We start from the raw sequence: 44,645 nt of genomic DNA on the forward strand, positions 1-44,645 counted from the left end.
CTCGCTGTCGCCGCCCGCGACTTCGGGCTCAGGGGGCCTCGCGGCTGGGCCTTCCGCGGCGTCTCCTTCACCGCGGAGCCCAGCTCGCTGATCGCGGTCGCGGGACCGTCGGGCTCGGGCCGTACGAGCCTGCTGCTCGCGCTGACCGGACGGATGAAGGCCACCGAGGGGACGGCGGCCGTCGGCGAGGCCCAGCTGCCGAAGCAGTCGGCGGCCCTGCGCCGGGTCAGCGGGCTCGCGCACGTTCCCGGCGTGACCGACCTCGACCCCGCCCTGACCGTGGCAGAGCACCTGCACGAACGGGCCTTGCTGCAGAGCCGCTTCGGAGACTCGTTGCGGGGGCTGCTGCGGCCACGCGCCGACCGCGCGAACGAGGCGAAACTGCGGATCGACACCGCCCTGGCCGCCGCGGGCCTCGACCGGGAGGCCCTGCCCAAGGGCTCCCGGACCGCCGTACGCGACCTGGAGCGCCTGGAGGCGCTGCGCCTGTCCGTCGCCCTGGCCCTCATCGGACGCCCGCGGCTACTGGGCGTGGACGACACCGACCTGAAGCTCTCCCCCGCCGAACAGGGCGAGGTCTGGGCCCTCCTGAGGTCGATCACCGAGGCCGGGACGACGGTGCTGGCTGTGTGCAGCGAGGCACCGGAGGACGCGGTCGTGGTGTCCACGCAGGCCCGCGACAACGACGTACGGGTGCCCGAGAACCAGCCGGAGGACCAGCCAGAAGGCCGGCCGGAAGACCAGCCCCTGGACGACGAGGTGAAGGAGTCGGCGGATGCGCTCGCCGAAACTGGCCGCTCTTGAGCTGCGCCGCTTCGGGCGCGGCAAGCTGCCCCGCGCCGCCCTGGTGGCGCTCCTGCTGCTGCCCCTGCTGTACGGCGCGCTCTACCTGTGGTCCTTCTGGGACCCGTACGGCCGCCTCGACCGGCTCCCCGTGGCGCTGGTCAACGACGACAAGGGGGCGACCGCGGACGGGAAGAAGGTCAACGCGGGCGACGACATCGTGGCGGGGCTGCGCGACAGCGAGGTCTTCGACTGGCACGAGGTGAGCGCCGCCGAGGCCCGCGCGGGCGTCGAGGACGGCACGTACTACCTGTCGCTGACCATGCCGGCCGACTTCAGTGCGCGTATTGCCTCCAGTGCGGGCGACTCCCCCGAGACGGGCGCCCTTCAGGTCCGTACGAACGACGCGAACAACTACGTCGTCGGGCAGATCTCCCGGACGGTGTTCAGCGAGGTGCGCACGGCGGCGTCCACGAAGGCGTCGCGGTCGTTCCTGGACCGGATCTTCATCTCGTTCTCCGACATCCACGGCGAGACGGTGAAGGCCGCGAGCGGCGCCGACAAACTCAGGAGTGGCATCGGTACGGCGGAGAAGGGCTCGAAGGATCTCGCCGACGGTCTGAAGGACGCCGAGGACGGCAGCGGGAAGCTGGCCAAAGGCCTGAAGAAGCTCAACAAGGGCGCCGACGACCTGGAGGACGGTTCGAAGCGGGTCGCGGAGGGGACGCAGGCGCTTGCGGACAAGGTGAACGGGGTCGCGGACAAGGTGGGGCCCTTCCTCGAGGACAACGAGAAGACCATCGGGGATACGGCCCAGCTCGTCGCCGACTCGTCCGGGGCGATCCGCGACAACCTCGAGACCCTGGTGAAGCGGGCCCCGACGGCCGCCAAGGATGCCCGGGCGGCCTCCGACACGCTGAACGACGTCCACAAGAGGCGCTGCGAGACTCCCGTACTGCCCGATGCGGCCTGCTCCGACCTGGAGAAGGCCAAGGACGCGGCGGCCGACGCGGCGACGATCGCCGACGACGTCAACACACTGATCACCGATCACGACAGCGACCTGAAGAAGCTGGACGGCCATCTCGCCACCCTGGAGGAGCAGTCCCAGGCCCTCGCCGACCGCGCCCCGCACCTCTCCGAGGACCTCGACGACGCCGTCACCAGGATCAACAAGCTGAACGAAGGGGCCGGAAAGGTCGCCACAGGTGCGAAGTCGCTACACACCGGGCTCGGCACCGCCAAGACCGGCGCCGTGGACCTCGACAAGGGCGTCGGCGACCTCAGGGCGGGCGCGGACGACCTCAGCGGCGGCATGTTCAAGCTCGTCGACGGTTCCGGGAAGCTCGCGAACGGGCTGCACGACGGCGCCGAGCAGATTCCCGACTACGACAAGCAGCAGCGCGACGCGCGGACGGAGGTCATGGCGGACCCGGTCCAGCTCGCCTCCAAGACGCTGCACAAGGCACCCAACTACGGCACCGGTTTCGCCCCGTACTTCATCCCGCTGTCCCTGTGGGTGGGTGCGATGGTGGCGTACATGCTGATCCCGCCGCTCAACCGGCGGGCGCTGGCCACCGGCGCCTCGGCCTGGCGGATCGCCCTGGCGGGCTGGCTGCCGGTGCTGGCGATCGGCGTACTCCAGACGGTGGCCCTGATGTCGGTGCTGCACTGGGCGGTCGGACTGGAGATGGCGCGGGCGGCCGGGACGGTGGGCTTCCTGTTCCTGGTGACGGCGTGCTTCGCGGCACTGATCCAGTGGCTGAACGCCCGCTTCGGAGCCGCCGGCCGCATCCTGGTCCTCGCCCTGCTGATGCTGCAACTGACGTCCGCGGGCGGCACCTATCCCGTGCAGACCAGCCCGGGCTTCTTCAACGCGCTGCACCCCTTCCTGCCGATGAGTCACATCGTCGAGGCCCTCAGGAGGCTCATCTCGGGTGGTGGCCTGGAACCCGTGTGGCACGCGTGCGTGGTGCTGGCCGCCTTCACCGCGGGCGCCCTCGCGCTGACCGCGCTGTCGGCCCGGCGCCGGCAGGTGTGGACCCTGGACCGGCTGCACCCGGAGCTGAGCCTTTGAACGCGCCTCCCGCCGCTGCGAGCGAGCGGCTTCCTGTGACAATCGGGGCCATGGAAAGCAGCAGCACCGCCTCGGGGGCCAGTACGCGCCGAGAGGCCACCCGGCAGAAGCTCTACGAAGCGGCCGTCACGCTCATTGCGGAGCAGGGCTTCTCCGCCACCACGGTGGACGAGATCGCCGAGCGGGCCGGGGTCGCGAAGGGCACGGTCTACTACAACTTCGCCAGCAAATCCGTCCTCTTCGAGGAGCTGCTGCGGCACGGCGTGGGCCTCCTCACCGCCTCCCTCCGGGAGGCGGCCGAGCAGACAGCGAAGGACGGTGGCACCAAGGTGGCCGCACTGGACGCGATGATCCGGGCCGGGCTCGTCTTCATCGACCGCTATCCGGCCTTCACCCAGCTGTACGTGGCCGAGCTGTGGCGTACCAACCGGGCCTGGCAGTCCACCCTGCTGGTGGTCCGGCAGAAGGCGGTGGCGGTCGTCGAGGACGTGCTGCGCGAGGGCATCGAGAACGGCGAGTTCAGCGAGGAGATCGACGTGCCGCTGACGGCGGCGGCGCTCGTCGGCATGGTGCTGGTGGCCGCACTGGACTGGCAGGCGTTCCAGCCGGAGCGTTCCCTGGACGACGTCCACGCAGCCCTCTCACGGCTGCTCCAGGGACGGGTCAGCGGGCGCCCCTAGGCGGCACGTACAGGCAACACGAACAGGCGGCACGAACAGGCGGCACGAACAGGCGGCACGAAAGCGCCGGTCCGAGATGGCCGCGTCCCCCGCGGGCCACACTCGGACCGGCGCTTCTCTGTGCGCCCCCGTTCTCCCCCGTCGGGCCCCGTTTTCCCCCGTCGGGCCCCTTCGGTCCTCCCCCGGACTCCCCCCGTGCCTCGCTCCCGCCGACCGGGGCCGGCGGAAGGAGCGGATCGTGGGCCGGGCCGTTCCGGCGCCCCGTGTCGCCGGTGCCGGGCCCGCGCCCCTCTCCGTGCCTCCACTCTCTCGTTCGCGCAGGTCGGCCCCCATCCGCGCGCGTACTCATCTCGTCGCCTGAGTACGGATACTCAGCCGTACGCACTCACCCCCAGGACGCGTCGGCCACGGCTGGTTACGATCGCCTCCGTGTCCGTACTCCCCCTGGTGTTCACCAGCGGCTGGGCCAGCGGCGTCAACGCGTACGCGGTGGTGCTGGTGCTCGGCTTCTTCGGTGCGACGGGACTGAGCGACGAGGTCCCCGAGTCGCTGCAGCGCCCCGAGGTGCTGATCCCGGCGGGGGTGCTGTTCCTGGGCGAGGCGGTCGCCGACAAGATCCCGTACGTCGACTCGGCGTGGGACTCGGTGCACACGCTGATCCGGCCGGCCGCCGGGGCCTGGATCGGGGCGCTGCTCGCGGGCCAGAGCGGTTCGCTGTCCGATCTGACGGCGGGCGCCATCGGCGGTTCGACGGCGCTGGCCAGCCATGCGGTCAAGGCCGGCACGCGGATGGCGGTCAACAGCTCGCCGGAACCCTTCAGCAACGTGATCATCAGTGTGGCCGAGGATCTCGGGGTCGGCGGGATCGTCACGTTCGCGATGTTCCATCCGGAGGCGGCGGCCGTCATCGCCGGCGTGCTGCTGGTCACCGGGCTGGTCATGCTGTACTTCCTCGTCTCTCGTATCCGCCGTTTCCGGCGCCGCAGGGCGCAGCGCCGGGAGGAACGGCGACTGGCGGCGCGGGCCGGACCACCGCCCGGCTGACCTCCGGGCCGTGGGAGCGTGCAGGTCACAGGCCCGCGGGCGGATTGTCAGTGGCGGCCGATAAAGTCGCAGGCATGGCACGGATTGCGGTGATCGGCGCCGGGATGGGCGCGATGGCGGCTGCTGCCCGGCTGGCCGTGGCGGGCCACCGGGTGACGGTGTACGAGCGTACGGAGACGTACGGCGGCGCGGTGCGCCGACTGGAGCGGGACGGGTTCTCCTTCGACACCGGCCCTGGGCTGCTGCCGCTGCCCGCGGTCCACCGCGACCTGTTCCTCAAGACCGGCAAGGAGCCGCTGGAGGCGTGCGTCGAGCTGGTCCAGGTCGACCCGTCGGCCCGGCATGTCTTCGCGGACGGCACCGAGGTGTCGCTGCCGAACGCCTCGCGCGCGGGAGCGGTCGCCGCCCTGGACGAGGCTCTGGGGTCGGGGGCCGGGGGCCGCTGGGGCGACTTCCTGGCGCGGGCCCGCGAGGCCTGGGACCGGACCCGCAGGCCTCTCCTGGAGGAGCCCCTGTGGCCGAACTGGCCGGTGCTGGCCGAGCGTGAGCCCTACCCCGCCGTCCCGCACAAGCGGCTGCTGCGCACCCGCCGGGCCGGCACACTCGCCGAGGTCGGCGCCTGGGAGCTGCGCGATCCCCGGCTGGTCACCCTGCTGGAGAGCCAGGCCCTCGCGTACGGCCTGGACCCGCGCGTCGCTCCGGCCGCCGCCGCCGTGCTGCCGTACATGGATCACGCCTTCGGCACCTGGTACGTGCGCGGTGGCATCCGGGAGCTCGCACGCGCGGTGTACGAGCGCTGTCTGGCCCGGCGGGTCGAGTTCGTCTTCGGCGCCGAGGTGACGACGGTGCTGGAGAAGGACGGCCGGGCCGCGGGGGTGGAGCTCACCGACGGGACGGTGGCTCAGGCGGACTTCGTGGTCGCCGGTGTCGCACCGGAGGTACTGAGCCGTGTCGTGCCGGGTACGGCGATACGGGGGGCAGGCGAGGTCCCGGGGCAGCGCGGGCTGCCGAGCCGTCTGACGGTGCTGCTGGCGCTGCGCGGCGGGCGTCCGGAGGGGACGGTTCATCGGACGGTGGTGCACGCGGAGGACCGCGAGCTCGAGCTGGGGTCCGTGTTCGGCACGCCCGCGGGGATGGCCGCCCGTCCCACGGTCACGGTGCTGCGGCCCGACGATCCCCAGCTGGTCCCGGATCCCGCCCACGAGGCGGTCACGCTGACGGCCACGGTCGCCTCCATGCCGGGTGAGCGGAGCCGGGCCGACGCGAAGGTCCTCGACCAGCACGCAGAGACCATGATCACCGTCGCCGAACGCGTCATACCCGACCTGCGGGGCCGTCTCCTCTGGCGCGAGGTGCGCACTCCGGCCGACATCACGGAGGTGACCGGCGCGGAGGGCGGGGCGGTGCCGGCACCGGCGCTGGCGGCGGCGGGGGGCCGGCTGTTGCACCCGTCGAACACGACCGGGCTGCCTGGCCTGTTCACCGTCGGCGGCTGGTCTCACCCGGGCGGCGGTCTCCCCCATGCCGGCATGTCGGGCGCCCTGGTGGCAGGGCTGATCGTGGAGGGTCCTGACTTCCGGGGATCTCAGTGAGAGGCGGCGTTCAGAATCAGAAGCGGTACCGCTCGTCGTACTCGTTCCCCTGCGCCTGACCGTCGCCCTGGTACGGGTAGGGCTGCTCGGGCGGGAGTTCCCCGCCGTAGGTGTCGTCGGTGCTGCGCTGCTGCGGTACCCACACGCCGCCGGGCGGGGTCTGGCCGCCGTAGCTGCCGGTGGCGTACTGGTCCTGGCCGTAGGCCTGCTGACCGTACTGCTGCTGGTCGTAGCCGGTGTCGTACGCGGCGCCGCCGTAGGTCTGGGTGCCGACGTACGGGTCGGAGTACGCGGCGTACTGCTGCTGGCCGGTGGTGTCGTAGCCGTACTGCTGCTGGCCGTAGGAGTAACCGTCGTAGGCGTAGTTCTGATCGGCACTCTGGGCGGCTGTCGCGTACTGGTCCTGGGTCTGCCCCGCGGCGGCGTACGCGGTGTCGCCGTATATGCCGTACGAGCCGGTGTCGTCGGGCATCGGCTGCGGTTCGTACACGGCGGTGGCCTCGGCGGCCGTGGGCTCCGAACGGGCGGGGGTGAACACGTCGTCACGGTCGTAGTCGTCCTGGCCCTGGGAGGCGTTGCGGTGACCGTACTGGGCGCTGTCGTCGCCGTAGTCGCCCGCTTCCAGATCGGAGACCTCGAGGGTCGGGTCCTGGTGCTCCGGCTCGCCGCGGCGGCGCTTGCTGCCGCCCAGGCCCGAACGCCCGGCGACCGCCCAGCCGGCGGCGAAACCGCGGCGGAACGACAGCGTGACGTACGTCTGCCCGACCGCGAAGGCGGCGGCGCCCAGTCCGATCACGACGACGGACGGGATCAGTACACCGACGACGACACCGAGGAAGCCGGCGAACGCCAGCAGCCGCCAGCGAAGCCGTGCCTTGTACTGCAGCAGGACCTCGCCGAGCAGCCACAGCGCGACGATGCCGAACGCGATGTAGAGGACCGTCCAGCCCATGTACGCCCCTCTCCCAGTGGCCGCTACGCAGTGTGTCGTATGAGCGTGCGACCGGTCTAGGCCCGCGGTGGGTGGTGCAGGCCCAGATTCTCGTAGATTTCCAGCGTCGCCGTGGAGTTGTTGAGCGTGATGAAGTGCAGTCCGGGCACTCCCTCGGCCAGCAGCCGCGCGCAGAACTCCGTGGCGAACTCGATCCCCATGGAGCGTACAGCGGCCGGATTGTCTTTTGCTGTGAGGATTCGCTCTTTCAAGGTGGACGGAAGGTGAGCATTACTGAGCTGCGGCAGTCGTTCCAGCATCCGGACGCTGGTCACGGGCATGACCTCCGGGATGACGGGGGTCTCACAGCCGGCCGCCGCGACCCGGTCGCGCAGCCGGAGATAGGACTCCGGCTGGAAGAACATCTGGGTGATCGCGTAGTCGGCGCCGGCGCGGCACTTGTCGACGAAGTGCGTGACGTCCGTGTCCCAGTCGCTGGAGCGCGGGTGCATCTCCGGGAAGGCCGCGACACCGACGCAGAAGTCGCCCGACTCCTTGATGAGCCGGACGAGTTCGGCGGCGTAGGTGAGGCCCGTGGGATGCGGCACCCACTCGCCCATCGGGTCGCCGGGCGGGTCGCCGCGCAGGGCAAGCATGTTGCGGATGCCGGCGTCGGCGAACTGGCCGATGACGTTGCGCAGTTCGGTGATGGAGTGGTCGACGGCGGTGAGGTGGGCGACCGGGGTGAGGGTGGTGTCGGCGACGATCTGCTCGGTCTCCTTGACCGTGCTCGCGCGCGTCGAGCCGCCGGCGCCGTACGTCACGGAGACGAAGTCGGGGGCCACCGCCTCGACCCTGCGGAGGGCGTTCCACAGGCTGCGCTCGCCCTTGGCGGTCTTCGGCGCGTAGAACTCGAACGAGTACGTCGTCTTGCCGGTGGCGAGCATGTCGCGCACGGTACGTGCGCGATCAGTCCTGGTGGATGCGGTTCCGAGGGCCATACCGGCAGGTTAGCCAGGGGGCGGCGGTCCCCCAACCGGATGCCGGAAATTTGCCCGATTTGTCGGCTTGTTGTCCATCCCTTGGACACCTTGGACAAACGTGCGTGTCACGCCTGTCGCAGCCGCTTGGCGAACTCCGCCGCGGCCGCACCAGGGTCGTCCGCCTCCGTGATGGCCCGGACGACCACGACCCGGCGGGCGCCCGCCTCGAGCACCTGGTCGAGGTTGCCGAGGTCGATGCCGCCGATGGCGAACCAGGGGCGGTCGGTGCCGAGCCCTGCCGTGTACCGCACCAGGTCGAGGCCGGGGGCGTGGCGGCCGGGCTTGGTGGGGGTCGGCCAGCAGGGGCCGGTGCAGAAGTAGTCCACACCGTCCTGGACGGCGGCCGCGGCGGCCTCGGACTCCGCGTGCGTGGAACGGCCTATGAGGATGTCGTCGCCGAGGATCGCCCGGGCGGCGGGGACGGGGAGATCGCCCTGGCCGAGGTGGAGTACGTCCGAGCCGGCGGCGTGCGCGACATCCGCGCGGTCGTTGACCGCGAGGAGCCTGCCGTGCCGGGCGCAGGCCTCGGCGAACATCTTCAGATACTCCAGCTCCTCGGCCGCCTCCATGCCCTTGTCGCGCAGCTGCACGATGTCGACCCCGCCCGCCAGGACCGCGTCCAGGAACTCCGGCAGATCACCTTGGCGCTTGCGCGCGTCCGTGCACAGGTACACCCGGGCGTCGGCGAGCCTGGCGCGGGCGGTGGCGGCGGTGTCGGTCATGTGTCCCCCGTTGTGGGTGGCGTACGGGCTGCGGGTGAGCGTGCTGGACAGCGGCCGTGGCCTGCGCGCGCCGCGGCCCGTACGCCGGACGGTTTTCGGATCAGACGGCGAGCGCCTGGGCGCGGCGCTTCACCTCCGTGCCGCGATTCTCGCTCAGCGCCTGTGCGGGGGTGCCGGGCAGGGTCGGGTCGGGGGTGAACAGCCACTCCAGCATCTCTTCGACCGTGAAGCCGTCGTCCCGCAGGAGCGTCAGGGTCCCGGACAGGCCCTTGACGACCTTGTCCTCGTCGATGAAGGCGGCGGGGACGTGCAGTGCGCGGTTCTCGCCGCGGCGTACGGCGATGAGCTGGCCGTCCTTGACCAGCTGCCGCACGCGCGTCACCTCGACACCGAGCTTTTCGGCGATGTCGGGAAGGGTGAGCCAGGCGGGGACGAGAGCGTCGATCTTTGTGTCAATCTCGGTCACGGAAACCAGCCTGCCATCCCCCACTGACAGTCGGAAGCCGGACCGGTCCGACCTGGGGCGACGGACCACTGGGACGGACCGGGAGCAAGGGGCCGTCCGGGCGGTGCCTACGACGGCTGCGCCACCGCCGATTTCAGCGGCCGCGCCGGGTCCGCCAGCAGTTCCGGGTTCATCGGTGCGCCGGCCTCGATCAGTCGTCGCCCCTGGGCCAGATCCCTCGGGCGGCCCACCGCCAGCAGGGCGACGAGGCGGTTCTCGCGCAGCCAGCAGACGGTCCAGGCGGGGCCGGACGGGTCGCCGCGCCATACGGTGCGGTCGGCGGACGTGTGGTGGCCGGCGTACTGGACGAAGCGGCCGAACTGCTCGGACCAGAAGTACGGCACCGGGTCGTAGACCACCGGGGCCTCGCCGGTCGCCTCGCCGAGGATGTTCGCGGCCACCGTACGAGGGCCCTGCAGGGCGTTGTCCCAGTGGTGGACCAGAAGGCGCTCGTCATACCTTCCCGAAGGGAAGGAGGCGCAGTCGCCCACCGCGTAGACGTCCGGCGCGGAGGTGCGCAGGTGCTGGTCGGCCACGACCTCGCCGTATGCGCCGAGCTCGATGCCGGCGCCGGTGAGCCAGGCGGTGGCGGGCCGGGCGCCGATACCGACCACGACCGCACCGGCGGGCAGCCGCGAACCGTCGTCGAGCACGACCGCGCCGGGCTCGACCCGCGCCACGCGCGCGTGCGTGCGCAGTACGGCACCGCTGTCCGCGTACCAGTCCGCCATCGGCGCGGCGACCTCGGCGGGCAGCGCCCCGGCGAGCGGGCGGTCCGCGGCCTCCACGACCGTCACGGCGCAGCCCGCCTCGCGCGCGGCCGTGGCGAACTCCGCGCCGATCCAGCCCGCGCCGACGACGACGATGTCGTGCCGGCGGGCGAGCACGGGCCGCAGCCGCTCGGCGTCGTCCAGAGTGCGCAGCAGATGCACGCCGGGGACGCCCTCCGCGCCCGGCAGCGTGATCGGTTCGGCACCGGTCGCGAGGACCAGGACGTCGTACGGCACCGGCCCGGCGGCCGTGTCGAGCTCGTGCTCGTCGGGGCGGACGCCGAGGACCTCGCGCCCGAGGTGCAGCTCGATGTCGAGCGCCTCGAAGTCGACGTCGAAGGCGGAGCCCTCCGCCGTGCCGAGCAGGACGGCCTTGGACAGCGGCGGACGGTCGTACGGCTGGTGGGGCTCGGCGCCGATCAGCGTCACCGTGCCGGTGAAGCCCTGTTCCCGCAGGGCGACCGCGGTCTGCACACCGGCCATGCCCGCACCGACCACGACCACGCGCCGCGGCTGCGACAGCCCCGTCTCCTGCGTCTGCTCGCTCACCTGATCACCATAGTCAACTGACTTTCTGTCAGTCAGGGGGTGGGCTCGGTGACCTGCTCCACAACGCTCGTCCCGTTGCCCTGCTGCGACTCCCACTCCCAGGTCTCCTCCAGCCGCACCCGCCCGTCGGGCAGCTCGACGACCTTGGACTCGCAGTGCCCCGAGGACGTCGTCCCGTCCTGCTTGAGCTGCACGTACCGGAAGTCGAGCCGGTCGCCCTCCCGGGTCCCCACCAGGTACCCGCGCACGACGTCGCCGCCCGCGTACTCGGCCCAGATCTCGCCGTCCTGCTCGTGGTACGTGAACCGGGTGCGGGTACCCACCTGACCCGGTGCCTGGTCGGCTACCGGGGCGAGGACGAGGCCGTCGAGCGAGCGGGGCATGACAACAGGCTCCCTTACAGAGGCGTGGATGCAGAGGCTAGGGTGGCCAACGTAGAGCACTCGCGGGAGCCCGGACGCACCGGGCTGAGAGGGAGGCTGGCGGCCTCCGACCGTACGAACCTGATCCGGGTCATGCCGGCGAAGGGAGGGGCGCAGCGCCCGTGTCGTCATCCACAGGTACGTCGGACGTCCTCGTCATCGGGGGCGGAATCATCGGTCTGGTCACGGCCTGGCGGGCCGCGCAACGCGGCTTCGCGACCGCCGTCGTGGACCCCGAACCCGGCGGCGGGGCCGCCCAGGTGGCGGCGGGCATGCTGGCCGCCGTCACGGAACTGCACTACGGCGAGCAGACCCTGCTCGGCCTGAACCTGGCCTCGGCCCGCCGCTATCCGGACTTCGCGGCCGAGCTCACCGAGCTCACCGGCCACGACCTCGGCTACCGCCAGTGCGGCACGCTCGCCGTCGCCCTGGACGCCGACGACCGCGTCCATCTGCGGGAACTGCACGCCCTGCAACGGCAGTCGGGCCTGGACTCCGAGTGGCTGTCCGGGCGGGACTGCCGGCGCCTGGAGCCGATGCTCGCCCCGGGTGTGCGCGGCGGGCTGCGGGTCGACGGCGACCACCAGATCGACCCGCGGCGGCTCACGGGGGCGCTGGTGGCCGCGTGCGAGCGGGCGGGCGTGGTCTTCCACCGGGAGTGGGCGGAAAGGCTCGTGGTCGTACGGGACCGGGCCGCGGGAGTCGTCACGCGCGCGGGCACCGAGCTGGCCGCCGGGCAGGTGGTCCTGGCCGCGGGGAGCCTCAGCGGGCGGCTCGCGGGTGTCCCGGACGCCGTCCTGCCTCCGGTACGGCCCGTGAAGGGGCAGGTGCTGCGGCTGACCGTGCCGCAGCGGTACGCGCCGTTCCTGAGCCGGACCGTGCGCGCGGTCGTCCGCGGCAGCCATGTCTATCTGGTGCCGCGCGAGAGCGGCGAGCTGGTCGTCGGGGCGACCAGTGAGGAGCTCGGCTGGGACACGACGGTCACGGCCGGGGGCGTGTACCAGCTGCTGCGGGACGCGCACGAGCTGGTGCCCGGCATCACCGAGCTGCCGCTGACCGAGACGCGGGCCGGACTGCGCCCCGGCTCGCCCGACAACGCGCCCCTTCTCGGACCGACCGGTCTTGACGGGCTGCTGCTGGCCACCGGGCACTACCGCAACGGTGTCCTGCTGACTCCCGTCACCGGCGACGTCATGGCACATGTGCTCACGACCGGTGAACTCCCGGACGTGGCCCGCCCCTTCACCCCGAAACGCTTCGGCACAGTACTCACGGAGCAGCCCGCATGAACATCCACGGAGCAGCCGGCATGACCATCTCCGTCAACGGCGAGCCGCGCGAGGTCGAGCCCGGCACGGCTCTCGACGTCCTGGTGAAGACCCTCACGGCAGCCCCCTCCGGAGTGGCCGCCGCCCTCAACGAAACCGTCGTCCCGCGCGCGCAGTGGCCGGCCACACCCCTCTCCGAGGGGGACCGTGTCGAAGTCCTCACCGCCGTCCAAGGAGGCTGACCCATGGCCGACGATCCCTTTGTCCTGGGTGGTACGACCTTCACGTCCCGGCTGATCATGGGCACCGGGGGTGCGCCCAGCCTCGACGTGCTGGAGCGGGCGCTGGTGGCTTCCGGAACGGAGCTGACCACGGTGGCCATGCGGCGGGTGAATCCCGATGTGCACGGGTCCGTGCTGTCGGTGCTGGACCGGCTGGGGATTCGGGTGCTGCCGAACACCGCGGGGTGTTTCACCGCGGGTGAGGCCGTGCTCACGGCCCGGCTGGCGCGGGAGGCGCTCGGGACGGAGCTGGTCAAGCTGGAGGTCATCGCCGACGAGCGGACGCTGCTGCCGGATCCGATCGAGCTGCTGGAGGCGGCTCAGACGCTGGTGGACGACGGGTTCACGGTGCTGCCGTACACGAACGACGATCCCGTGCTGGCGCGGAAGCTTCAGGACGTGGGCTGTGCCGCGATCATGCCGCTGGGATCGCCGATCGGGTCGGGGCTCGGGATTCGCAATCCGCACAACTTCCAGTTGATCGTGGAGCACGCGCGTGTGCCGGTGATTCTGGATGCGGGGGCCGGTACGGCGTCGGACGCGGCGTTCGCGATGGAGCTGGGGTGCGCGGGTGTGATGCTCGCCTCGGCCGTGACGCGGGCGCAGGAGCCGGTGCTGATGGCGGACGCCATGCGGCATGCCGTGGAGGCGGGACGGCTGGCGTTCCGGGCGGGGCGGATTCCGCGGCGGCACTTCGCGGAGGCGTCTTCTCCTGTGGAGGGGATCGCCGCGTTGGATCCTGAACGGCCCGCGTTCTAGGTTCGTGGGTTGCGTCACAGGTGCGCTTCAAGTGGGCCCTCAACAAGGCTGAACGGGGCGGTGTGTCGGTGGCGGCTCGTACACTCGCCTGCGTGGACACGACCCTTCAGGACCCTCTCGTCGGGCAGTTGCTCGACGGCCGTTATCGCGTCGACGCGAGGATCGCGGTCGGCGGGATGGCCACGGTCTACCGGGCCGTGGACACCCGTCTGGACCGGGTCCTCGCGCTCAAGGTGATGCATCCGACGCTCGCGACGGACGGCACGTTCGTCGAGCGGTTCATCCGCGAGGCCAAGTCGGTCGCCCGGCTCGCCCACCCCAACGTCGTCCAGGTGTTCGACCAGGGCGCCGACGGGTCGTACGTCTACCTGGCCATGGAGTACGTCTCCGGCTGCACCCTGCGTGATGTGCTGCGCGAGCGCGGGGCACTGCAGCCGCGGGCCGCGCTGGACATCCTGGAGCCGGTCCTCGCCGCGCTCGGCGCCGCGCACCGCGCCGGGTTCGTGCACCGCGACATGAAGCCGGAGAACGTCCTGATAGGGGACGACGGCCGGGTCAAGGTCGCCGACTTCGGGCTGGTCCGGGCGGTGGACACGGTCACCAGCACCACCGGCTCCGTCCTCGGCACGGTGTCCTACCTCGCACCGGAGCAGATCGAGCAGGGCAGCGCCGACCCCCGTGTCGACGTGTACGCGTGCGGTGTCGTGCTGTACGAGATGCTGACCGGCGCCAAGCCGCACTCCGGGGACTCCCCCGCCCAGGTGCTCTACAAGCACATCCACGACGACGTCCCGCCGCCCTCGGCCGCCGTGCCGGGCCTGGCGTACGAGCTGGACGAGCTGGTCGCCTCGGCGACATCGCGCACCCCGGACGTCCGCCCGCACGACGCGGTGGCGCTGCTCGCCCGGGTCCGCGAGGCGCGTGGCGCGCTCGGCGCGGACCAGCTCGACGCGATGCCGCCGCAGGCGCTCACCGCGGAACACGACAACGCCGACGACCGTACGAGTGTGATCCCGCGCGCACTGACCGCGCTGCGGCAGCTGCCCGTCAACGAGGACGACCAGCCCCCACTCAACCGGACCAGCCGGTTCCAGGCCCCGCCGGCTCCGCCGCGTTCGGCCCCGCCCCGGCGCACGCTGTTCACGATCATCGCCGCCGTCCTGCTGGTGCTCGGCGTCGGCACGGGCGTCTGGTACATCAATTCCGGCCAGTTCACCAAGGTCCCGCCGCTGCTGGCGAAGACCGAGGCCGAGGCCAAGGACCGGCTCGCGAACGCCGGGCTCGAGGTCGGGCAGATCGAGCACGCCTACAGCGACACCGTGAAGCGCGGCACGGTCATCAGCACCGACCCGGCGCCGGGCGCCCGGATCCGGCACAACGACTCCGTCGCACTCACCATCTCCGACGGCCCGCAGACGGTGAAGGTGCCCGATCTGGCGGGCTACCGGCTGGACAAGGCGCGCGACCTGCTGAAGGACAGCGGGCTGGAGCCGGGCATGGTGACCCGGGAGTTCAGCGACGACGTCACCAAGGGGTTCGTGATCGGCTCGGACCCGCAGACGGGCACTCAGACCCGCGCGGGCACGGCGATCGCGCTCACCGTCAGCAAGGGCAGCCCGGTGGACGTCCCGGACGTCACCGGCCGCGACCTGGACGACGCCCGAAGCGAGCTCCAGGAGGCCGGCCTCAAGGTGCGCATCGCGTCCCAGCGGGTCAACTCGGAGTACGACGCGGGCCAGGTCGCCCGGCAGTCGCCGCAGGCCGACAGCCAGGCCGCCGAGGGCGACACGGTGACGCTGACGCTGTCCAAGGGCCCGGAGATGGTCGAGGTTCCGGACGTGGTCGGTGACAGCGTCGACGAGGCCAGGCAGCAGCTGGAGGACGCCGGCTTCCAGGTCGACGAGGACCGCGGTCTGCTCGGGCTGTTCGGCGACGAGGTGAAGGGCCAGTCGGTGGAGGGCGGCGACACGGCTCCCAAGGGGTCGACGATCACCATCGAGATCGGCTGACGGGGCACGCGCGGGGACATGACACCCTGAACGCGTGAAGAGCCAACACCCCTCCCGCAATCCCGTCGGCGGTCACGTCCCCGTCGCCGGCGGTCTGCACTCCGTAGGCCTGACGTACGCCCACGACCTCAAGGCCGAGACCGTGCAGGTCTTCGTCGCCAACCCGCGCGGCTGGGCCACACCCGTCGGGAATCCGGCGCAGGACGAGGCGTTCCGGGAGGTATGCACGGCGGAGTCGATACCGGCCTATGTGCATGCGCCGTACCTGATCAACTTCGGCTCGCACACCGAGGCCACCGTGGAGAGGTCGGTGGAGTCGCTGCGGCACTCGCTGCGGCGCGGGCGGGAGATCGGCGCACGGGGCGTGGTCGTGCACACCGGGAGCGCGACCGGTGGCCGGGACCGCTCGGTGGCCCTGAAGCAGGTACGGGAGTACCTGCTGCCGCTGCTGGACGAGCTCACCCATGACGACGATCCGTATCTGCTGCTGGAGTCCACGGCGGGACAGGGCGCCTCCCTGTGTTCGCGCACCTGGGACTTCGGGCCGTACTTCGAGGCCCTGGACGCCCATCCGAAGCTGGGGGTCTGTCTCGACACCTGCCATGTCTTCGCCGCCGGACACGATCTGACCGGCCCGAACGGCATGCACCAGACGCTGGACCTGCTGGTGGACACGGTCGGCGAGGGCCGGCTGAAACTGATCCATGCCAACGACTCCAAGGACGTGGCGGGCGCGCACAAGGACCGGCACGAGAACATCGGCGCCGGACGCATCGGCGAGGACCCGTTCCGGGCGCTGATGACCCACCCCGCCACCGAGGGCGTACCGCTGATCATCGAGACACCCGGCGGCAAGGAAGGGCACGCGGCGGACGTGGCCCGGCTGAAGAGGCTCAGGGACGACGGCTGACGCCGAAGGTCACAGCTCGGGGCCGTCCCCGGGCTCCTCCTGGTAGGAGTAGCGCTGTTCCTTCCAGGGGTCGCCGATGTTGTGGTAGCCGCGTTCCTCCCAGAAGCCGCGGCGGTCGGCGGTCATGTACTCCACACCGCGGACCCACTTGGGGCCCTTCCAGGCGTACAGGTGCGGGACGATGAGCCGCAGCGGGAAGCCGTGCTCCGCGGTCAGCAGTTCGCCGTCCTTGTGGGTGGCGAAAATCGTGCGCTCGGACGCGAAGTCCGACAGGCGCAGATTGGAGCTGAAGCCGTACTCCGCCCACACCATCACATGGGTGACATTCGGGGCAGGCGGGGCGATCTCCAGGATGGTCCGCGCGGGGATTCCACCCCACTCCGCGCCGAGCATGCTGAACTTCGTGACGCAGTGCAGATCGGCCACTACGGTGGTGTGGGGCAGGGCCGTGAACTCGTCGTGGTTCCAGCAGTGCTTCTCACCGTCGGCGGTGGCGCCGAAGACCCTGAACTCCCAGCGTTCGGGCCGGAACTTGGGTACCGGCCCGTAGTGCGTGACCGGCCAGCCGCGCTGCACTCGCTGCCCCGGCGGAAGCTCGCACTGTGCTGCTTCTCCAGATTCGCGCCCCACCGGATGACCCATGGCTCCATCCTGACAGACCCGGCGCAGTGCACTTGACCAGCCCGGTCCAGAATCGGGCAACCCATACTAAGCATGGACTTACTTACTAAGTCCCCACTTACTGGACGATCTTCGACACTCGGTGCAATCATGCGGCGGCAACCTCCCATTCCCCACGCGGAAGGAGCCGCTGCCATGCAGGGCGACCCCGAGGTCATCGAGTTTCTCAACGAGCAGCTCACCGGCGAGCTGACCGCGATCAACCAGTACTTCCTGCACGCGAAGATGCAGGAGAACCTCGGCTGGTACAAGCTCGCGAAGTACACCCGGAGCGAGTCGTTCGACGAGATGAAGCACGCCGAGATGCTCACCGACCGGATCCTGTTCCTGGAGGGACTGCCCAACTACCAGCGGCTGTTCCACGTACGGGTGGGGCAGACCGTCAAGGAGATGTTCGAGGCGGACCGGCAGGTCGAGGTGGAGGCGATGGACCGGCTCAAGCGCGGTATCGAGGTGATGCGCAACAAGGGCGACATCACGTCCGCGAACATCTTCGAGTCGATCCTCGCGGACGAGGAACACCACATCGACTATCTCGACACCCAGCTGGATCTGGTGGAGAAGCTCGGTGAGGCGCTGTACATCTCGCAGCTGGTCGAGCAGCCGGACAGCTGAGCGACCGCCCGAAGGCTACGCGGCCTCGTCCAGGCCTGCGACCTCGGACAGCACCGGCTTGCCCTGGTCGGCCAGCTCCCGGCGCGGGCACGCGCCCCTGCCGAGGAGCGCCTGGATCCGGCGTACGCACGAGCCGCAGTCGGTCCCCGCCTTGCAGGCCGACGCTATCTGGCGTGGGGTGCAGGCGCCGTTCTCCGCGTGCTGCTTGACCTGCTGCTCGGTGATGCCGAAGCAACTGCAGACGAACACGCGGTCCACCTCCCGCCGGGATCAAAGGGTCGTGCCGTAACCGATGGAGCACGGGCCCGCTTGATCGGTGAGGCAAACCTAACCTTACCCGTCACGGGGGTGCCGTAAAAGTGGGAGGGGGCGCGGATCGTATGTGATCCGCGCCCCACCACACCGTCCGTAACGGGTCGACAACAGGTCGACCGCTACTGGTCCCGGTACATCTCCGCGACGAGGAACGCCAGGTCCAGCGACTGGCTGCGGTTCAGCCGCGGGTCGCAGGCCGTCTCGTAGCGCTGGTGCAGATCGTCGACGAAGATCTCGTCGCCGCCGCCCACGCACTCGGTGACGTCGTCGCCGGTCAGCTCCACGTGGATGCCGCCCGGGTGGGTGCCCAGCGCCTTGTGGACCTCGAAGAAGCCCTTGACCTCGTCGAGCACGTCGTCGAAGCGGCGGGTCTTGTGACCGGAGGCCGCCTCGAAGGTGTTGCCGTGCATCGGGTCGGTCACCCAGGCCACGGTCGCGCCGGACGCGGTGACCTTCTCGACCAGCTCGGGCAGCCTGTCGCGGACCTTGTCGGCGCCCATGCGGACGATGAAGGTCAGCCGGCCGGGCTCCCGCTCGGGGTCGAGGCGGTCGATGTACTGCAGTGCCTCCTCCGCCGTCGTCGTCGGGCCGAGCTTGACGCCGATCGGGTTGCGGATCTTCGACGCGAACTCGATGTGCGCGCCGTCCAGCTGGCGGGTGCGCTCACCGATCCACACCATGTGCCCGGAGACGTCGTACAGCTGCCCCGTACGTGAATCGACCCTGGTCAGCGCGGACTCGTAGTCGAGCAGCAGCGCCTCGTGCGAGGAGTAGAACTCGACGGTCTTGAACTCCTCCGGGTCGGCCCCGCAGGCGTGCATGAAGTTCAGCGCCTGGTCGATCTCGCGCGCCAGCTGCTCGTAGCGCTGCCCGGACGGGGACGACTTCACGAAGTCCTGGTTCCAGGCGTGCACCTGGCGCAGGTCGGCGTAGCCGCCGGTGGTGAAGGCGCGCACCAGGTTGAGCGTGGAGGCGGACGCGTGGTACATCCGCTTCAGGCGCTCGGGGTCCGGGACGCGGGCCGCCTCCGTGAAGTCGAAGCCGTTGACGGAGTCGCCGCGGTAGGACGGCAGCGTCACGCCGTCACGGGTCTCGGTCGGCTTGGAGCGCGGCTTGGAGTACTGGCCGGCGATCCGGCCCACCTTCACGACGGGCACGGACGCGGCGTACGTCAGCACCGCGCCCATCTGGAGCAGGGTCTTGAGCTTGTTGCGGATCTGGTCCGCGGACACCGCGTCGAAGGCTTCGGCGCAGTCGCCGCCCTGGAGGAGGAACGCCTCTCCCTTGGCGACGGCCGCCATCCGGGCGCGCAGCTGGTCGCACTCGCCCGCGAAGACGAGCGGCGGATACGACTCGAGGTCCGCGATCACTGCGCGCAGAGCCTCGGCGTCGGGGTACTCGGGCTGCTGCGCCGCGGGCAGGTTTCGCCAGGTGTTGCCAGCGCTCGCGCTGGTCTTAGCGTTCACGGTCACGACGTCAACATTACGGGGTGATGTCCGGCTTCCGGCCCGGTGCCCAGCAAATGAGACACCAGTTACGGTCTGCGGACATGGGGTAGGGTGCGACTCATGTTCGCGCACTCGCACCAGACCTGGTGGTGGACCGCTTCTCCGGCGGCCCACTGACTGCGCGTACCCAAGACTTCGCGAAGGCCGCCCGAGGGGCGGCCTTCGGTGTTTTCGCGACCGGGCCGCTCCTCTCTCAGAGACCCTCACAGAAGGAGCTCCCGTGAACCTGCTCGAACTGCTCGACGATCCCCGCCCCTTCGCCCTGCTCCGCCGCCGCGCTCCCGGCCACGACCACGATGTGGTGGAGCTGCTGCTCGGCCCGGTCAGGACGTACGACCGGCTCGCCGACCTCCCCGACGAGGGCCTGGCCCTGGTGCCCTTCCGTCAGATCCGCGAGCGTGGCTTCGACGTCCGTGACGACGGCACACCGCTGGTGGCGCTGATGCCGGAGGAGACGTACGAGATCCCGCTCGCCGAGGCCCTGACCCGGCTCCCCGCGCACGAGGTGCGGGTCGAGGGCGGCGGGTTCGACGTCGGCGACGAGGAGTACGCGGAGATCGTCGGGCGGGTGCTGCGGGAGGAGATCGGGCGGGGGGAGGGCGCGAACTTCGTGATCCGGCGGACGTACGGGGGCCGGATCCCGGGGTTCGGCAGGGCCGATGCCCTCGCTCTCTTCCGGCGGCTCCTCGAGGGCGAGCGGGGCGCGTACTGGACGTTCGTCGTGCACACCGGGGACCGGACGCTGGTCGGCGCCAGCCCGGAGGTGCACGTACGGATGTCCGGCGGCACGGTCGTGATGAACCCGATCAGCGGGACGTACCGCTATCCCGCCGAAGGGCCGACGCCCGAGCACCTGCTCGGCTTCCTCGCCGACGGCAAGGAGACCGAGGAGCTGTCGATGGTCGTCGACGAGGAGCTGAAGATGATGTGCACCGTCGGCGACATGGGCGGGGTCGTCGTCGGGCCGCGGCTGAAGGAGATGGCGCACCTCGCGCACACCGAGTACGAGCTGCGCGGGCGGTCGTCGCTGGATGTGCGGGAGGTGCTGAAGGAGACCATGTTCGCGGCGACCGTGACCGGCTCACCCGTGCAGAACGCCTGCCGGGTCATCGAGCGGCACGAGACCGGCGGGCGGGGTTACTACGCCGGTGCGCTGGCGCTGACCGGGCGCGACGCCGGGGGTGCCCAGACCCTCGACTCCCCCATCCTCATCCGCACCGCCGACATCGACACGGACGGGCGGCTGCGGGTGCCGGTCGGCGCGACGCTGGTACGGGGCTCGGACCCGGCGGGCGAGGTCGCGGAGACGCACGCGAAGGCGGCGGGCGTGCTGGCGGCTCTGGGGGTACGGCCGTCCAGGCCGCGCGAGGAGCGGGCGCGGCCCCGGCTGGCCGACGACCCTCGGGTGCGGGCGGCGCTGGACGGGCGGCGGGCCGCGCTCGCGCCCTTCTGGCTGCGGATGCAGAAGAGGTCGGACGCCCTGGCGGGCCACGCGCTGGTCGTCGACGGCGAGGACACCTTCACGGCCATGCTCGCGCATGTGCTGCGGTCGTCGGGGCTCACGGTCACCGTGCGGAGGTACGACGAGCCGGGGCTGCGGGATGCCGTGCTCGCGCACGGAGGGCCGCTCGTGCTCGGCCCCGGGCCCGGTGACCCGTCCGACCTGACCGATCCCAAGATGCGGTTTCTCCGGGACCTCACCGCCGAGGTGATCCGGGAACACCGGCACGGTGTGCTCGGTGTGTGCCTCGGGCACGAGCTGATCGCGGCCGAGCTGGGCCTGGAGATCGTACGGAAGGACGTGCCGTACCAGGGGGCGCAGACGACGATCGACCTGTTCGGGCGGGCCGAGACCGTCGGCTTCTACAACAGCTTCGTGGCGCGCTGCGACGACGAGGCGGCCGGGGAGCTGGCCGCGCACGGCATCGAGCTCAGCCGGAGCGCGACCGGCGAGGTGCACGCGCTGCGCGGGCCACGTCGTGCCGGAGGCGCGCCGATGAATGCCGTCGCCGGGGTGCAGTTCCACCCGGAGTCGGTGCTGACGCTGAACGGCGCCGCGGTCGTGGAGCAGCTGGTCGGTCAGCTGCGCGGCACCAGCACGTTCTCGGAGCGGCGGCCCGCCGTGTAGTCGAGGACGTTGCGCACCGTCGTCTCGACGATCTGGCCGACCGCCTCCTGCGTGTAGTACGCCTGGTGTGAGGTGACCAGGACGTTCGGGAAGGTGACGAGGCGGGCCAGGGTGTCGTCCTCGATGGCCTCCAGGGACTTGTCGAGGAAGAACAGGCCCGCCTCCGCCTCGTACACGTCGAGGCCGACCCCCGTGAAGCGGCCTGCGCGCAGTTCACGTACGAGGGCAGCGGTGTCGATGAGGCCGCCGCGGCTGGAATTCACCAGGATCACGTCGTTCTTCATCGTCTTCAGGGCGTCCGCGTCGATGAGGTGCTGGGTTTCCGGCATGAGGGGGACGTGCAGGGTGACCAGGTCGGACTCGGCGAGCAGTTGTTCCTTGGGGACGTACCGCATGCCGAGCTGCATGCACGTGGGGTTCTCGGCGATGTCCCAGCCGAGCAGCCGCATGCCGAAGCCGTGCGCGATCCGGGCGAACGCCTCGCCGATCTTGCCGGTGCCGAGGACGCCCGCGGTGCGGCCGTGCATGTCGCGGCCCATCAGGCCGTCGAGACGGAAGTCGAAGTCGCGGGTGCGGGTGGAGGCGCGGACGATACGGCGGTTGACCGCCATGGCGAGGGTCCAGGCGAACTCGGCGACCGCGTACGGGGAGTAGTACGAGACACGGGCGACCGTCATGCCGAGGCGTTCGGCGACGGTGAGGTCGATGTTGTTGAAGCCGGTGGAACGCTGGGCGATCATGCGGGTTCCGGCGGCGGCGAGGGCCTCCAGGACGCGCGGGCCGAGATCGGCGTTGACGCTGGTGGAGATCACCTCGTGGCCGGCAGCGATGGGGACGGTGTCCTCGTTGAGGAAGACGTCCAGGCAGCGGACCTCGTGGTGGGCCTGGAAGGCCTGCTCGATCAGGGGCTTTTCGTCGGCCTGTACGCCGAAGGCCAGGATCTCCACGGGTGCCCTCCGGGGATTCACCGGAATTGTTGCCGTACGAGGCGAATATACGGGGCTGTGGGTGGGCGTGCTCGGGGGTCGGTTCGCTCACCGGCGCCGAGAGGGGGCCGCCTGAGCGGCGGCGAGGACGACCACAGCGTGCTCGGGCGACCCCGCATCCGTACCCCGGCCCGCCCGGCCGCCGCCCGGACCAGCGCGGTGAGCGCACGTGCCTGGGCGGATCCGGGCGGGCAGGGCCGTGCCGTCGCGCACGACGGGCCGGACAGTGGCGAGTTGACGAGGTGTCAGCCGAAGAACACCCCGACCTCCTCGTAGAGCTTCAGGTCGACCGTCTTCAGCCGGGCCGTGGCCTCGGCGATCGGGACACGGACGATGTCCGTGCCGCGCAGGGCGACCATCGTGCCGAAGTCGCCGTCGCGGACGCAGTCGATGGCGTGCAGTCCGAAGCGGGTGGCGAGCCAGCGGTCGAAGGCGCTGGGGGTGCCGCCGCGCTGGACGTGCCCGAGGACCGTGGTGCGGGCCTCCTTACCGGTCCGTTTCTCGATCTCCTTGGCCAGCCACTCGCCGACGCCGGACAGTCGCACATGCCCGAAGGAGTCGAGGGACTCGTCCTTGAGCACCATGTCGCCGTCCTTCGGCACGGCCCCTTCCGCGACGACCACGATGGGCGCGTACGACGCCTTGAAGCGGGAGGTCACCCAGGCGCACACCTGGTCGACGTCGAAGCGCTGTTCGGGGATGAGGATGACGTTGGCGCCGCCGGCCAGTCCCGAGTGGATCGCTATCCAGCCGGTGTGACGGCCCATCACCTCGACGACCAGGACGCGCATATGGGACTCGGCAGTGGTGTGCAGCCGGTCGATGGCCTCGGTCGCGATGCCGACCGCCGTGTCGAAGCCGAAGGTGTAGTCCGTGGCGGACAGGTCGTTGTCGATCGTCTTCGGGACCCCGACGCAGGGCACGCCGTACTCGTCGGACAGCCGCGCGGCGACGCCCAGGGTGTCCTCGCCGCCGATCGTGATGAGCGCGTCGACCTCCTGCTTGGCGAGGTTCTCCTTGATCCGTGCGATACCGCCCTCGTGCTGGAACGGATTGGTGCGCGAGGAGCCGAGGATGGTGCCGCCGCGGGGCAGGATGCCGCGCACGGCCGGGATGCCGAGGCGCATGAGGTCACCGTCGAGCGGACCGCGCCAGCCGTCCCGGAAGCCGACGAAGTCATAGCCGTACTCCTGCACGCCCTTACGGACGATGGCCCGGATGACGGCGTTGAGCCCGGGGCAGTCGCCGCCTCCGGTCAGTACTCCGACCCGCATGGAATTGTCCCTTCGCCGCGGTGGTCGTATGCCCTGCGAGCACGCTAATGGTGATGCAGGTCACTACGGCATGGTCCGTGCGGGCAATTCCGGGGAATGGCCCAGCGGTTGGGGCCACGTGGCTCACTCCTCGGAGCCCAGGCGGCTCACTCCTCGTCGAGTCCGCGCTCTATCGCGTACCGCACCAGCTCCACCCGGTTGTGCAACTGGAGCTTGCCGAGGGTGTTCTGGACGTGGTTCTGCACCGTGCGGTGGGAGATCACCAGTCGTTCCGCGATCTGCTTGTAGCTCAGGCCCTTGGCGACCAGCCGCAGCACCTCGGTCTCGCGTTCGGTCAGCCGCGGCGCCCTGGGCTCGTCGGTGTCCGGTCCCGCGCCGGGTGCCGGGTCGGAGGCGAGGCGGCGGTACTCGCCGAGGACCAGGCCGGCGAGGCCCGGTGTGAAGACCGGGTCGCCGACCGCCGTGCGGCGCACCGCGTCCAGCAGTTCTTCGGTGGAGGCCGACTTCAGCAGATAGCCGGTGGCACCGGACTTCACGGCCTCCAGTACGTCGGCGTGCTCGCCGCTCGCGGACAGGACCAGGACCCGCAGGGCGGGGTTGTGGGCCACCAGCTCCTTGCAGACCTGGACGCCGGGCTTGGCGGGCAGATTGAGGTCGAGGACGAGAACGTCGGGTGCGGCGGCCTTGGCGCGCCGGACCGCCTGTTCGCCGTCGCCCGCGGTGGCGACCACCTCGAAGCCGGACTCGGTCAGGTCGCGGGCGACGGCATCGCGCCACATGGGGTGGTCGTCGACCACCATCACCTTGATCGTGCCCTGGTGCTCACTCATCGCCGCCCCCGCGCCATCGTCGTGTCCTTCGGTACCTTCAGCTCGACTTCCGTGCCCTGTCCAGGGGTTGAGACCAGTTCGGCCGTGCCGCCCAGGTCGCGCAGCCGGCCGCGGATCGACAGGGCCACCCCGAGCCGCCCCTCACCCTCGGCCTGGGCGAGCCGGCCCTCGGGAATGCCCGGGCCGTCGTCGCGTACGGTCACGATCACCGAGTCGGGTTCGTCCTCGACGAGGATCCAGGCCCGGGCGCCCTCCCCGGCGTGCTTGCGGACGTTGTCCAGGGCGGCCGCGACGGCCGCGGCCAGCTCCCGCGCGGCATTCGGCGGCAGCAGCACAGGCGCACCGGGCTCGGCGAGGCTGGTCCGGGCGCCGGCGTACGGGACGAGCAGCGCGCGCACATCGACCGGGCCGTCGTCCTCCGGCTCCTCGACGGTGCGTACGACCGCCCCCTCGGCGGTGTCCTCCGACACCCGGGGGACGGGCACCAGCCCGCCGGAGACCAGGGTGCGCAGCGCCACCTCCTGCTCGCCGGCCAGCCGGCCCAGCTCGGCCGCCTCACCGCCGATCACCGCTCCGCGCCGCTGCACCATCGCCAGCACCTGGAGGACGCTGTCATGGATGTCCCGGGCGAGCCGTTCCCGCTCGCGGGTCGCGGCCTCGATCTCCAGGGCGCGGGCGAGGGTGCGCTCGGAGGCGCGGGCGACCTCCACGACGTAGCCGATGGCGATGGAGGCGATCCAGACGAGCAGCACCATGTGGACGGTGTCGCGGGTCGGTACGCCGGACCGGTGGACCAGGTTGGCGGCGGCGACCAGCGTGGAGGCGAAGGCCGCCCAGCGCCAGCCCCCCTTGATCGCGAACGCCAGCACGGCACCCGCGGTCCAGATCGACGGCAGGGTCGGCGCACTGGCGTCGATCCGCTCGGGGGTCTCGGCGACCCGGGTGAGCAGGATGCCGGTCAGGGCAATGGCGAGGTCGACGGTGAGGAAGGGCTTGGTGCAGCTCGCGGCGCTCGCGACCCTGGGCAGGGTGGCCAGGGTCCAGACGGCCAGTACCGCGAAGTAGGCGATGGCCACCCGAGGGCGGGCGACCTCGTCGTACGCGCTGATGAAGAGCCCGATCGCGTACACCATCGTCAGGACGCGGTAGCCCATGAGCGCACGCCACAGCGGCTGCTCGACCGACATCCTCATGACGCGCTCACGCCTGGCCATGTCCCCCCACCCCGGCTCGGCCCGTCCCTGCTGGAAGGCCTGTTCCTACTGGTCGGCCTGATCCTTTTCCTTCTGCGCCTGTTCCTTCTCGGCCTGCGCGAGCGCGGCCTTGGCCGCCTTGGCCGCTTCCTTCTCCGCCTTGGCCGCCTCCGCGATCTGCCGCTTGGCGGCGGTCGCGTACATGTCGACGTACTCCTGGCCGGAGAGCTTCATGATTTCGTACATGACCTCGTCGGTCACCGCGCGGAGCACGAATCGGTCGTGCTCCATGCCCTGGTAGCGGCGGAAGTCCAGCGGCTTGCCGATGCGGATGCCCGGCCGCATCAGCTTCGGCATGACCTTCCCGGGCGGCTGGATCTTCTCCGTGTCGATCATCGCGACCGGGATGACGGGCGCGCCGGTGGCCAGCGCCACGCGCGCGAGGCCGCCGGGCTTGCCGCGGTAGAGGCGACCGTCCGGCGAGCGGGTGCCCTCCGGATAGATGCCGAACAGCTCACCGCGCTCGATGACCTCGATCCCGCTCCTGATCGCCGCCTCGCCCGCGCCGCGGGCCCCGGAGCGGTCCACCGGCAGCTGGCCGAGGCCCTTGAAGATGGCGGCGGTCAGCCGGCCCTTGATGCCGGGGGTCGTGAAGTACTCGGCCTTCGCGATGAAGGTGACCTTGCGGTCGAGGACCGCGGGCAGGAAGAACGAGTCGGAGAAGGAGAGGTGATTGCTCGCAAGGATCGCGGGGCCCTCGGCGGGTACGTTCTCCAGGCCCTCCACCCAGGGCCGGAAGACGAGCTTCAGCGGACCCCCGACGGAAACCTTCATCGCGCCGTACAACAACCGAGTGCCTCCTGTGTCTGTAAATCAGACCTTAACCCGGCGGCCGGGCGAAGAGGCCGACGGCCCTGGTCGGTGTCAGTGCGGTCGCGTACGGTGATGCACACCTGGACTCGTTCTCGCCCCTCTCATGAACAGGAGACCGAAGGTGCCGGTCCTTCCTGGAGCCGAGCCGTACCGCCATGACGGCGGGGAGGTCGGCGTCCTGCTCTGCCACGGCTTCACCGGTTCACCCCAGTCACTGCGCCCCTGGGCGGAGTATCTCGCCGGGCACGGTCTGACCGTCGCCCTGCCGCTGCTTCCCGGGCACGGCACACGCTGGGAGGACATGCAGCTCACGGGCTGGCAGGACTGGTACGCCGAGGTGGACCGCGAGCTGCGTGCCCTGCGCGAGCGCTGCGCGCAGGTGTTCGTGTTCGGTCTGTCCATGGGCGGCGCCCTGGCCTTGCGGCTCGCCGCCAGGCACGGGGACGCGGTCAGCGGCGTCGTGGTCGTCAACCCGGGGAACAAGGTGCACGGCCTGTCGGCGTACGCCCTTCCGGTGGCCCGGCATCTCGTCCGGACGACGAAGGGCATCACCAGCGACATAGCCAAGCCGGGCGTGGAGGAGATCGGCTACGACCGGGTGCCACTGCACGCGGCGCACTCCCTGCGGATCTTCTTCCGCCTGGTCGACGGCGAGTTGCCGCAGGTCACCCAGCCGCTGCTGCTTCTGCACAGCCCGCAGGACCATGTGGTGCCGCCGGCCGACTCGGCGCGCATCCTCAGCCGGGTCTCGTCGACGGACGTGACGGAGCTGCTGCTGGAACAGAGCTACCACGTGGCGACGTTGGACCACGATGCGGACCGGATCTTCGAGGAGAGTCTCGCGTTCATCGGCCGGCTCGCACCCAGTGTCGGCAAGGAAGGGACGGCGGCAGGTGGCTGAGCACGACTCCGACCGCGAGGACCGCGAGGAGCGCGACGAGCGGCAGGAGCGGGAGGACCGCACCGGCCGGCCGGACCGGGAGCATCGCGAGTCCGGCGAGCAGAACGTGCCGTTCGACGAGGAGGCCGCCTGGGCGGCGATCGTCGCCGGATACGGGGACGAGCCGCCGGACCCGCCGGGCGCCAAGCCGTTCAAGTCGGTCGAGGACCTGGCGCTGCTGGAGCCCGAGACCAACGACAGCAAGGGCAGCAAGGGCGACACGGCCCAGAATGAGCCGGAGCCCAAGCAGGAGACGCCCAAGCCGCTCGGCAGCTCCGTCAGCTTCGCCCCCGGCGTGAGCGGCGGTCCGCGCGACTACAGCCTGCAGGAGCCGTCCGACGACGACCTCGGTGAGGACGACGAGGGCCACTTCGTGCCGCCGGAGCCGCCGCCGCTGCCCTCCGCCGACGCCACCGCCAAGTTCGCGTGGCTGGGTGTGATCGGCGGCCCCGTGCTGTTTCTGCTGGCGGTGCTGCTCGGCTGGGACATGACGTGGTGGCTGACCACACTCGGCATCGGCGGCTTCCTGGGCGGCTTCGCGACGCTGGTGATGCGGATGCGCACGGACGACGAGGACGACGACGATCCGGGTCGGGGCGCGGTGGTCTGACCCGCTTACGCCGGTGGAATTCTGAGGGCGGCCAGGACCGGAAGGTGATCCGTGGCCGCCCTCAAGTCCCGCTCCGTCACACCCCGGTATCCCCACGGAACACCACAGCCCAGGACCTCGATGCCCTCGGTCGCGAAGATCGCGTCGATGCGCTGATGGGGGTCGGTCGGTGTCGAGGTGTACTCGCTGCCCCAGGGCGCGACGGCCCAGCAGTCCTGGAGGCTGTCGGCCAGGCGTCGGAAGGTGGGCCCGCCGGGGCGTTCGTTGAGGTCGCCGCCGGCGATGGCGTGCTCGGCACCCAGCCCGGCGAGCCGGTCCAGGAGCATGCCGCCCTGCGCGGACCGCTCGTCCTTCTGCAGCGAGAGATGGCAGCTCAGGACACCGATGCGGGCGCCGCCGAAGCGGACCACCGCGGTCGCGAAACCTCGCCGGTGCAGGCCGGGGGTGAGCGGCAGCAGGACGTCCTCGGTGCGCTCGACCGTGGCGCGCAGGGAGCACAGCAGGGCGGGCCCCGCCGCGGGGGCGCCGCCCGAGAGGATCACCTGTCCCGACGCGGCCGCGAGCCGGGCCAGCTTCTTGCGCCAGCGGAAGAACCGCGGGGCCTCCTGAACGAGGACGAGGTCGGGCTCGCAGGCACTGATCACCCGGGCGAGCGCGTCGGTGTCGTCGCGCATGGAGCGGATGTTGTAGCTGAGCACCCGGATCACGGCCGAACCGTCGGCTCCGGTACCGGAGTTGGGCAGCGGACTCGTCGTCATGGCGATCAAGATACGACGGGGCCCGCCGTCCCCGGGCGGGGCTCGGCGGGCACGGTCGTACCGGACTGCGGCGTCACATGATCGGGTCGGGCTCGCGGGCCAGGTCCGCGGCGCCGACCAGGCCGGCCTTGTTGCCGAGCTGGGCGGCGATCACATCGGCGACCGGGCGCCAGTTGCCGCCGACCAGCCAGCGCTTGTACGACTTGCGGATGGGGTCGAGGACCAGCTCGCCCTCCTCCGACAGGCCGCCGCCGACGATGAAGGCGGACGGGTCGAAGAGGGAGGCCAGGTCGGCGAGGCCGGCGCCGGCCCAGCGGGCGAGCTCGCGGTAGGAGTCGACGGCGACCGGGTCGCCCTGGCGGGCGGCCATGGAGATGTGCTTGCCCTCGATGCCCTCGGGGGTGCCGTCACCGAGGGAGAGCAGCACCTCGGCGTTCTCGGGGGTGGCGTTGGCGCGCTGCTTGGCGTACCGGACGAGCGCGCGCCCGGAGGCATACTGCTCCCAGCAGCCCTGCGAGCCGCAGCCGCACAGCAGGCCGTCCGGCACCATCCGGATGTGACCGAACTCGGCGGCCACGCCGTAGTGCCCGCGGCGCAGCTTGTTGCCGATGATGATGCCGCCGCCGAGGCCGGTGCCGAGCGTGATGCAGATGACGTTGCGGTGGCCCTTGCCCGCGCCGAACTTGTACTCGCCCCAGGCTGCGGCGTTGGCGTCGTTCTCCACGACGACGGGCAGGTCGACGCGCGCCTCGACCTTCTCCTTCAGCGGCTCCTGGCGCCAGTCGATGTTGGGGGCGAAGTAGACCGTCGAGCGCTGGCGGTTGACGTACCCGGCGGCACCGATGCCCACGCCGACGATCTCGTGCCCCGCGCGTGCGCCCTCCACCGCCGAGGCGATGGCATCCACGATGGCCTCGGGCGTGGTGGGGGTCGGCACCTTGAAGGTCGAGAGGATGTTGCCTTCCTCGTCGACCACGCCGGCCGCGATCTTCGTGCCGCCGATGTCGACGCCGATGGTGAGTCCCATGAATCCCTCAGTTTCGGTCGAGCCCCGCTATGGCCAACCGTACCCGAGGCCCTGTCGTCGGGTGCCCGCCGTCCGCCCGGAGGGCGGGGCCGGTGACGACCGGGTCAGTGGCCGTCAGTCCAAGTCGATGCGTTGGCCGGGGCCGGTGCCCTCGCCCCGGTCGTCGCGGTCGTCGGGCTCGTCCAGCTCGTCCATGCGGCCGGTCCAGCGGCGCTCCTGTGCCTCGACCGCGGAGCGGTAGGCGGCGAGCAGCTCGTTGCCGGCCGCTGCCAGGTGCTCGAAGACATCCGGGTTGCGTTCGATGACGGGCTCGACGGCGGCCTTCGCCTGCTGGACGACCTGCTGCAGCATCTGCTGGGCGGCGGGCCCGGCGACCGCCCCGAGCAGCGGGGACTGCAGACCGGACAGCTTGTCCGCGACGGTGTCGACGAGCCGGCGCAGCTCCTCGGCGGCCGAGCCCGCGGGCGGGCCGTACTGGGCACGGATGCGGGCCTTCTCCGCTGCGAGGTCCTCGGCACACGCGGTCGCCCAGGCGTCGTCGTCGGTGACCGACGGCACCTCGTCGGCCGCCTGCTCCTGAGCGGCGTCGGACGGGGGGCGCTCTTCGCTCATGGCGGACTCCTGACTACGGCTTGTCCCTACGACGTTACCCGAACGGCGGTAGCCGCTTCACCGTGCCGCGGGCCACAGCCCGGGGTCCGGTGCGAAGCGGATGCGCAGCTCGTCGTCGCGCAGGGCCGCGCCGTCGACGGTGCAGCGGCGCAGGGCGGACGGCAGGGGGAGGACTCGGCGGAACTGTCCGGCGGTGACGACGAGTTCGTCGCCGCGCCGGACGAGGTCGAGGTCCTCGCGTACGGCTCCGGGCAGCGGGATGTGCCAGACGAGCACGCCGTCCGGGGCGAGCCGGTCGACGACGGGCCGGTCGACCCTGGCGTCGGCCGGCCCGGCCTCCGGCACGGCGAGCGCCAGCAGGTCGTCGGGGCCGCGCGGGTCGCGGCCCAGGTGAGCGACGGTGCGGACGTCGTACGAGGTCTGCCAGTCGTCGATGACCTTGCGCTGCTGGGCGAGCGGACCGGCGAGCCAGCCGTCCCCGCCCTCTTCCGGGAACACCCGGTTGGCGATCAGCCGGTCCGGGCGCAGGCCACGCAGGGCGAGGCCGAGGGCGGCGGTGTGGACGGCGTCGGCGCCGGCCGGGGAGGGTTCGGCGATCAGCCGTACGGTCGTGTCCCGGTCCGCGAGGACCGCCTCCACGGCGGCGAGTTCGACGTCCCAGCGGGCGGCCGTCTCGTACAGCCACTCCGCGGGCATGGGGACGCCGGCGAGCCGGCCGAGGACGGGACGCAGGGCGCGGGCCGCCTGGCGTTCGGGCGGAAGCAGACGGCGCAGATAGCGGCGGAGCTCCTCCGGGAGGGCGAGCAGGTCGAGGGCGTGGGGGAGGGGCGGCAGGTCCACCACGAGGAGGTCGTGGCGCTCGGCGAGGGCGGCGTCGCGCAGGGCGCGGAGTACGGCGATCTCCTCGGCGCCGGGCAGGGGGGTGAGCTCCTCCGGGTCGAGGCGGGAGGCGCCGAGGAGGTCGAGGGCGGCGGAGGCGCGGTCCTGGAGGGCGGCGAGGTCGTCCCGGAAGCCGGCGGCCGGGTCGGGGCGCCAGGCGGCGAGGTGCGGGGCGATCTCGACCGGGGCCGGGCCGGTCGCCGCGCCCAGGGCCGCGCCGAGGGTGTCGGTGCGGTCGGTGCCCAGGAGGAGGGTGCGGGTGCCCTGGCGGGCGGCGGCGAGCGCGGTGGCTGCGGCGACGGTGGTACGGCCGGTGCCGCCTGGGCCGGTGATCAGGATGGTGCGCATGGGGCTGAACGGTACCGGGGGTTGGGCGTGGACTTGGTTCCTGTGTGCCCGGCGGTGCGGGTGGGCATGGGCCGGGGGTGCGCAGCCCGGCGCTTGCGGGGTGCCGCCCGCGCCCACCCGTGCCGCCCTGCGGCACAACTGCCCGCGGACTACGCGGCACGACTGTCCGCGGCTTGACGCTACTCCCCCGACTCCACGCGCTTCTTCAGGCCCGCCAATGCTCGGTCGATGATGACCTTCTCGGCCTTGCGCTTGATCATGCCCAGCATGGGGATCTTGACGTCGACGGTGAGCTGGTAGGTCACCTCAGTGCCGCCCGTGCCCGCCGGCTTCAGGAGGTACGAGCCGTCCAGCGACCGCAGCATCTGGGACTTCACCAGCGTCCAGGAGACCTCGTGGTCGCCGGTCCAGGTGTACGCCAGCACCTGGTCGTCCTTGATCGCGCCGGCGTCCATGACGAGGCGGACCTGCTCGGCGCGTCCCTGGGCGTCGGTCTCGAGGACCGCGGCCTCCTTCACCTCACCGGTCCAGTCCGGGTAGCGGGCGAAGTCGGCGATCACCGCCATGACGTCGGCCGGGGACGCCTCGATCTCGATGCTCGAGCTGGTGTGTTCCGCCATCGCCGTGGCTCCTCCAGATGCGGTCCGGCAAGAGGTGGTCGTGCGCACGTGTGTGCAGCGTGAAGGCTACCGCGCGCCGACCGGCCCGACGTCACCCCTACCTGGGCATACCGGAGGCGGACTCACCATTCCAGCGCCCACGGCCGCCCCGTCCCGGCGAAGTGCCCCACGTTCACGCACTCGGTCGCCCCGATCCGCATCCGCCGGACGAGCGGCTGGTGCACATGGCCGAAGAGTGAATAGCGGGGCCGGGTGCGGCGGATGGCGTCGAGCAACGCCCGGCTGCCCCGCTCGAAGCGCCGCGCCACCGTGTCGTAGACCAGCTCCGGCACCTCCGGCGGGATGTGCGTGCACAACACGTCGACCTCGCCCAGCGCCTCGATCTTCGCCGCGTACTCCTCGTCGCTGATCTCGTACGGCGTCCGCATCGGTGTGCGCAGCCCGCCGCCGACGAAGCCGAAGACCCAGCCCCCGATCTCCACCCGCTCCCCGTCGAGCACGGTCGTACCGGGACCGGCGTACTCCCGCCACAGTGGCGGCATGTCGACATTGCCGTAGGTGGCATACGTCGGCGTGGGGAACGCGGCGAACAGTTCGGCGTACTGCTTGCGCACCGCCTGTTCGATCACCGCCGCCCGGTCCTCCCCGGCCCCGGCCCACAGCCGGGCACCGAACTCGCGGGCCTCCTCGTAGCGGCGGGCGGTGCGCAGGGCGACGATGCGGTCCGCGTTCTCGACGCCGAACAGGTCGGGGAAGATGCCGCGCGAGTGGTCGGCGTAGTCGAGGAAGAGGACCAGGTCCCCGAGGCAGACGAGCGCGTCCGCACCGTCGCCGGCCCGTGCCAGGTCACGCGCGTTGCCGTGCACATCGCTGACCACGTGGATGCGCGTCCTGCGGTTACCGGCTGGTGTGGGTGCCATGGCGATCAAGGGTAGGCGTGTGGGACATACGTGAACAGTGGCGGCCGGACCTGCGATTACTCGCCAGTGGGGAAAACCGTGGACTACTGTGCGTGCAGGAACACCAATCAGTGTGACGCAGCGAACATCTCGCCGGGCCCCCCTGTCGTAGACGCCATACCGGCGGGTAACGTCCGGGCAGTCCAGTCGTGCTCAGGTTTTCAACAAGTGGGCCCCTACGACTCATGATGGATCCCTGAGCACCTGCCCGAGCCTTGGACCGGACCGTCGCATCACACAACGTCGTGGCGCCGGCGCCCTATGAGGAGCAGCAGTCTTGCGCGAGTTCAGCCTTCCGGCTTTGTACGAGGTCCCCTCGGACGGCAATCTGACCGACATCGTCCGCAGAAACGCCGCGCAGCATCCCGACGTCGCCGTGATCGCCCGCAAGGTCGGCGGCAGCTGGCAGGACGTGACGGCCACCGCCTTCCTCACCGAGGTACGAGCTGCCGCCAAGGGGCTCATCGCCGCCGGCGTCCAGCCGGGCGACCGGGTCGGCCTGATGTCCCGGACGCGTTACGAGTGGACGCTCCTCGACTTCGCGATCTGGAGCGCGGGCGCGGTCACCGTGCCGGTGTACGAGACCAGTTCGCCGGAGCAGGTGGCCTGGATCCTCGGCGACTCGGGTGCGACGGCCTGCATCGTGGAGCTGGACGGGCACGCGGCCGCCGTCGAGTCGGTGCGCGACCGGCTGCCCGCCCTCAAGCACGTCTGGCAGATCGAGGCCGGCGGTGTCGAGGAGCTGGGCCGCCTGGGCAGGGGCCTGAGCGACGACACGGTCGAGGAGCGCAGCTCGCTGGCGAAGGCCGACGACCCGGCGACGATCGTCTACACCTCCGGCACCACCGGCCGCCCCAAGGGCTGCGTGCTCACCCACCGCAGCTTCTTCGCCGAGTGCGGCAACATCGTCGAGCGGCTGCGCCCGCTGTTCCGTACCGGCGAGTGCAGCGTGCTGCTGTTCCTGCCGCTGGCGCATGTCTTCGGCCGGCTGGTCCAGGTCGCGCCGATGATGGCGCCGATCAAGCTGGGCTGCGTCCCGGACATCAAGAACCTCACGGACGAACTGGCCGCGTTCCGGCCGACGCTGATCCTGGGCGTGCCGCGCGTCTTCGAGAAGGTCTACAACTCGGCCCGTGCCAAGGCGCAGGCGGACGGCAAGGGCAAGATCTTCGACAAGGCGGCGGACACGGCGATCGCGTACAGCAAGGCGCTGGACACCCCGTCCGGCCCGTCGCTCGGTCTGAAGATCAAGTACAAGGCCTTCGACAAGCTCGTCTACAGCAAGCTGCGCGCGGTGCTCGGCGGTCGCGGGGAGTACGCCATCTCCGGCGGCGCCCCGCTGGGCGAGCGGCTCGGGCACTTCTTCCGCGGCATCGGCTTCACGGTCCTGGAGGGCTACGGCCTGACCGAGTCCTGTGCCGCCACCGCCTTCAACCCCTGGGACCGGCAGAAGATCGGCACGGTCGGTCAGCCGCTGCCGGGTTCGGTGGTGCGGATCGCGGACGACGGGGAGGTGCTGCTGCACGGTGAGCACCTGTTCAAGGAGTACTGGAACAACCCGGGCGCGACCGAGGAGGCCCTGGCCGACGGCTGGTTCCACACCGGCGACATCGGCACCCTCGACGAGGACGGCTACCTCAGGATCACCGGACGCAAGAAGGAGATCATCGTCACCGCCGGCGGCAAGAACGTCGCCCCGGCCGTGATCGAGGACCGGATCCGCGCGCACGCCCTCGTGGCGGAGTGCATGGTGGTCGGCGACGCGCGGCCGTTCGTGGGCGCGCTGATCACCATCGACGAGGAGTTCCTGGGCCGTTGGACGGCCGAGCACGGCAAGCCGGCCGGATCCACCGCGGCCTCGCTGAAGGACGACCCCGACCTGCTGGCCGCGATCCAGACCGCGGTCGACGACGGCAACGCCGCCGTGTCGAAGGCGGAGTCGGTACGCAAGTTCCGCATTCTCCCCTCGCAGTTCACCGAGGAGTCGGGCTACCTCACGCCGTCGCTGAAGCTGAAGCGGAACGTGGTGGCGAAGGACTTCGCGTCCGAGATCGAGGCCATCTACCAGAAGTAGACAAGGCATGTGACGCAGCGTCATGGCGCGGGCCCCGGCAACGGGACCCGCGCCATCGCTGCTACAACAGCTCCTTCAGCCGCTCCGCGAGCAGATCCCAGCGCCACTTCTCCTCGACCCAGCTCCGGCCCCGCTCCCCCATCCGGCGGCGCAGTTCGGAGTCCCCGAGGAGGGTGACGATCCGGTCGGCGGCGTCCTCGGCGGAGCCGCCCCGTACGACCCAGCCGGTCTCCCCGTCGAGCACCGCGTCGGGCGCGCCGCCGGAGTCCCCGGCGACGACGGGCAGGCCGGTCGCGGACGCCTCCAGGTAGACGATGCCGAGGCCCTCGACGTCGAGCCCGCCGCGCCGGGTGCGGCACGGCATGGCGAAGACGTCGCCGGCGCCGTAGTGGGCGGGCAGCTCCGACCAGGGCACCGCGCCGGTGAAGACGACCGACTCCTCGACCCGGGTCTCCCGCGCGAGTTTGCGCAGCTCCTTCTCGTACGGCCCGCCGCCGACGATCAGCAGGACCGCGTCGGGCTCCTTGGCCAGGATCCGCGGCATGGCGAGGATGAGCGTGTCCTGGCCCTTGCGCGGCACGAGCCGGGAGACGCACACGACCACCGGCCGGTCGGTGAGTCCGAGCCGGGCGCGCACCCGGTCGCCGCCGGAGTCCGGATGGAAGGTCCTCTCGTCGACCCCGGGCGGCAGTTGCACCATGCGGGCGGTGGCGTCCGGGGTCAGCGCGGTGGCGATCCGTGACCGGGTGTACTCGCCGAGGTAGGTGATGGTGTCCGTGGACTCGCCGATCCGGCGCAGCAGGTGCCGCGCGGCGGGCAGTTGAGCCCAGCCGGCCTCGTGCCCGTGGGTGGTGGCCACCAGCCGCTCGGCACCTGCCCTGCGCAGCGCCGGTGCCATCAGCCCGAGCGGCGCCGCCGCCCCGAACCACACCGACGTACATCCGTGCGCCCGCAGCAGCGCGACGGCCTGGCGGGTCGCGGCGGGCGTCGGCAGCAGCATGGTCGTCCGGTCGCGCACGACGGTGAAGGGCTGCTCGGCGTCGAAGGCGGCCGTCGCCTCGAGGCCCTCCCGGCCGCGCTTCCAGGTGGAGGCGTAGACGACGAACCGCTCGGGGTCGAGCCGGAGTGCCATGTTGTGCAGAAATGCCTGAATACCGCCCGGCCGGGGCGGGAAGTCATTCGTCACGATCAGGGTCTTGCGCATCGACGCCGACCTTACCCAACGTACACTCGCAGCTCGGTACGGCCGCGCTGCACGGCTCTCGCACAGGCGGCCGGGAGATCATGGCCCCGCACACGAGGGGCAGCGCCCCGAAGGCGGACACGGACCACGAACAGGGGCTTCGGTGGACAGGACGCAGGGCACGCGGTCCCTGGCAGGGCTGCTGGTGGTCTGGGGACTGACCCGCCTGGCACTGCTCCTGTTCGTCTTCAAGGTCCTCGTCTTTCCCGGCCCGGACGTCACCAGCGACGTCTTTGTGATCTACCAGGGCTGGTACGAGGTGCTGCGCACCGGAACGTTCCCGCTGGACGACGTCACCTGGCAGTACCCGCCCGCCGCCGCGCTGCCGGTCCTCTCCCCGGCGCTGCTGTTCTTCCTCGACTACGCGCAGGCCTTCTTCGTCCTCGCCTGCCTTGCCGACCTCGTCGTCCTCGCCCTGTTGCTGTACGCGGGCCTGCGGCCGGGCCGGTCGGTGCGCGGCGCCTGGGTGTGGGTGGTGGGCGTACCGCTGCTCGGGCCGACCGTGTACGCGCGCTACGACGTGATGGTCACCGCCGTCGCGGTGGCCGCGCTCCTCGCGGGCCAGCGGCATCCCCGGCTGATGGGGGCGCTGGCCGGGTTCGGGGCGATGCTGAAGGTGTGGCCGGTACTGCTGCTGATCGGTGCCGTGCGGCGCCGGGCGTGGGCCGCGGCGACAGTGACGGCCGGGGCGCTCGCGGCGCTGTTCGCGCTCGCCATGCCCGGCGCGTTCGCCTTCCTGACCTTCCAGCGCGACCGGGGCACCGAGGTGGAGTCGCTGGGCGCCCTCGTCTTCCATGTGGCGCGGCACTACGGCTGGGACGGGCGGGTGCTGCTCAACTACGGCTCGGTGGAGTTCCTCGGCCCGTACGTCGACATCGTGAGCTCCGCCGCGCTGGCGCTCACCGGGATGGCGTTCGGCTGGCTGCTGCTGTGGCGGCTGATGGCCTCGCGGTTCCTGTCGCACACGCTCGCGGATGCGGCGTTCGTGGCGGTGCTGATGTTCACGACCACGAGCCGGGTGATCAGCCCGCAGTACATGGTGTGGCTGGTCGGTCTCGCGGCGGTGTGCCTGTGCTTTCCCCGCAGCGGGATGCGGCGGCCGGCCGGCCTTGTCCTGGCGGCGTCCTTCGTGACGGTGCTGGAGTTCCCGCTCTGGTTCTCGCACGTCGTCGCGAGCGACACCCTCGGCATCACCCTCCTGTTCCTCCGCAACGGCCTCCTGGTCCTCGCCACCCTCACCGCGGCCCGCACCCTGTGGCGCTCGACGGTGCCCGGCCCCCACGAAAGCCCCGTTCCCCCGTCACCCGGCCCGCACCGAGGAGACCCCGGTCTCCTCCTGACACCGTGCCCGCCGGAGGAGCACCAGGACCGCCGCGCGCTGAACTCCCCTCGCGAGCACCGACGCCAGGCCCACGCCCGGCAGCCCGGGTCCGGACAGCCCGTACGCCGGCACCGGCTGGAGTCCGTGCCGACCACCGTCACCCGGCCTGTTCCGCCAGGGCATGGTGCGGGTGGCCCGGGCCACGGGCGAGGCGGAGCGGGCGTGGCTGGAAGAGGCCGTCGCCCGGCTGGACCCGCCTCAGCCGAACTGATCCCGCAGATACTGCCGCCACTGCACCGTGAACTCCTCCGGCGTCGTCCCGAGCACGTCCTTCATCGCACCCTCGACCGCCCCCGCCCGCTTCTCGTGCGCGCCGACCGCCCGGTAGAACTCGCCCAGTCGCGCCTCACCCCACCGGTCCGCGATCATCCGGCAGGCCATCCAGCCGCCCTCGTACGCCCGGGCCAGCGAGGTGGAAGCGCCGGTGAAGCCGAAGTCGGCGTCGGTCGGCAGCGCGGCCGGGACGTCACCCGAGGCCACGGCGTGGGCGAGTTCCGGCGCGGCCTGGGCCGGGGGGCGCCCGCTGTCGCGGTAGCCGACCCAGTCGGCGTATCCCTCGGACAGCCACAGGGGGGTCGCAGCGTTGGTATGGGCGCGGGTGGCGACATGGGTCGCCTCGTGGGTGAGGACGACCTGCTTGCCGACGTCGCCGAGAACCCCGTACGCGTCGGGGTTGACGATGATCCGGTCGGCGGGCGCCTGTTCCGCCCCCGTCTCGCCGGTCGTCACGGCGGCGATCCCGCGGTAGGAGGAGGCGGGCGAGCCGAGCAGCCCCGCCATCCCCTCCAGCGACCTGGGCACGAGCAGCACGACCTGCCGGCTCCAGGCGGTGCCCCAGGCGTCCGCCACGGCGGGCACCGCGCGGTCCCCCAGCTCGGCGAAGACGTGCAGCGCCGCGCGGGACCGGCCGACGCCCAGCACGAGGCTGTGCTCGCCCCGTACCACCGTCACCGGGCCCTGGTCCCACAGCTGCTGGCCGGATGTGCGGGCGGGCCGGTCGGAGACCACGGTCCACCGCCCGTCGGCGGCACGGTCGAGGCCCAGGGTGCGGCCGGCGATGACCGGCGCCTTGTCGTGGCCGGCGAGGCGGTAGCGCAGTTCGGCGTCGGCGGTGGCCGTGTCGCCGGTGCGGTGCACGGCGGTGACCTCGTACGACCAGTCGGCGAGCGGCACCGCGCGCAGGTTGGTGAAGCCCACCGCCGTACCGGTCCGCCGGTAGGCGCTCTCGTCGCGGTCGAGGAGCGCGGCCGCCCGCCGGTCGAGCAGCCGCTGCACTTCGGCCTCGGCTCGGTCGGCGGCGGGCCGGCCGCCGCAGGCGACCAGCGAGCCGAGCAGGGAGACGAGCAGCAGACAGAGCGCCACGACTCCGGATCCCGACGCACGCCCTCGACCAGCCATCCTCCCGATCGTACGGGGAGGTGCTAGGGCCTGGTGACCGCCGAGACCGGCATCATCCCGACCGGGTCGTAGCGCACGGGCGCGCCGGGGTAGGGGGCGTGGATCACCTGGCCGTTGCCCATGTACATCGCGACATGGCTGGCGTCGGAGCGGTAGGTGACCAGGTCGCCGGGCCGGGCCTCGGAGAGCGGTACCTGCCGGCCCGCCGCCCGCTGGGCCTGCGAGGTACGCGGCAGAGCGACCCCGGCCTGCGCGTACGACCACTGCATGAGGCCGGAACAGTCGAAGCCGCTGGGACCGTTCGCGCCCCACACGTACGGCCTGCCGAGCGCGGACATGGCGGCCGCGGCCGCGGCGCCCGCACGGCCGGAGGCGGGGACGGCGCTGCCGAAACCGGGCATGCCGGAGCGGCCGGAACGGGAGGCCCGGTCGTAGGCGGCGCGTTCGTCGTCCGGGAGGGCGTTGAGGAGCCGGCGGGCCTTGGCGAGCTTCTTCTCGACGGTGCGTTTGTGGGAAGCGACGGCCTTGCGGCTCTTCTCCAGTTCGCCGAGCTTCTCGGCCGCTTCCGCGCGCTCCTGGCCGAGTTCGCGCATGGCCTCCTGAAGGTCCTTCAACTGCCCGGCCTGGTGGGCGGTGATCCGGTTCAGGACGGACGCCTTGTCGAGGTATTCGTCCGGGTCATCGGAGAGCAGCAGCGCGAGGGAGGGGTCGATGCCGCCCGAGCGGTACTGCGCGCCGGCCAGCGAACCCAGCGCGTCCCGCAGGGTGTTGATGCGCTCCTGCTGCCGGGCGACCCGGTCCTGCGCCCGGCTCACCTGCCCGCGCAGTGCGTCGGTGCGCTCGTCGGCCTTGTTGTAGGCCTCGGTGGCCTTCTCGGCCTCCGTGTAGAGGCGGTCCACCTCGGCGCGGGTGTCGTCGTGCGGCGCGGCCTGCGCCGGGAGGGTGCCGAGGGCGGCCGCGGTGGCCGACAGGACGGACAGCGCCACGCAGGCGCCCCGGTCGAACCCGGACGGTGCAAGGCGGCGATGGGACCCCACGGGTAGCCGCGCTCCTTCCACTGGCGGACAGGAAAATCCCCCGGTGCCGGGACGGGAGCCCGGCGGTGGGGAAACGCGGCAGACAGTAGCCCCGTCGCGGGGTGCCGGCCAAAGAGATCCGCGGCCACACAACGTGACGCCCCGCCGCTGACGCAGGTCACCGGCGGGGCGTGGGGTCAGTCGCGGTTGCCGTAATTCGCCCGTTCGGGCGGCACGCCGTGCTGATCTTGAAGGGTCGCGGCCCGTGGATCAGATCCGGACGCCGAACTGGTACGGCATGTTGTTGATCGACTCGTAGCGCACGACCGTGCCGGTGCGCGGGGCGTGCAGCACCTGGCCGTTGCCCGCGTAGAAGCCGACGTGGTGCAGGTCGCCGTAGAAGATGACCAGGTCACCGACCTTGAGGTCGGACTGGCTGTAGATACGCGTACCGGCGTTGGCCTGGTCCTGCGAGATGCGCGGTATGGCGACGCCGGCCTGGGCGAAGGCCCATGAGGTCAGGCCCGAGCAGTCGAAGGAGGACGGGCCGGAGGCGCCGTAGACGTAGGGCGAGCCGATCTTGCTCTGGGCGGCCTGGAAGGCGGCCATGGCCCGGCCGGAGGCGGCGCCGGTGTTGCCGAGGTCCACGCGGGCTTCGGAGGACCGGCTGGCGCGCTCCTCCTCGGCGGCGAGGGCGGCCTTCTCGGCGGCCGTCAGCGTGTTGAGCAGCTTCTGCGCCTCGGCGAGCTTGGCCTGAACTTCCTTCTTCTTCTTGCCCAGTTCGGTGCGGGTGGAGGCGAGGTCCTTGAGCTTGTCGGAGGCCTCGGCGCGCTCCTGGGCGAGTTCGCGCTGCTTTTCCTGGATCTTCTTGAGCGCCTCGACCTGCTGGCTGCTCAACTGGTCGAGCGTGGAGGCCTTGTCGAGGTAGTCGTCCGGGTCGGCGGAGAGGAAGAGCTGGACGGACGGATCGATGCCGCCGGAACGGTACTGGGCGGTGGCCATCGAACCGAGGCCGTCGCGCAGCTCGTTGACCTCTTCCTGGCCGCGGGCGACGTTGTCCTGGATGGTGGAGATCTCCTTCTGGAGCTTCTCCTGCTTCTCCTTGGCCCCGTTGTACTTCTCGGTGGCCTGCTCAGCCTCTTCGTAGAGCTTGTCGACCTTGGCCTTGACCTCGTCCTTGCTCGGCTTCTCGCTCGGCGCGGCGTTGGCGGCCTGCGAGCTCAGGGCCACGGCAGCGGCGGCTGCGGTGGTCAGCACGGTCACTCGTGCGCGACTCGGCTGCTTGGGTCGACGGTGGGACGCCACGGGGGCGAGCTCCTTCATGTGAGTGATCACCCGGTAGGAGGTTCGAGCAGACCCTAATGACCCGACTGTGATCAGTTCAAATCCTCAGCTGAAAAATCCCGTCACACCCTGCATTCTTTACTCACAACTCACATGATGTGACGCCCGCTTGACGCTACGTTGTGCACAGATGTGACCAATTCGGGCAAGCGATCCGTGCGTTGCGATTAGGGCGTTACGTGGCGCATGGGGCGTACGCCGCGCAGACTCAAACCCGTTGAAAACGGACTCAACCTCGTTGAAATCGCTTGAGAAGCACCACCGACGCCACCGGCCGTGCCCCCGCCCGTGCCACCCCGTCGGCCACCTCACGGTCGGTCGAGACGACGATGACCGGACGGCCCGGCGGCTCGGCGCGCACCAGCTGGCGGATCAATTCGTCCGCGGTGACGCCCGGTTTGGAGAACAGCACCCGCACCCCACGCGGCGGCGCCAGCAGCACCGGCGCGGCCAGCTCGGCCCCGTCGAAGACACAGGTCACCTCGGCACCGGACTGGGCGGCGAGCTGCGAGAGCTGCCCGAGCAGCCTCAACCGCTGTTTCTCCAGAGGCATTTGGGGATAGCCGGTCTTGGTGACGTTGTAGCCGTCGACGACCAGATGCGCCTGCGGCAGCGCGAGGAGCTGGTCGAGGATCGCGGGGTCGTTCTCGGACAGGGCCCGCGCGGCGATGTCCTTCGGGGTCATTCGTCCCGGTTCGACCGCGTCCACGGTCTCGGCGGGACGTACGGACACCGGCGGCAGCGCCAACTCCCGCCTGAGCCCCTGCGCCGCGTCCAGCACGGTGTCGAGCAGCAGCCGCACCCGCATGTCCTCGACGCTGCGCCCCTCGCGCGCGGCCTTCCGGGTGGCCTCCAGGGCGGCCTCGGCCTCCCCCAGCCGCGCCTTGAGCCGCCGCGACTCGCTCTCGGCGGCGGACACCTGGGTGTGCCCCTCGGCGCGTACGGCCTCGATCTCGCCCTGCACCTTGCGCAGGGCCGCCTCACCTCGCTTGACGTCGCTGAGCGCGGCACGCAGCTTGCGGTGAAGCGATTCGGCTTCCTTCTTGGCGGCTTCCAGCTCGGCGCGCAGCCGCTCGGTCTCGGTGCGGGTGTGGTCACGGGCGGCGGCGAGTTCGGCGCGCAGCCGCTCCAGTTCGGCCCGGTTCTCGTCGTCGGCGCGCTCGGCGTCCGCCCGCAGGGCCTCCTCGCCGGCGGCGGTCACGAGCTTGACCCAGCCGGTGGGGCGCAGCACATAGGCCGCGGCGGCCACGTCCAGCGGGTCCGCGGCCGGCGGCGGCGCACCTGAGTCGAGGGCGCCCGTGAGCTCCGGTTGAGCCTCCCTCAGCTTCTCGCCGATGCGCTGCCGGAACAGCGGGTCCGTCTCCAGCGCCGCGGCCATGGCGTTGCCCGCGAACTTGGCGCGGCGATTCGGGGCGAACCGGGCGTACTGCCTCAGTTGTGTGGGCAACTCGGCGACGGTCAGCCCGCCGAAGCCGTCGGAGACGATCTGCACGACCCTCCGGCGCACCCCTTCGGGCAACGGTCGGTCGAGCACCTCAGCGGCGCCGTCGCCCGGCCCCCCGCCTGCGGTCTCCACCATCCGTCACCCCAATGCCCGTAGGGGCCCGCTCCCGGTCAGGAGCCGGCGCCCGGCCTGTCCACGAGTTCCACCTGATCCACGGCGTTGCACCACCGGCAGCGCACCGACTCGATGGTCTCACTGACCACCTCGCGCTCCTCGACCTTCGGCTCACCGGCCAGATCGAGGTGGACGTATTCGACGACCTTCGACGAGCGGGTCACATCGAACCGGGTGAGGTTGCCGCAGAGCGTGCAGCGCCACCGCGTGGTGGCGGTGGGCAGGGGAACCGTCATCGTGGCTGTGCTCTTTCCTTCTAGGTCTTCTATTTTCCGTGATGCGCCAGTTTCCCTGGAGCGTGTGGCTCGTAACCCTACGGCCTGGCGCATACTCGCCGCCGGTCCGTTCCCGGCGGCGAGGCGATCTGCACTGTTGCGTCCGCTTACGCCATGCTCTGTGTTCATGATCAGCAAGTGGAGTGCGGTGGCCCGCCGGGCGGTCCGGCGGCCCGCGGCGCCGGTGACGTACGGACTGATCGCCCTGTGCTGCCTGATCTTCCTGACCGGCCCCGCCTCGGGCCTCTCTCCGGTGTACGGCTCCGGCGACGCGCTGCTCGCCGCGCAGCAGGCCTACTTCCGCCACTGGGGCGTCGTACCCGCAGAACTGTTCGAGGGTGCCCCGAGGGCAGCCCTGACCCCGGCCACGGCCCTCTTCGTCCATGGCAGCTGGCTGCATCTGCTCGGCAACATGCTCTTCCTCTACGTCTTCGGGGTGATGACCGAGGAACGGATGGGCCGGGTCGAGTTCGCCTGCTTCTACGTCGGCTGCGGCTACCTCGCCCTGCTCGGGTACGCGGGCGCCCACGCCGACTCCGAGCAGTCGCTGGTCGGCGCCTCGGGAGCGATCTCGGCGGTGCTGGGCGCGTTCCTGTTCCTTTTCCCCCGCGCCCGGGTGACCAGCCTCCTGCCCTTCCTGCTCTTCCTGCCACTGCGCTTCCCGGCGTGGGTGGTGCTGCCGTTCTGGGTGACCCTGCAGTGGCTGGCGGCGGGACAGGCGACCGGCGGGCCGGGGGTGGCCTACCTGGCCCACCTGGTGGGCTTCGCGCTGGGCTTCCTCTACGCGTGGGCGCG

The 44,645-nt window shown here is 71.3% G+C and carries 42 protein-coding genes, 2 pseudogenes and 1 riboswitch (1 of these 45 running past the window's edge); of the genes and pseudogenes, 18 read left to right on the top strand and 26 right to left on the bottom strand.

All coding sequences use genetic code 11. The features are described 5' to 3' along the window. From StrepF001_RS07350 to StrepF001_RS07370, 5 genes are all read left to right on the top strand, one after another. On the top strand, positions 1 to 804 hold the 3' portion of the coding sequence (locus StrepF001_RS07350; RefSeq protein ID WP_129797419.1) for an ATP-binding cassette domain-containing protein. The gene continues 9 nt to the left of window position 1, outside the view; only the last 804 of its 813 coding nucleotides appear in the window; its start codon lies beyond the left edge, outside the window; its stop codon occupies positions 802 to 804. Further along, positions 776 to 2,860 carry a YhgE/Pip domain-containing protein gene (locus tag StrepF001_RS07355; protein WP_129797420.1) on the top strand — a complete coding sequence of 695 codons (2,085 nt, stop codon included), beginning with the start codon at positions 776 to 778 and terminating at the stop codon, positions 2,858 to 2,860. The genes StrepF001_RS07350 and StrepF001_RS07355 overlap by 29 nt, the downstream gene beginning before the upstream one ends. Before the next feature lie 50 nt (positions 2,861 to 2,910). Next, a complete protein-coding gene (locus StrepF001_RS07360; protein WP_129797421.1) occupies positions 2,911 to 3,540 on the top strand; it encodes a TetR/AcrR family transcriptional regulator in 630 nt (209 codons plus the stop codon). Positions 3,541 to 3,969: 429 nt separating this feature from the next. After that, positions 3,970 to 4,584 carry a DUF4126 domain-containing protein gene (locus tag StrepF001_RS07365; RefSeq protein ID WP_129797422.1) on the top strand — a complete coding sequence of 205 codons (615 nt, stop codon included), beginning with the start codon at positions 3,970 to 3,972 and terminating at the stop codon, positions 4,582 to 4,584. 74 nt (positions 4,585 to 4,658) lie between these two features. After that, entirely contained in the window at positions 4,659 to 6,176 is a 1,518-nt protein-coding gene (locus StrepF001_RS07370; RefSeq protein WP_129797423.1) for an NAD(P)/FAD-dependent oxidoreductase, read from the top strand. Positions 6,177 to 6,192: 16 nt separating this feature from the next. Here StrepF001_RS07370 and StrepF001_RS07375 read toward each other — a convergent pair whose 3' ends face one another. The 6 genes from StrepF001_RS07375 to StrepF001_RS07400 form a co-directional block, all read right to left on the bottom strand. Beyond that, positions 6,193 to 7,128, bottom strand: coding sequence for a hypothetical protein (locus StrepF001_RS07375; RefSeq protein ID WP_129797424.1), 936 nt, complete (start codon positions 7,126 to 7,128; stop codon positions 6,193 to 6,195). Between the two features lie 56 nt (positions 7,129 to 7,184). Continuing rightward, positions 7,185 to 8,108: a methylenetetrahydrofolate reductase [NAD(P)H] gene (gene metF / locus StrepF001_RS07380; protein WP_129797425.1), complete on the bottom strand. Its 924-nt coding sequence runs from the start codon at positions 8,106 to 8,108 to the stop codon at positions 7,185 to 7,187. Positions 8,109 to 8,215: 107 nt separating this feature from the next. Next, positions 8,216 to 8,872, bottom strand: coding sequence for a thiamine phosphate synthase (thiE, locus tag StrepF001_RS07385; RefSeq protein WP_129797426.1), 657 nt, complete (start codon positions 8,870 to 8,872; stop codon positions 8,216 to 8,218). 100 nt (positions 8,873 to 8,972) lie between these two features. After that, complete coding sequence (locus StrepF001_RS07390; protein WP_129797427.1) at positions 8,973 to 9,338, bottom strand: Rv2175c family DNA-binding protein; 366 nt, start codon at positions 9,336 to 9,338, stop codon at positions 8,973 to 8,975. 107 nt (positions 9,339 to 9,445) lie between these two features. Next, positions 9,446 to 10,696, bottom strand: coding sequence for an FAD-dependent oxidoreductase (locus StrepF001_RS07395; protein ID WP_129797428.1), 1,251 nt, complete (start codon positions 10,694 to 10,696; stop codon positions 9,446 to 9,448). 32 nt (positions 10,697 to 10,728) lie between these two features. Continuing rightward, on the bottom strand, positions 10,729 to 11,079 hold the full coding sequence (locus tag StrepF001_RS07400; RefSeq protein ID WP_129797429.1) for a hypothetical protein: 351 nt from the start codon (positions 11,077 to 11,079) through the stop codon (positions 10,729 to 10,731). Positions 11,080 to 11,131: 52 nt separating this feature from the next. Further along, a riboswitch (TPP riboswitch) is annotated at positions 11,132 to 11,244 on the top strand. On the opposite strand from StrepF001_RS07400, the gene thiO reads away from it, so the two are divergent. The 5 genes from thiO (at position 11,241) to StrepF001_RS07425 (ending at position 16,345) form a co-directional block, all read left to right on the top strand. Further along, positions 11,241 to 12,407 carry a glycine oxidase ThiO gene (gene thiO, locus StrepF001_RS07405; RefSeq protein WP_129797430.1) on the top strand — a complete coding sequence of 389 codons (1,167 nt, stop codon included), beginning with the start codon at positions 11,241 to 11,243 and terminating at the stop codon, positions 12,405 to 12,407. Its footprint overlaps the riboswitch before it by 4 nt. A 20-nt stretch (positions 12,408 to 12,427) precedes the next feature. Then, positions 12,428 to 12,628, top strand: a complete 201-nt coding sequence (gene thiS / locus StrepF001_RS07410) for a sulfur carrier protein ThiS (RefSeq protein ID WP_129797544.1) — start codon at positions 12,428 to 12,430, stop codon at positions 12,626 to 12,628. A 3-nt stretch (positions 12,629 to 12,631) separates the two neighbouring features. Then, the gene (locus tag StrepF001_RS07415) at positions 12,632 to 13,426 is read left to right on the top strand and encodes a thiazole synthase (protein ID WP_129797431.1); all 795 of its coding nucleotides are present in this window, start codon (positions 12,632 to 12,634) and stop codon (positions 13,424 to 13,426) included. 92 nt (positions 13,427 to 13,518) lie between these two features. Then, positions 13,519 to 15,435, top strand: coding sequence for a Stk1 family PASTA domain-containing Ser/Thr kinase (gene pknB / locus StrepF001_RS07420; protein ID WP_165396171.1), 1,917 nt, complete (start codon positions 13,519 to 13,521; stop codon positions 15,433 to 15,435). 34 nt (positions 15,436 to 15,469) lie between these two features. Then, positions 15,470 to 16,345: a deoxyribonuclease IV gene (locus StrepF001_RS07425; RefSeq protein WP_129797432.1), complete on the top strand. Its 876-nt coding sequence runs from the start codon at positions 15,470 to 15,472 to the stop codon at positions 16,343 to 16,345. 9 nt (positions 16,346 to 16,354) lie between these two features. On the opposite strand, the gene StrepF001_RS07430 is transcribed toward StrepF001_RS07425, so the two are convergent. Further along, complete coding sequence (locus tag StrepF001_RS07430; RefSeq protein WP_129797433.1) at positions 16,355 to 16,987, bottom strand: sulfite oxidase-like oxidoreductase; 633 nt, start codon at positions 16,985 to 16,987, stop codon at positions 16,355 to 16,357. Between the two features lie 174 nt (positions 16,988 to 17,161). Here StrepF001_RS07430 and bfr point away from each other — a divergent pair, with 174 nt between their 5' ends. Then, a complete protein-coding gene (gene bfr, locus StrepF001_RS07435) occupies positions 17,162 to 17,641 on the top strand; it encodes a bacterioferritin (protein ID WP_129797434.1) in 480 nt (159 codons plus the stop codon). 15 nt (positions 17,642 to 17,656) lie between these two features. On the opposite strand, the gene StrepF001_RS07440 is transcribed toward bfr, so the two are convergent. Beyond that, positions 17,657 to 17,890 carry a (2Fe-2S)-binding protein gene (locus tag StrepF001_RS07440; protein WP_206306777.1) on the bottom strand — a complete coding sequence of 78 codons (234 nt, stop codon included), beginning with the start codon at positions 17,888 to 17,890 and terminating at the stop codon, positions 17,657 to 17,659. A gap of 185 nt (positions 17,891 to 18,075) precedes the next feature. Then, positions 18,076 to 19,428, bottom strand: coding sequence for a 3-deoxy-7-phosphoheptulonate synthase class II (locus tag StrepF001_RS07445; protein ID WP_129797436.1), 1,353 nt, complete (start codon positions 19,426 to 19,428; stop codon positions 18,076 to 18,078). A gap of 256 nt (positions 19,429 to 19,684) precedes the next feature. Between StrepF001_RS07445 and StrepF001_RS07455 the strand changes: the two genes are divergently transcribed. After that, positions 19,685 to 21,592 (top strand): anthranilate synthase family protein, encoded by a 1,908-nt coding sequence (locus StrepF001_RS07455; protein WP_129797437.1) that lies wholly within the window; start codon positions 19,685 to 19,687, stop codon positions 21,590 to 21,592. On the opposite strand, the gene StrepF001_RS07460 is transcribed toward StrepF001_RS07455, so the two are convergent. The 5 genes from StrepF001_RS07460 to StrepF001_RS07480 form a co-directional block, all read right to left on the bottom strand. Then, entirely contained in the window at positions 21,544 to 22,539 is a 996-nt protein-coding gene (locus StrepF001_RS07460) for a 2-hydroxyacid dehydrogenase (protein ID WP_129797438.1), read from the bottom strand. The genes StrepF001_RS07455 and StrepF001_RS07460 overlap by 49 nt on opposite strands. 284 nt (positions 22,540 to 22,823) lie before the next feature. After that, positions 22,824 to 23,852, bottom strand: a complete 1,029-nt coding sequence (locus StrepF001_RS07465) for a 6-phosphofructokinase (protein ID WP_129797439.1) — start codon at positions 23,850 to 23,852, stop codon at positions 22,824 to 22,826. 146 nt (positions 23,853 to 23,998) lie between these two features. After that, entirely contained in the window at positions 23,999 to 24,682 is a 684-nt protein-coding gene (locus StrepF001_RS07470; RefSeq protein ID WP_129797440.1) for a response regulator transcription factor, read from the bottom strand. After that, positions 24,679 to 25,896 carry a DUF5931 domain-containing protein gene (locus StrepF001_RS07475; protein ID WP_129797441.1) on the bottom strand — a complete coding sequence of 406 codons (1,218 nt, stop codon included), beginning with the start codon at positions 25,894 to 25,896 and terminating at the stop codon, positions 24,679 to 24,681. Before StrepF001_RS07475 ends, StrepF001_RS07470 begins: the two co-directional genes overlap by 4 nt. Positions 25,897 to 25,941: 45 nt before the next feature. Next, positions 25,942 to 26,709, bottom strand: a complete 768-nt coding sequence (locus StrepF001_RS07480; RefSeq protein WP_129797442.1) for a lysophospholipid acyltransferase family protein — start codon at positions 26,707 to 26,709, stop codon at positions 25,942 to 25,944. A 160-nt stretch (positions 26,710 to 26,869) separates the two neighbouring features. On the opposite strand from StrepF001_RS07480, the gene StrepF001_RS07485 reads away from it, so the two are divergent. Beyond that, positions 26,870 to 27,649, top strand: coding sequence for an alpha/beta fold hydrolase (locus StrepF001_RS07485; protein ID WP_129797443.1), 780 nt, complete (start codon positions 26,870 to 26,872; stop codon positions 27,647 to 27,649). Further along, positions 27,642 to 28,298 carry a hypothetical protein gene (locus tag StrepF001_RS07490; protein WP_129797444.1) on the top strand — a complete coding sequence of 219 codons (657 nt, stop codon included), beginning with the start codon at positions 27,642 to 27,644 and terminating at the stop codon, positions 28,296 to 28,298. Before StrepF001_RS07485 ends, StrepF001_RS07490 begins: the two co-directional genes overlap by 8 nt. Positions 28,299 to 28,303: 5 nt before the next feature. On the opposite strand, the gene StrepF001_RS07495 is transcribed toward StrepF001_RS07490, so the two are convergent. The 6 genes from StrepF001_RS07495 to StrepF001_RS07520 form a co-directional block, all read right to left on the bottom strand. Next, positions 28,304 to 29,056 carry an endonuclease/exonuclease/phosphatase family protein gene (locus tag StrepF001_RS07495; protein ID WP_129797445.1) on the bottom strand — a complete coding sequence of 251 codons (753 nt, stop codon included), beginning with the start codon at positions 29,054 to 29,056 and terminating at the stop codon, positions 28,304 to 28,306. A gap of 73 nt (positions 29,057 to 29,129) precedes the next feature. Then, on the bottom strand, positions 29,130 to 30,083 hold the full coding sequence (locus StrepF001_RS07500) for an ROK family glucokinase (RefSeq protein WP_129797446.1): 954 nt from the start codon (positions 30,081 to 30,083) through the stop codon (positions 29,130 to 29,132). Between the two features lie 114 nt (positions 30,084 to 30,197). Beyond that, on the bottom strand, positions 30,198 to 30,695 hold the full coding sequence (locus StrepF001_RS07505) for a DUF5304 domain-containing protein (RefSeq protein ID WP_129797447.1): 498 nt from the start codon (positions 30,693 to 30,695) through the stop codon (positions 30,198 to 30,200). A gap of 57 nt (positions 30,696 to 30,752) precedes the next feature. Next, positions 30,753 to 31,922 (bottom strand): ArsA family ATPase, encoded by a 1,170-nt coding sequence (locus StrepF001_RS07510; RefSeq protein ID WP_129797448.1) that lies wholly within the window; start codon positions 31,920 to 31,922, stop codon positions 30,753 to 30,755. Positions 31,923 to 32,101: 179 nt separating this feature from the next. Next, positions 32,102 to 32,542 (bottom strand): SRPBCC family protein, encoded by a 441-nt coding sequence (locus StrepF001_RS07515; protein ID WP_129797449.1) that lies wholly within the window; start codon positions 32,540 to 32,542, stop codon positions 32,102 to 32,104. Between the two features lie 122 nt (positions 32,543 to 32,664). Next, positions 32,665 to 33,462 (bottom strand): metallophosphoesterase, encoded by a 798-nt coding sequence (locus tag StrepF001_RS07520; RefSeq protein WP_129797450.1) that lies wholly within the window; start codon positions 33,460 to 33,462, stop codon positions 32,665 to 32,667. A gap of 316 nt (positions 33,463 to 33,778) precedes the next feature. Between StrepF001_RS07520 and StrepF001_RS07525 the strand changes: the two genes are divergently transcribed. Further along, positions 33,779 to 35,575, top strand: coding sequence for an AMP-dependent synthetase/ligase (locus StrepF001_RS07525; RefSeq protein ID WP_129797451.1), 1,797 nt, complete (start codon positions 33,779 to 33,781; stop codon positions 35,573 to 35,575). A 61-nt stretch (positions 35,576 to 35,636) separates the two neighbouring features. On the opposite strand, the gene StrepF001_RS07530 is transcribed toward StrepF001_RS07525, so the two are convergent. Continuing rightward, positions 35,637 to 36,779, bottom strand: a complete 1,143-nt coding sequence (locus tag StrepF001_RS07530; protein WP_129797452.1) for a glycosyltransferase family 4 protein — start codon at positions 36,777 to 36,779, stop codon at positions 35,637 to 35,639. Between the two features lie 142 nt (positions 36,780 to 36,921). On the opposite strand from StrepF001_RS07530, the pseudogene StrepF001_RS07535 reads away from it, so the two are divergent. Then, positions 36,922 to 38,158, top strand: a pseudogene (locus tag StrepF001_RS07535) (glycosyltransferase 87 family protein). A gap of 147 nt (positions 38,159 to 38,305) precedes the next feature. Then, positions 38,306 to 38,410 (top strand): annotated as a pseudogene (locus tag StrepF001_RS47325) (PadR family transcriptional regulator); the annotation flags it as partial. Here StrepF001_RS47325 and StrepF001_RS07545 read toward each other — a convergent pair. The 5 genes from StrepF001_RS07545 to StrepF001_RS07565 all read right to left on the bottom strand — a co-directional run bounded on the left by StrepF001_RS07545 (position 38,398) and on the right by StrepF001_RS07565 (position 43,811). Then, a complete protein-coding gene (locus StrepF001_RS07545; RefSeq protein WP_129797453.1) occupies positions 38,398 to 39,597 on the bottom strand; it encodes a hypothetical protein in 1,200 nt (399 codons plus the stop codon). The pseudogene StrepF001_RS47325 and the gene StrepF001_RS07545 sit on opposite strands and share 13 nt — an antisense overlap. Before the next feature lie 23 nt (positions 39,598 to 39,620). Further along, positions 39,621 to 40,634, bottom strand: coding sequence for an NlpC/P60 family protein (locus StrepF001_RS07550; protein ID WP_129797454.1), 1,014 nt, complete (start codon positions 40,632 to 40,634; stop codon positions 39,621 to 39,623). A 249-nt stretch (positions 40,635 to 40,883) separates the two neighbouring features. After that, positions 40,884 to 41,918, bottom strand: coding sequence for an NlpC/P60 family protein (locus tag StrepF001_RS07555; protein WP_129797455.1), 1,035 nt, complete (start codon positions 41,916 to 41,918; stop codon positions 40,884 to 40,886). A gap of 268 nt (positions 41,919 to 42,186) precedes the next feature. Continuing rightward, positions 42,187 to 43,536: an NYN domain-containing protein gene (locus StrepF001_RS07560; protein WP_129797456.1), complete on the bottom strand. Its 1,350-nt coding sequence runs from the start codon at positions 43,534 to 43,536 to the stop codon at positions 42,187 to 42,189. Positions 43,537 to 43,571: 35 nt separating this feature from the next. Beyond that, a complete protein-coding gene (locus StrepF001_RS07565; RefSeq protein ID WP_055541554.1) occupies positions 43,572 to 43,811 on the bottom strand; it encodes a hypothetical protein in 240 nt (79 codons plus the stop codon). Between the two features lie 166 nt (positions 43,812 to 43,977). On the opposite strand from StrepF001_RS07565, the gene StrepF001_RS07570 reads away from it, so the two are divergent. After that, a partial coding sequence (locus StrepF001_RS07570; RefSeq protein ID WP_129797457.1) for a rhomboid family intramembrane serine protease occupies positions 43,978 to 44,645 on the top strand: 668 nt, incomplete at its 3' end.

It is taken from the genome of Streptomyces sp. F001, from assembly GCF_004187715.1.
Lineage (GTDB): Bacteria > Actinomycetota > Actinomycetes > Streptomycetales > Streptomycetaceae > Streptomyces > Streptomyces flavusporus.

What these genes read in the sequence shown, in the direction of transcription:
- StrepF001_RS07355 (WP_129797420.1), top strand. Translation starts at nt 776, where the DNA reads ATGCGCTCGCCGAAACTGGCCGCTCTTGAGCTGCGCCGCTTCGGGCGC.
- StrepF001_RS07360 (WP_129797421.1), top strand. Translation starts at nt 2,911, where the DNA reads ATGGAAAGCAGCAGCACCGCCTCGGGGGCCAGTACGCGCCGAGAGGCC.
- StrepF001_RS07370 (WP_129797423.1), top strand. Translation starts at nt 4,659, where the DNA reads ATGGCACGGATTGCGGTGATCGGCGCCGGGATGGGCGCGATGGCGGCT.
- StrepF001_RS07375 (WP_129797424.1), bottom strand. Translation starts at nt 7,128, where the DNA reads ATGGGCTGGACGGTCCTCTACATCGCGTTCGGCATCGTCGCGCTGTGG.
- metF (WP_129797425.1), bottom strand. Translation starts at nt 8,108, where the DNA reads ATGGCCCTCGGAACCGCATCCACCAGGACTGATCGCGCACGTACCGTG.
- thiE (WP_129797426.1), bottom strand. Translation starts at nt 8,872, where the DNA reads ATGACCGACACCGCCGCCACCGCCCGCGCCAGGCTCGCCGACGCCCGG.
- StrepF001_RS07400 (WP_129797429.1), bottom strand. Translation starts at nt 11,079, where the DNA reads ATGCCCCGCTCGCTCGACGGCCTCGTCCTCGCCCCGGTAGCCGACCAG.
- thiS (WP_129797544.1), top strand. Translation starts at nt 12,428, where the DNA reads ATGACCATCTCCGTCAACGGCGAGCCGCGCGAGGTCGAGCCCGGCACG.
- StrepF001_RS07415 (WP_129797431.1), top strand. Translation starts at nt 12,632, where the DNA reads ATGGCCGACGATCCCTTTGTCCTGGGTGGTACGACCTTCACGTCCCGG.
- StrepF001_RS07430 (WP_129797433.1), bottom strand. Translation starts at nt 16,987, where the DNA reads ATGGGTCATCCGGTGGGGCGCGAATCTGGAGAAGCAGCACAGTGCGAG.
- bfr (WP_129797434.1), top strand. Translation starts at nt 17,162, where the DNA reads ATGCAGGGCGACCCCGAGGTCATCGAGTTTCTCAACGAGCAGCTCACC.
- StrepF001_RS07465 (WP_129797439.1), bottom strand. Translation starts at nt 23,852, where the DNA reads ATGCGGGTCGGAGTACTGACCGGAGGCGGCGACTGCCCCGGGCTCAAC.
- StrepF001_RS07470 (WP_129797440.1), bottom strand. Translation starts at nt 24,682, where the DNA reads ATGAGTGAGCACCAGGGCACGATCAAGGTGATGGTGGTCGACGACCAC.
- StrepF001_RS07475 (WP_129797441.1), bottom strand. Translation starts at nt 25,896, where the DNA reads ATGGCCAGGCGTGAGCGCGTCATGAGGATGTCGGTCGAGCAGCCGCTG.
- StrepF001_RS07480 (WP_129797442.1), bottom strand. Translation starts at nt 26,709, where the DNA reads ATGAAGGTTTCCGTCGGGGGTCCGCTGAAGCTCGTCTTCCGGCCCTGG.
- StrepF001_RS07495 (WP_129797445.1), bottom strand. Translation starts at nt 29,056, where the DNA reads ATGACGACGAGTCCGCTGCCCAACTCCGGTACCGGAGCCGACGGTTCG.
- StrepF001_RS07500 (WP_129797446.1), bottom strand. Translation starts at nt 30,083, where the DNA reads ATGGGACTCACCATCGGCGTCGACATCGGCGGCACGAAGATCGCGGCC.
- StrepF001_RS07505 (WP_129797447.1), bottom strand. Translation starts at nt 30,695, where the DNA reads ATGAGCGAAGAGCGCCCCCCGTCCGACGCCGCTCAGGAGCAGGCGGCC.
- StrepF001_RS07510 (WP_129797448.1), bottom strand. Translation starts at nt 31,922, where the DNA reads ATGCGCACCATCCTGATCACCGGCCCAGGCGGCACCGGCCGTACCACC.
- StrepF001_RS07515 (WP_129797449.1), bottom strand. Translation starts at nt 32,542, where the DNA reads ATGGCGGAACACACCAGCTCGAGCATCGAGATCGAGGCGTCCCCGGCC.
- StrepF001_RS07520 (WP_129797450.1), bottom strand. Translation starts at nt 33,462, where the DNA reads ATGGCACCCACACCAGCCGGTAACCGCAGGACGCGCATCCACGTGGTC.
- StrepF001_RS07530 (WP_129797452.1), bottom strand. Translation starts at nt 36,779, where the DNA reads ATGCGCAAGACCCTGATCGTGACGAATGACTTCCCGCCCCGGCCGGGC.
- StrepF001_RS07545 (WP_129797453.1), bottom strand. Translation starts at nt 39,597, where the DNA reads ATGGCTGGTCGAGGGCGTGCGTCGGGATCCGGAGTCGTGGCGCTCTGT.
- StrepF001_RS07560 (WP_129797456.1), bottom strand. Translation starts at nt 43,536, where the DNA reads ATGGTGGAGACCGCAGGCGGGGGGCCGGGCGACGGCGCCGCTGAGGTG.
- StrepF001_RS07565 (WP_055541554.1), bottom strand. Translation starts at nt 43,811, where the DNA reads ATGACGGTTCCCCTGCCCACCGCCACCACGCGGTGGCGCTGCACGCTC.